Origin of the sequence: Shimia sp. (assembly GCF_022448905.1) — a bacterium.
Taxonomy (GTDB): Bacteria; Pseudomonadota; Alphaproteobacteria; order Rhodobacterales; family Rhodobacteraceae; genus Shimia.
This window is the reverse complement of record NZ_JAKVCW010000009.1, coordinates 1-56,329: the sequence shown is the minus strand read 5'-3', so window position 1 is coordinate 56,329 and position 56,329 is coordinate 1. Positions and strand designations below refer to the sequence as shown.

Genomic DNA, 56,329 nt, shown 5'->3' with positions numbered 1-56,329 from the left:
CTGTTGCCGATGCCCTCGGCTTGCGCGGCCTCAGACACAAAGACCACGGCGGCGTTTTCCACGGCGCGGCCATAGGCGCCAAACATGGGACGGGAATAGACCGGCTGAGGCGTTGGGATCGACGCATTGGGGTCGCCCATTTGCGCGCAGACGATGGAACCGCCGATCAGCACCATTTCCGGCTTCACGCCAAAGAAGGCCGGGGACCACAAAACGAGGTCGGCGCGTTTGCCTTCCTCAATCGAGCCGATTTGGTGGCTGATGCCATGGGCGATGGCCGGGTTGATGGTGTATTTGGCGATGTAGCGGCGGACGCGGAAGTTGTCGTTTTCGCCGGTTTCTTCGGGCAGGCGACCGCGTTGTTTCTTCATCTTGTCGGCCGTCTGCCAGGTACGGATCAGCACTTCGCCGACGCGTCCCATGGCTTGGCTGTCGGACGCGATGATCGAGAAGGCGCCCATGTCGTGCAGGATATCTTCGGCCGCAATCGTCTCGCGGCGGATGCGGCTTTCGGCAAAGGCGACGTCTTCGGGAATGGCTTTGTCGAGGTGGTGACAGACCATGAGCATGTCGAGGTGCTCATCCACCGTGTTCACAGTGAAAGGACGAGTCGGGTTGGTGGAGGAGGGCAGCACGTGCTCTTCGCCACAGATTTTGATGATGTCCGGCGCGTGACCGCCGCCTGCGCCTTCGGTGTGGAAGGCATGAATAGTCCGGCCTTTCATTGCGGCGACGGTGTTTTCCACGAAGCCCGACTCATTGAGGGTGTCGGTGTGGATCATCACTTGCACGTCCATATCGTCTGCCACCGACAGGCAACAATCGATAGCGGCAGGTGTGGTGCCCCAGTCTTCGTGTAGCTTGAGCGCGCAAGCGCCGCCTTTGATCTGCTCTTCAAGCGCAGCAGGCAGCGATGCGTTGCCCTTGCCCGCGAAGGCGAGGTTCATCGGGAAGGCGTCTGCAGATTGCAGCATGCGGCCAATGTGCCACGGGCCCGGGGTGCAGGTTGTGGCGAGCGTGCCATGGGCGGGGCCGGTGCCGCCGCCGAGCATCGTGGTCAGGCCGGAGTGCAGCGCGTCTTCGATCTGTTGCGGGCAGATGTAGTGGATGTGGCTGTCAAAGCCACCGGCAGTGAGGATTTTACCTTCGCCGGCAATGGCCTCGGTGCCGGGGCCGACGATGATGTCCACATTCGGCTGCGTGTCGGGGTTGCCTGCTTTGCCGATCTTGTGGATGCGCCCGTCTTTGAGGCCAACGTCGGCTTTGTAGATGCCGGTGTGATCGACGATCAGCGCGTTGGTGATAACCGTGTCGACCGCTCCTTCGGCGCGGGTGGTTTGCGCCTGTCCCATGCCGTCGCGGATCACCTTGCCACCGCCAAACTTGACCTCTTCGCCGTATGGCCCGGTCAGGTCGCGCTCAACCTCGATCACCAGATCGGTGTCCGCGAGGCGGAGTTTGTCCCCAACGGTGGGGCCAAACATGGCGGCGTAGTCAGAGCGGGAGATTTTGGCGGGCATCGAAGGTCTCTTTGATTGGATTGAGGCGGCGCGTGGCGCGTCAGGATTTTTGCTTGGGTTTTGGTGTTGCCGTCGGCATGGCTGGAGGCTTTGACGGCTGGCGTTTGGCTTTGGAAACCGTTGCAGGTGGCTGTGCGGTCGGCGCTTCAGCTTTGACTGATTTCACTGTCGGTGCTGTTGCTTTTGCCGCGGGTTTGGCTGGTGTGTCAGTTTTCACAACTGATTTTTGGGTTTTGGTGGCTTTGGACACTACGGCAGCTTTGGCCTTTGCTGTGGTTTTCTTTGGTGCCTTTGTTTTGACTTTTGTTGCTAACTTTGGGGCGGCTGGAGTCTTTGTTTTCGGAGTTGCGGATTTGAATTCCGGTTCGGAGGGCGCAGGTTTGGTGGCCGTGTTGGAGGCAGGTGCGGCGGCTTTGGTTTTAGTCGTCGCAATCGACTTGGCGCGAGGTTTGCGTTTTGGCGCGGCCTGTTTGACCGGCGCATTTGTGACCGCCGGCTTTGGGGCACTGCTGCCGAACGGTGCGAGCATGGAGCTGACCAATGCGCGGTTCATGGCATGGGTCATGCGCATCTGGCGCTCCACCATGCGGGACATAAAGAAATAACCACTCAGTGAAGTTGTGATGGAGTGAGTTGCAAACGTCGTCATCAAAGTCTCCTTGGGTTAGGTCATGAGAGCGGTCCCATGACTTTCTGGTTGAAGCCGTAAATTCGGCGGGCGCCGGAAATCGGGATCAGGTGCACTTCGCGCCGCTGCCCTGGCTCAAAGCGCACGGCGGTGCCGGCGGCGATGTCCAGACGCAACCCGTGGGCGGCGGTGCGGTCAAACTCCAGCGCCGGGTTGGTTTCGGCGAAGTGATAGTGGCTGCCGACTTGGATCGGGCGGTCGCCAGTGTTGGCCACCATCAGGGTGGTCACGTCGGCGCCTCCGTTGAGCGTCAGTTCGCCTTCGGCTGGGATCAGTTCACCTGGGATCATTTCAGGTTCCACGCCAAGAGTGCCAGAGCGCCAACAACGACGGTGCCAACAAAGATTGGCAACCATACCGGGTCGCCAGCATGTGGATGCAGGTGGGCGCCGGAGTGCGCCAGCGCGGGCGTCACGGCGGTTGTGGCCACGGCGGCAATTGCAAAACGTTGCATGTGACGGCTCCTTTAGCGGATGGGGTTGTGCACGGTGACAAGCTTGGTGCCATCCGGGAAGGTGGCCTCCACTTGTACTTCGTGGATCATGTCGGCGATGCCATCCATGCATTGGTCTCGCGTGATGACACGGGCGCCGGATTGCATGAGGTCGGCAACAGATTTGCCGTCGCGTGCGCCTTCAACCACGGCGTCGGTGATCAGGGCGATGGCTTCCGGGTGGTTGAGCTTTACGCCGCGGGCGAGGCGCTTGCGGGCCACTTCTGCAGCCATGGCGATCAGCAGTTTGTCTTTTTCACGGGGCGTGAGTTGCATCGGGTCAGAGCATCCATGTTCGAGGAAGATCAGCGCCGTTTAGGTAGGTCAGCGCGGGAATCAGGGATTGGCGCAGGGCATGGCCGTCACTTGCGAGAATGCGCGCAAATAGCACCCCCTCGCGGATCAAGCTGGCGCCAGCGGTGTGCGGCAGGTGGCTGCGCAGTGTGCCCAGATGGCGATCCGCATCCGGCGCGGCGAGCAGGAGAGTGGCCATGGCGCGCGCACCGCCAGCGATGGCGGTGCGGTTCAGGTGCTTTTGGACGTTGCCGGACAGTTTCACGCGGTCGGCAAAAAGCAGGTCGCCGTCTCGTTTCACGGTAATGCGATCAAACAAGTCTGCCGCCTGTACGGTCTCACCCATGGCGGTGCGGCCAAAGATCATGGGTTCCACCATTAGGAAGCGTGACGTGCTGTGCATGTCGACGGTGAGGCTGCGCGACAGAGCGGCACCGTCAAACAGGATGGTTTCTTGAGGCAGCCAATCCATGCGCGCGCCGGGCGCGAGGCTGAGTGTACTGTCGAGGCGGCCTGTGCGGACGTCGATGCTGCGATAGGCGCGCTCAGCGGCTTGGGTTGTGAGCGTCAGATGGCTGCCTTCGCCTGCATGCGCGCTGACATCAAACTGATCTCCGCCGGTGATGCCGCCTGCCGTGTTCAGCAGGACAGCTTGCAGAGCAGCGGTGCGCCCGTTTGGATAGTTGGCGTTTGGGAACAACACGCGGCTGGAGCCGGACAGGCGTAGGTCGTCCAAAACAGAGAGGCCATCGCGCAGTTTGCTGCGGATGTCAGCCGTGCCGATGGCGCGGGGCTGCTGGGCCTGAAGAGGCGGTGATATGGGCGCAAAGGCGGTGATGGCGTGTGTCCTGATCTGACCGGTTCCCTTATCGCTGGCATCACTCAGGAGAGGTCAAAAGATAGGGTGCTGCTGATTTGAGCCAGTGAAAAAGAGCATGATGAAAAATCAGTCGAAAACTTTGATAACGCCCAAAAACTGCGCAATATGAGAATGCGCGGCAGATTGTCCGTGCCCAATTGTGTTTTGACTCGTCAAAGGCCATTTTGCCGCCAGTTTCGAATCGCCTGAAATCAGGTGTTTGGTGGCCTCTCAAGGGTCACTTTCAAAGCCCGGCACAGGTCCGGAAAAGGAGCCCAACATGAGCTTTGATCGCAAAATCAAAATTGCCCCGTCCATTCTCTCAGCGGATTTTGCCAACTTTGGCCAGGAAATCCGTGCGATCGAGGATCAAGGCGCAGATTGGGTGCATGTGGATGTGATGGACGGGCATTTTGTGCCAAACCTGACCTTTGGCCCACCCGCCGTGAAAGCGTTCCGTCCACACGTCAAAACCTTCATGGATGTGCATCTGATGATCGCGCCGGTAGACCCGTATATTGAGGCCTATGCCGAAGCGGGTGCCGACATGATCACCGCGCATGTGGAGGCAGGTCCCCACATTCACCGCACCATTCAAGCGATCAAAGCGCAGGGCGTGAAAGCCGGTGTCAGCCTGAACCCGGGCACGCCGCTGGAGAGCATTGAGCATGTGCTGGATCTGGTGGACATGGTGCTGATCATGACCGTGAACCCTGGCTTTGGCGGTCAGAAGTTCATTCACTCCGGCGTCGAGAAAACCCGCCGCTTGCGTCAGATGATTGGTGACCGTGAGATCCACATTCAAATCGATGGCGGCGTGACCACCGAAACCGCGCCATTGGTGGCCGAAGCCGGTGCCGACGTTCTGGTGGCAGGCTCTGCTGTGTTCAAGGGCGGCTCTGTGGACAAGGCAGAGGTCTACGGCGAGAACATCCGCGCTATCCGCGCGGCCACTGAAGCAGCGCAGTAAAGCGCAGAGTTTGGGGCGGGATCACTCGCGGATTTCGTCCGCTTCCACGCCCCAAAGATCTTCTTTCAAAACCCAGCCTTTGTAGCCGCCCGCATTGAGGCGGCACCAGTCCGGGTTGCACTCTTCCAATTTGGCAATGACCCCGTGTTCCAGCTGCGCGGCGGCGGCGACCTTTTCGCCGGGGCGCACTGCCAGTGGCAGCATGTCTTTCTGCACGATTACGGTGCGCACACCTGAGAGCAAGGAGTAGTGCACCCAGCCGCCCGCGCCTTCGATGTCGCGCACACGGCGCCAGTGACCATATTCGGCAGTGATCTGCAGCGGCATGGATTTGCGGGTGAACACCCAATCAATACGGTGGGTGCGCGATGGGCCGCGGCGCACGTTGGCTTTTGTGGCTTTCAGCGACACGTAGCGCGGCATCGGCAGGTTGGTGACCGGCCCACGTTTTTTCTCTGCCGGGGCCTCAGCCGCAACAGATGTTGTGAGCGCCAATAGCAAAGCTGCGCCCAAGCTCACGAGAGATTTTGTACCCAAGGTGAACATATTGCCTGATTTTTCTGCTCTGGTGGCGCTCGCAGGTTCTTGTGCCTGACTGACCTGTGGGGCAGTGTGGCAGCAACGCGCCGAATTGGAAAGCATTGGGAGGCCCTGCATGCCAAAGCAACGTCTGAGTGTTGTCGTTACGCGACGCTTACCGGAAGCTGTTGAAACACGACTGTCAGAACTCTTTGACGTACGCCTGCGCGACGATGATACGCCGATGAGCCGCGAGCAGCTGGCCGAGGCGATGAAAGACGCGGACGTTTTGGTGCCCACCTTGAGCGACAAGATTGACGCCAATTTGATTGCCCAATCTGGCGAGCGGTTGAAGCTGATTGCCAATTACGGCGCGGGTGTGGATCACATCGATGTGGCTTCTGCCCGTCAACGTGGCGTGCTTGTGTCCAACACGCCGGGCGTGTCGGCCGATGATACGGCGGATATGGCGCTGGCGCTGATCCTGGGTGTAACCCGCCGGGTTGGCGAAGGGGTGCAGCGTATGCAGTCCGGCGAATGGGACGGCTGGGCGCCTACCGCGCTTTTGGGCGGTCGTGTGAGCGGCAAGCGGCTCGGCATTCTGGGCATGGGCCGCGTGGGCACGGCCGTGGCGCGGCGCGCGCAGGCCTGTGGCATGCAGATCCATTACCACAACCGTCGCCGCCTACGCCCAGAGATCGAACAGCAATATGAGGCGACCTATTGGGAGAGCCTCGATCAGATGCTGGCGCGCATGGATGTGGTGTCGGTGAACTGTCCGCACACGCCGTCGACGTTCCACCTGCTGAATGCGCGGCGTTTGAAGCTAATGAAGCCTTCTTCCGTGATCATTAATACTTCGCGTGGCGAGGTGATTGACGAGAACGCCATGGTGCGGATGCTCAAAGCTGGCGAAATCGCGGGGGCTGGCTTGGACGTGTATGAGCACGGGCATGAAATCCACCCGGATCTGCGAGGACATCCCAATGTGGTGCTGATGCCGCATATGGGGTCTGCCACGGTGGAAGGGCGGATCGAGATGGGGGAGAAAGTCCTCATCAACATCAAGACCTTCGATGATGGGCACCGGCCACCGGATCTGGTGGTTCCGGCGATGCTCTAAGGCATCATGCGCGCTTTCGTTGGCATTCCGTTGGACGGGCCAGAGGCGGAAGCGCTTCTGGATGTGCAGGGGCGGATTGCTGTGGGGCGCGAGGTGCCAGCGTCCAATTTGCATCTGACGTTGGCGTTTCTGAACGACCAGCCGGTAGAGATGCTGGAAGCGTTACACGAAGAGCTGGAGCTGATCCGGCATTCGCAGTTTGAGCTGCACCTTAAGGGCATGGATATTTTTGGCGCGCCGCGCAGCCGGTCCTTTGGGCTGTTGGCGGCGCCTGACCCGGTGTTGATGGCGTTGCAGGCGGATGTGGCTCAAGCCGCGCGGCGGCTTGGCATTGGCTTAGAAAAACGTCGGTTTCGTCCGCATGTGACGCTGAGCCGGTTTCGCGACGGGAAACAGCCGCCGGAGCGGGTGCAGGCGGCCCTGTCGCGCGGGGCCTCACTGGAAATTGATCCGATCCAGGTGAGCGAAATCGCCTTGTATCGTTCGGCTTTGACCTCGGAGGGCGCGGTCTATGAGATCCTGAGCAGCTATCCGTTGTTGGTGCAGGGGCTGTCCTGACCTAAGCTGATTTTCAAGCGGCGACCGTAACCTTGGGTTGCCGGATTGCATTTTGGTTTGGGAGTGGGTCATGAAGCGATTTTTATCAGCGGTTTCTGTTACTTGCTTGTTGGCGTCCGTGTCGGGTGCACAGGAGGCGGCGGATGGTGTGGCGCCGGAGGAAGGCTCCGCGTTGGGCATGAACGTGCCGCAAAGCCTGCAGGCAGCTCTCGCCGCGAAGACGCAAGGCGCGCCCACCGAGGCAAAGGATTGGATGGTGGCGGCGGCGCACCCCTTGGCGGTAGAGGCTGGCGCGGAAGTGTTGCGCGACGGAGGCACGGCGGCGGATGCCATGGTGGCGGTGCAGGCTGTTCTGGGGCTGGTCGAGCCGCAGAGTTCAGGTTTGGGCGGCGGTGCCTTCTTGGTTTGGTATGACGCCGAAAGCGGCGAGGTGACGACGCTGGATGGGCGCGAAACCGCGCCATTGGCGGCCACGCCACGCCTGTTTCAGGATGAAAACGGCGAGACATTGAAGTTTTTCGAGGCGGTTGTGGGCGGGCGGTCTGTGGGCGTGCCTGGGACACCGATGTTGATGGAGGTGGCGCACCGAAAATGGGGACGCAGCCAGTGGCCAAGTCTGTTTTTGCCCGCCATTCGCCATGCAGAAATCGGCTTCCCTGTGTCGCCGCGCATGGCGGCATCCGTGGCACGGGATGCGGAACGGCTTGCGTCTCATCCCGTTACCGCTGGCTACTTCCTACCCGGGGGCAAACCGCTGGCGGAAGGTGATATCCTGTTCAACATGGATTACGCCAAGAGCCTGCGCTTGATGGCAGCGCAGGGCGCGGCCCCGTTTTACACAGGTGAGATCGCGGCAGATATTGTGGGGGCGGGGCAAGACGCCAACAATCCAGGCGTGCTGAGCGCGGTGGATTTGGCGCTGTATCAGGTCAAGGAGCGACCTGCGGTCTGTGTGGCGTACCGCGCGCATGATGTCTGTGGCATGGGGCCGCCATCAACTGGCGGGCTGACCGTGGGGCAAATTCTTGGGTTGGTGCAGCCTTATGACATTGCAGGGCTTGGGCCTGACAGTGCGGATGCCTGGCGCTTGATTGGCGATGCCTCCCGCCTCGCCTTCGCGGATCGGGGTCGCTACATGGCCGACAGTGACTATGTGCCGGTGCCAAGCTCTGGGTTGCTTGCAGCCGACTACCTTGCTGAGCGGGCGAAGCTGTTGGAAGGCACTGCGGCTTTGGAAAGCGTGGAGCCGGGCGCGCCGGAGTTTGACCATGCATTGCACTATGCGGATGGCGAAAGCTTTGCGCAGCCCTCCACATCTCACATTTCTATTGTCGACAGCTACGGCAACGCTTTGTCCATGACGACGACGATTGAAAACGGCTTTGGCAGCCGGGTGATGACCAATGGGTTCTTGCTCAACAACGAGCTGACGGATTTCTCTTTCCGCTCCCATCGTGACGGCGTGCCGGTGGCCAATCGGGTGGAGCCGGGCAAACGGCCGCGCTCTTCCATGGCGCCAACCATTGTGCTGAAGGATGGTAAACCAACTCTGGTGGTGGGCAGCCCTGGCGGTAGCCGGATCATCGGGTATGTGGCCAAAACCATCATCGCGCATCTGGATTGGGGCATGGACGTGCAGCAGGCAATTGATCTGCCGCATCTGGTGAACCGCTTTGGCACCTATGACATTGAAGCGGAAAGCGCGGCGATGGAGATTGGCGAGCCGCTGACCGGCATGGGCTACAAAGTGAATGCACGGGACCTGAATTCCGGCCTGCACGCAATTGCCGTTGGGGACGGATTGCAGGGGGGCGCGGACAATCGCCGCGAGGGGCTGGCCTATGGCGAATAGCCGCGCTTGACCTTGAGGTAGGTGCCGCGTAGCCATGGCGCATACCGACATGGAGAAGGGGAGTGCCCATGGGATTGGCAGTGGATTTGCCGCGCAATGAAGAGGGAATTGCGGCGGCGTTGGGTGTGTTGAAACAGCAATTCGGCGAGGCGTTTCACACCGGCCAGTCGATGCGTGAGCAGCACGGGCACACCACCACTTGGATCAAGACACAGGCGCCGGATGCGGTAATCTTTGCCAAGTCCACCCAAGAGGTGAGCGATATCGTGAAGACCTGCGCCACGCATAAGGTGCCGGTGATTGCCTATGGCACAGGGACCTCGCTGGAGGGACACGTGAATGCACCGGCAGGTGGTGTGTGTATTGACCTGACCGAGATGAACAAAGTTGTGGCGGTGAACGCCGAGGACCTTGATTGTGTGGTGCAGCCGGGGGTGACGCGGGAACAGTTGAATCTGGAACTGCGTGACCAGGGCTTGTTTTTCCCAATTGATCCCGGGGCCAATGCGTCGCTGGGGGGCATGGCCTCCACCCGCGCCAGCGGCACCAATGCGGTGCGCTATGGCACGATGAAAGACAACATCCTGAGCCTTGAGGTGGTGCTGCCATCTGGTGAGGTGATCCGCACCGCAAGTCGCGCCAAAAAATCCAGTGCAGGCTATGATCTGACCCGTCTGATGGTTGGCTCGGAAGGCACCTTGGGCATCATCACCGAGATCACGCTGAAGCTGCAGGGTATTCCGGAGGCGATGTCCTCGGCGCGCTGTTCGTTTGAGACCATTGATGCGGCCTGTCAGGCGGTGATGATGACCATTCAGTATGGCATCCCGGTGGCGCGAATTGAGTTGCTGGATTCGCTCGCGGTGAAGGCGGCCAATGACTATTCGAAGTTGGATCTGCCGGAGCAGCATTTGTTGCTACTGGAGTTCCACGGCTCAGAAACAGGCGTGGCAGAGCAAGCCGAGATGTTTGGCCATATCGCCGAAGAGGTTGGCGGCACCGGGTTTGAGTGGACGCAGAAGGCCGAGGATCGCAGCAAACTGTGGCAGGCGCGGCATGACATGTATTGGGCGGCGCTGGCGTTGCGTCCCGGCGCCAAAGGCATTTCCACCGATGTCTGTGTGCCAATTTCGCGGCTGGCGGAATGTGTGACCGCGGCCAAGGAAAAGGCGGATGAGCTCGGGCTGATCTCCACCGTTGTGGGGCACGTCGGGGACGGCAATTTCCACATGCTGCCGCTTGTTGATATGGATAACCCCGATGAGGTGGCTGCGGCGCAGGGCTATGTCAGCTGGCTCAACGATGTGGCGATCGAGATGGGCGGGACCTGTACCGGTGAGCATGGCATTGGACAGGGCAAAAAGCCGTATCTGCGTAAAGAACTGGGCGGTGCGGTGGACGTCATGGCGGCGATCAAAGCGGCCATCGACCCGGATGGCATCATGAATCCGGGTAAGATTTTCTAATCTTATCAATTCAGTAGTGGTTCGCTCGGCCAAAAATGGCCGAGTGGTCACATTTTTGTGAGTGCCTTGCTTCTTTTGTCGGCAACCTTCCCTAAGTCTTCTTTGAGACCGAGATCATCGCACGTCATGGTGGTGAAGTTACCCTCGGTTTTGAACGATTACTTTTGGGAGTACCAAACCATGTTCAAGCATATGGCTCTGGTGGGCTGTGTTTCTTTTTCCTCAATGGCGATGGCTGCAGAGTTGCAGCCCGTGGATGAGGATTTCCTGGCGCAAGTTGAACATTTTGGCATTTCGCAAGCCAACTGGGACACCGGTGAACATGCGTCGGTGACCTTCCCCAACGCTTACAAATTCACGCGGCACTATGTTGTGGACCCCGGGAGCGCAGTGGCGCCGGAGGAGTGGAAAGATGAGACCGGATCGCTCGATTTCACCAAGCTGACCGGTCTGGATGCGGACGGCGAGCACACGCTGGATACACTGCTGAAGTACCGCCTGAAGAACCATTCGATGGTGGTGCTCAAAGGCGACCGGCTGTTGCACCAGCATTTCTGGAACGGGATGACGCCGGAGAGCACGCATCTGGACATGTCGGTGACTAAGTCCTTTACCGCGACGTTGGCCGGGATTGCGGCGGCTGAGGGTAAGTTGGATATGTCCAATCCAGTGGAGGCTTATCTGCCCGAGTTCAAAGGTACAGCGTTTGAGGGTGTCTCGGTTCAGGATGTGGCGGATATGAATTCCGGGTTGGACATCAAGACGCCGCCGTTTTTGTCCTGGGACCCGAAGTTCACGCAGTCGCAAGAATGGAATGGCCCCAATGACAGCGGGCTCAACGGCATTCAGGATTACCTGCTGACCATCGACAGCCAGAAATACGCACCGGGCACGCATTATCAGTATCAGGACCCAAACACCGAGATTTTGGGGCTGATTGTGGAGAAGGCCACCGGCGAGAGGTTGGCGGATTACCTTGAAGCAAAAATCTGGAGCAAATTGGGGGCCGAAGGGCCGGCCTATTTCCAGGCGGATGCCGCGGGCAATACGGTGGCTTCCGGCGGCTTGAACATGCGCACGCGGGATCTGGCTAAAATGGGGCGGGTGTTCCTCAACGAGGGGCAGAACTATTTGGGTGAGCAACTGGTGCCTCAGGCGTTCCTTGAGGCGCTGTGGCAAGGCAATGACCGCGTGCGGGCGGCCTGGTCTGTTGGCAAAGAGGCGGCGCTGGCACCGGACGGCTGGTACAAAGATCAGATCCGCGTGCTGAACATCAAAGGCCACAAGATTATCGTTTTTGTGGGCATTCACGGTCAGACGCTGGTGATGGAGCCAGCGACGGACACGGTGATTGCGATGAATGGTGGCTATCCGCAGACCGAGACCGAACGTATGAACACGCTTTTGTTTGTTGAGATTGTGCCTGCGATCCTGGAAGCGGTCGCGCCACTTTAAAAAGTCGCGACAGAGAAAAAGAAAAGCCCCGGCGGTTGCCCGGGGCTTTTTGCTGTTTGAGTGCGCCGAGAGAGCAGGTGCCTCCGGCGGGGATAATTGAGGCCAAAGGAAGCCTGAGGGCTTAGCGGTAGACCTCGTCCTCACTTGGGAAGCTGCGGGTTTTGACCTCGTGGGCGTATTGGCTGACGGCGCGCTCAATCGCGGGGCCGAGGTCGCCGTAGACTTTCACAAACTTGGGCGTCCATTCGTTCAGGCCGAGCATGTCTTCAAGCACGAGGATTTGGCCGTCACATTCCGCAGAGGCGCCGATGCCGATGGTTGGGATCGGGATTTGCTTGGTGATCTTGGCCGCGAGGGGTTCCACCATGCCTTCAAGCACGATGGCGAAGGCGCCAGCCTCAGCCACGGCTTGCGCGTCTTCTTCGTGCATCGCCCAGGTGTCTTCATCGCGGCCCTGAGTTTTGAAGCCGCCCATGACGTGGCTGGATTGCGGTGTGAGACCAATGTGGGCCATCACTGGGATGCCACGTTCGGTGAGGAATCGGATGGTTTCCGCCATACGCTTGCCGCCTTCGAGTTTGACTGCGCCGCAGCCGGTTTCTTTCATGATCTTGGCGGCGTTGCGGAAGGCCACGGCGGGGCTTTCCTCGTAAGTGCCAAAGGGCATGTCCACGACCACCAGCGCTTTTTGGGTGCCGCGCACAACGGCTTTGCCGTGCATGATCATCAGATCGAGCGGCACGCCCACGGTGCTTTCCATGCCGTGCATGACCATGCCGAGGCTGTCGCCAACCAGAATGAAGTCGGCGAATTTGTCGACGATGGCAGCGGTGTGGGCGTGGTAGCTGGTGAGGCTGACAATCGGCTCGCCACCCTTGCGGTTGGCGATCTGTGGCACCGTGGTGCGGCGGATGGGGGTCTGTGTGCTCATGGTGTGACAACCCTTTGGTCAATCAGGAGAATGTCGCCGAAGGCAACGGAGATCATGATGGCGGTGGGGCCTGTGAGCGGCCCGTCGATGGTATTGAGCGTTTCGGCGGCGACGATGTCCAGCCCTTTGAGGACAGCACGTGGCTCATCCTCGATGGTGTCTGCGATAGTTTTGCGCAGGTCGGCGACCGTGGCATCGGTTGCGGCGGCTTCGGCGGCGGCGAGGGATTTGGAGAGCACCAGCGCAGCTTGGCGATCCTCTGCCGACAGGCGCACGTTGCGCGAGGACATGGCGAGGCCGTCGGGCTCTCGCACCGTTGGCGCACCCACGATGGTGAGCGGCATGTGTAGGTCGGCTACCATGCGCTTGATGACCTGAAGCTGCTGGTAGTCCTTTTCGCCAAAGACAGCCACATCCGGCTGCACGATGTTGAACAGGCGCGCGACCACGGTGGTTACGCCGCGGAAGTGGCCGGGGCGGACTTCACCGTGCAGCATATTGGCCAAACGCGTGGTTTCCACGATGGTTTCATCACCGGCCGGATACATGGTGTCCACTTCTGGCAGGAAGACCAGAGCAACACCTGCGTCGCGCAGCATTGCAAGGTCGCGCTCTTCGTCGCGGGGGTAGGCGTCCAGATCGGCGCTTTCGCCAAATTGGGTGGGGTTCACAAAGATTGAGACAACCACATGGTTGGCCTCTGCCTTGGCGGTTTCTACAAGGGACATGTGACCCGCGTGCAGAAAGCCCATGGTGGGCACCATTGCCACAGTTTCACCGGTGGCGCGAAGCTCTTTGACTGCGGCGCGGCAGTCCGAAATCGAGCGGCAAATACGCATTCTTGCCTGTCTCCCTTCAAGGTGGTTGTGGGGTGTAATGCCCCCGCTGCGATGCAGCAAGGCTTTTTGCGGCAACGTGGCGTCGCAATTGTGCAATCAAGCGTCGGCTGGACCGTGCGCAATTTCGGCAATCCGGTACAGTTTGCGCAAAAGGATTATGCTCAGGGGAGTCGCCTGTCTCATGAAAACAAACGTAAAAGCCCTTGTTGTTGGCGGCGGTGCCGTTGGCACGTCGATTGCCTATCACCTTGCCAAAGCGGGCTGGGACGATGTGATGCTGATTGAGCGGGATGAGCTGACCTCCGGTTCGACCTGGCACGCGGCGGGCCTGCTGCCGCTGTTCAATATGTCTTATGCGACGACCCACATTCACCAGTATTCGGTGGATTTTTATAAGACGCTGGAAGAAGAGACCGGGCTGAACGCTGGGTTTGCTGTGGTGGGCAACTTGCGCATGGCGCAGACGCAGGACCGTATGGATGAGTTCATGCTCTATGCTTCTACGGCTGAGACCTGTGGTGTGAAGTATGAGTGGCTGTCTCCGGATCAGATCAGCGAGCGTTGGCCGCTGATCAAGACTGATGACCTCAAAGGCGCGCTGTTCCACACTGAGGACGGCTATATCAACCCGGCGGACGTGACCATGGCGATGGCCAAAGGCGCGCGTCAGCGTGGCGTTGAGATTGTCCGCAAAATCCAGGCGGATGCGTTTCACTGGAATGGCACCCACTGGGAAGTGACCTGCACCAAGATGGTGGAGAAGGGCGGCAACCTTGTGCCGAGCGATGAGACCTTTGTCATCACTGCCGAGCATGTGGTGACCGCGTCGGGTAACCACGCGCAGCGCACCGCGAAGATGCTGGGCATTAAGATGCCTGCGATCCCGGTGGAGCACACCTTCATCGTGATGGACCAAGACCCTGAGCTGGTGAAATGGCGTGAAGCGGGCAACCCGGAACACCCGGTCGTGCGGGATGCGGACAATGAGAGCTATGCGCGTGAGGAACGTGGTGGCTGGATTCTGGGCATCTATGAACATGGCGCACCGGCGCGGTTTGAGCACGGGGTGCCGGACAGCTTCCGCGCCGACTTGTTCCCGCTCGATCTGGACCGGATTGCGGATCAGTACATGGCGATGGCGGAGCGTGTGCCGTCCTGTGCGGAAAGCGGCCTGAAAGACGACTTCAACGGTCCAATTTGCTACACGCCGGACGGCAACCCTCTGGTGGGGGCAGCGCCGGGGCTGCGCAACATGTGGCTGGCGGAAGGGTTTTCTTTCGGCATCACCGCGGCGGGCGGCACGGGGTACTATCTTGCGCAGATGATGGTGGATGGCGAGGCCGAGATCGATATGGCGTCGCTCGACCCGAAACGCTATTCGCAGAACTGGATGACCACCGAATTTGCCGCGCGCAAAAACGAAGAGTGCTATGAGCACGTCTACATCCTGCACCACCCGGACGAAGAGCGCCCGGCGTGCCGTCCGCTGCGGACCTCGCCTGCGTTTGATCGTCAGAAAGCAAAAGGTGCGCAGTTTGGCTGGGTCAATGGTTGGGAGCGGCCAAACTACTATGGCCCGCTGGATGCGCCATCGAACTTTGATGAGCAGAGCCGCAGCTTCCGCCGGGGTGGCTGGTGGCAATATGCCATGGATGAAGCGAAAGCGATCCGTGAGGGCGTGGGCCTGATTGACGCGACGGCCTTTACCAAACATGTGGTCAAGGGGCCCGGTGCGACGCAGTTCCTCGACTGGTTCACCTGCAACAAACTGCCCAAAGTGGGGCGCATCAACCTGACCTATGCGCTAACGGCGGCGGGGACCACGCGCACCGAATACACCATCGTGCGCAATGGCGAGAACAACTATTATCTTGTCTCCGCAGGGGCTTGGACCGAATACGACGCGGACTTCCTGCGCAAGGCGGCCGAGGACAAGATGGAGGAGTTTGGCTACATCGAGATCCAGGATGTGACCACGCAGTGGGGGGTGTTTGCCATTGCTGGTCCAAAATCCCGCGATGTGCTGAAGAAGGTCATCAGCGATGCGGAACCGGATACAGCATTGTCCAACAAACGCTTCCCGTGGCTGTCGGCGCGGCAGATCGAGCTGGGCATGTGTCCGGTAAATGCGATCCGTGTGGCCTATACCGGTGAGTTGGGTTGGGAGCTGCACCACCCAATTGAGATGCAGAACTACCTCTGGGATTTGATCACCGAGGCTGGCGCGGAGTTCGACTTGAAGTTGGTCGGTGCGCGGGCGCAGAACTGGCTGCGTCAGGAGAAGTCTTATCGCGCGTTTGGCACTGAGTTGGGGCGGGATGCGACGCCAGCCGAGGCCGACCTGCCACGCTTCATCGACCTGTCCAAAGACTTCCACGGCAAGGCTGAAATGGAAGCGCTGGGCGTGCGGGTGAAGTGCTGTACCTTGCTGATCGACGGCCCAGAAGATGCGGACCCATGGGGCCGTGAGGTGCTTTACACGCCGGAAGGTGAGCGCGTTGGGCGTTTGACCTCTGGCGGCTACTCGGTGGCCTTTGAGAAGAGTATCGGCATGGGCTACGTGAAGCCGGAACTGGCGGTGGAAGGCACCAAGCTGAAGGTCAAAATGCTGGATCAGCTGTGGGATGCCACCGTGACCTGCGACAGCCCGTATGATCCAAAAAACGAGACCATCCGCAAAGATGGCTAAGTTGCCTGGAGGAATAGAAAACGCCCCGCAAATGTGCGGGGCGTTTTCTGTTTAGTATTCGCCTTTGTTGATTACGCCGTCGTTGTTGGCGTCCACCCGTTCAAACCAGCTGCGCAGAGCGGTTTCCAGTTCCGAGCGGGTGACCGAGCCGTCGAGATTCAGGTCTGTGTTTTCCCGGCCCAAACCAGACACCGCGCGCAAGAGCAGGGAGGAGGCGTCTTTGTCAGCGGCCTCCGCGCGAGCTTTGTCAAAGGCGGTGTATTCCTCGTTGCTGAGCGCACCATCTCCATCGGTGTCAAAGGTCTCAAAGATGGTTTTGCGCAGCTCTTCCACGTCGGCCCATGTGATGGTGCCGTCGCTGCCGAAGCTCCAGCTGGAGATGTCAGCGGCTTGTGCGGTGAAGGCGGTGGTGCAGGCCAGAAAGCCAGCCAAAACAAGAGAGCGTCGCATGGGGAGGTCCAATGTGTTGCGGAACAATTGGACCCAACCATAAGTGGCAATCGGGGCAGTGTCAGCCCGCAGTGAGCTCTTCAAAACACTCCTGTGCTTTTGCCGCATACATCATCGCTGGCCCACCGCCCATCTGGATCACCATGGCCAGTACATCGGCCACTTCTTCCTTGGTGGCGCCGGCCCGCACGAGGGCGTCACAGTGTAGGGAGATACAAGGTTCACAGCGGCTGACCACGGCCATGCCAAGCGCGACAAATTCCTTGGTCTTCACGTCAAGCACGCCGCCTTCTTTCACGGTTTTGCTCAATCCGCCAAAGGCGCGGGCGGTGTCGGGGATGACTTTGTTCAATCCGCGCAGTTGGGTGCGGGTTTCAGAAATCTTGTTGATCCAGCTCATGGGAATCTCCTTGGTTTGCGTGCATCATATTCCGCTTGGGGAATGTGAATTTGATCTCGATCAGGTGCGACGCAAAAAAGGGGAGCGTGACGTGGCGTCCTAAGCTGGTGCTTGCCAAGTTAGGAGTAGGTTGTTGGCAGGCATCTCAATGGCCTTATTGGGCATTAGGCCGCAGGAGGCGCCAAAAGCCTGGATGGCGACATCCGATTTGTACCCGATTTCAGGGTCTTGTGCGCGCAGGCTTTGATCGAATTGGACGTCCCCGTCGGAGACCAAAACTCCATCACGCGAGAACGGACCGTAGATGACAAGGCTCCCGCCTGGCGCTAGGGTTTTGGCCGATTCCGAGATGAGTACCTCAGCTTCAGCTTGACTGATCAAGTGCAGCAGATTGCTGAGCAGGATCAGGTCTACTGGGACGGATGTGCCGCCCCAGCCCGGCGCTGTGGCGTCGAGGAGGATCGGGGTTTCCACGTTGGTGAGTGCGGTTTCGGCCAGATAGGCTGCAATACTGGCGATCCGGTCTTCGGCAATTTCGGTGGGTTGCCACATGACCTGTGGGAACGCCTTGGCATAAGAGACGATGTGCTGGCCGGTGCCGCTGGCGATCTCCAAGGCGCGGCCTTGAGACGGCACGAAATCCGCCAGAGCCTTGGTCAACGGTTCTGTATTGCGGGCGGCGGACGGGGCAAAGAGCTTGCCGCCGCTGTCTGGCGTGGCAACCGAGGCGCTGTCTGGCAGGTTGAGGCGGCGGGGCATCAGGCAAACCTCCGGGGATCAAGGGCGGCAATGACCTCGCGATCGATTGTGGGCGTCTGTCCGGAAATCAGGTCCGCGACCAGTTGCGCCACAGCGGGGCAGGATTGGAAGCCATAGCCGCCCTGACAGGCCACCCAGAAGAAACTGGGCTCGTCAGCGTCGGGGCCGATCACCAGATTGCGGTCGGGTGAAAAGCTGCGCAGGCCCGCCCATGTGGCTTCGACGCGGGTGACTTCTTCGGTGACAAATTCCTGGTAGCGGGCAAGGCCTTCGGCGATGACCATGTCATCCGGCCAGGCATCAAACGGTGGCATCGGATCTTCCTCTGCGGGAGACACGATCAGGCTGCCCGCGTCGGGTTTGGAATACCAGTTTTCGTGAATGTCGAGCAGCATGGGCCAACGGCTCACGTCATGCCCGCCCGGCGCTGGAATGCGCGCCATGGAGCGGCGCAGGGGCGTGGCGTTGAGAGGCGTGATGCCCGCGAGTTTGGCGACCTCGTCCACCCAAGCCCCGGCAGCGTTCAGCAACAATTTGGCGGTATAGGTTTCGCCGTTTGCCATAACCTCCCAACCGTCGGAAAGCTTTGTGATTTTGGTCACTTCTTGGCTTGTATGGACCTCCCCACCCTGGGCGCGGCAGGTCTTGGCAAACCACTGGATCAGCCGGTCGGTGTCGATGTCTTCGCCGGAGTGATGGTGCGCGACATTGCCGATGGCCTCTGTATTGAGGATCGGCACCATGTCGACGGCCTGTTCCAAGTACATCGGGGCGGCGTCAAAGCTCTCGCAGCAGCGTTTGAAGGCGTCGTCTTCGCCTTTGGCGGCGAGGAACATCACGCCGCGTGGTGAGAGGAAGCCGCCATCCTCGGATTGGAAGAAGTCGCCGCTCGCGTGGCTGAGTTCCACGGTGCTGGGGGAGCCGTAGTTGGGTTCAAACATTGCGGCGGACCGGCCGGAGGCGTGGTAGCCGAGGGCAGATTCTCGTTCCAGAACAACGGTTTTTCCCAAAGGGGCAAGACGGGCAGCGGCGGAGATGCCGCCGATGCCACCGCCGATGATGAGGAAATCAATCATGCTTCGTCCAATCTGTCTGTGGCGGGGGCGGGTGTTTGGCTGAGCGCGGTGATCTCGGCGTAGAGCGCATCGTCCATGTCAAAGCGTGTCGCGGCCAGCGAGGGCTCGAGCTGTGCGAGGTTGCGTGCGGAGAGGATCGGGCTGGGCGCGGCGCTGTGTTTGGTAACCCAAGCGGCGGCCAATGTCGCGGGGTGTACGTCCCGCGCAGCGGCCAGTTCGGAAAGATCGGCAGCGGTTTTGCGCATCCAATCAACGTCATAGCGGGCGGCATAGCGCTCATCTGTGGCAAGGCGCCCATCTGCATCTTTGGCACTGTATTTGCCGGTGAGCAGACCGCCGCCAAGCGGGGAATAGGTGGCTGGCAAGATGCCAAGATCAGCGCACATGGGCAGAATCTCGACTTCAGCCTGACGTTTCACAAGGCTGTACATTGGCTGCAGCAGGTCGATTGTCAGGTCCAGTTTTGAGGCCGCCCAGGCGGCTTTCACAACTTGCCAGGCGGCGAAATTGGAGAGGCCTATGTGAGTGACCTGTCCGTCGGCCTTGAATTGCGCAAAGGTTTCAAGAGTTTCCTCAATTGGCGTGTTCGCATCAAAGCGGTGCAAATAGAGAATATCGACGTGGTCCATGTTGAGCCGCTTACGCGATACATCAAATTGCGACCGCAGATTTTCTGCACCCGCACCGCCGCGGTAGCCAACCTTTGTCGCGATCACCAAGCGCTCGCGATGCGGCGCGGCCAGTTTGCCGAGGATCGTCTCGCTGGCGCCATCTGTGTACAGATATGCGGTGTCAAAATGGGTGATGTCCGCGTCAAGGCAGGCCTCAAACATCTCGGCGCTGTCGCGCTCCGAGGCGGTGCCGCCAAACTGCATGGTGCCAAAAGCGAAGCGGCTGATCAGGGTGCCGTTGGGGCTGGAAATTGTCTGCGTCATGGCAGGACGTTGCCATGTGAACCATTTCGGGGAAAGTGGTTTTTGCGCCCTTACGCAAGAGGCGTGGTATTGGGCCCAGCTACGACCTCTTGTTTGAGCCACGACACAACAGCCTTCCTGTGTCTACGGCGAGATGTGGGATGTAGTAGGTGGTAAGCCTCTGGGGTTTCGGCAGGGTGCCAAAGGACGGTCAGGTGGCCTTGGTTTAGCGCGTCCTGAACAAGCAGGCGCGGGGCCAAGGTCACGCCTTGACCTGTGATCGCCGCGTCAATGGCCAAGGCGGTTTGATTAAAGGAGAGCACAGTGTCTGGATAGGGTAGCCCTCTGTCTTCGCAGAGAGTTTTCCAGCGGTTGTGCCCGTCCTCGATCAAAGGAAGCGTCACCGTGTCCGCCAGTGAGAGCGAAGTGGGGTTGGTCGAAGGGCGCGCCACGGCAACCAGATCCAATGGGGCCAGTGGCTCGCAATGAGTGTTGGGCACCAAAGGCACCTGCCCTTGACGAATGGCGATGTCGACCGGATCCTTGGCGAAATCCGTGCGGGTTTCCGAAGCGTGGATATGCAGGGAGATGTCCGGGTGCTGCGCCGCGAAGTTTGCCAATCGAGGCACCAGCCATTTTGAAGCGAGCGAGGGCGGCACTGACAGGGTGATTGATTGTGTCGCGGGCTTCAGGGCGCGGGTGGCGGTTTCGATCTGTTGCAACGCGGCCGAGACAGTCTCGTGATAAGCGCGGCCTTCTTCCGTAAGCGAGAGACCTTGTGGCAGCCGGTGAAACAGCTGGGTCTGGGTCTGTTTCTCGAGGTTGCGTACCTGCTGCGCCACGGCGCCTTGCGTCAGGTGAAGCGCCTCAGCCGCACGGCGAAAACTGCCGTGTTGGGCGGCAGCGTCAAACATGGATAGGCTGTTGAGGTTGATGCGAGTCATTGGTCTCGGATGTAGATTTTCTACACTCTAAGCAATGAAGCATGATTGGTCAAAAGCCGCCAAATTGGGCAGGGTTGGGCCTCAAAAGGAGCTTGATATGACCAAGGTGGCACTGATCACCGCTGGTGGCAGCGGTATGGGCGCGGATGCGGCTAAGAGATTGAAATCAGACGGGTTTGAGGTAGGCATTCTGTCTTCTTCCGGCAAAGGGGAAGCTTTGGCGGATGCGTTGGGCGGGGTTGGCGTGACCGGGTCCAATCTTGTGCCGGAAGACCTGCAAGTGTTTGTAGATAAGGCGCTTTCCAAGTGGGCGCGGGTAGATGTTCTGGTGAATTCTGCGGGACATGGGCCCAAAGGGGACATTCTGGAGATCAGTGACGACGACTGGCACCTCGGGATGGAGTACTACCTGATGAATGTGATCCGGCCTGCACGGATTGTGGCGCCGATTATGGCCAAGCAGGGGGGCGGATCGATCATCAATATCTCGACCTTTGCTGCGTTTGAACCGGACCCGTTGTTTCCGACGTCTGGTGTATTTCGGGCGGGTTTGGCGAGTTTCACCAAGTTGTTTGCCGACAAGTTCGCCGCCGAAAATGTGCGTATGAACAATATCTTGCCGGGGTTCATCGACAGCCTGCCAGAAACCGAAGATCGCAAAGCCCGTATTCCGATGGGGCGCTATGGGCGCAGTGAGGAGGTGTCTTCTCTGGTGAGTTATCTGGCTGGTGAAGGCAGTTATGTGACTGGCCAGAATTGGCGTGTGGACGGCGGGTTGACCAGCCACGTGTGATGGTGGGTTAACCTTTGTCTCAGCTATCTGTGCAGCCTCAAAACCACGTCGGTATTGCGTCGGTATCACGACTGTTTTGCGGAGGTGGGGGGTGTGGGTCTGACAAGAGGTGGGGTGGCGTTAATAAATGTCAGAAAAAGGACGCTCTCTCACCAAAGGGAAAGGGCCTGTGGCTCTCCCTTGGCCCCTGTCGCTGACAAGATCCCCGATCCATCGCCTCGCCTGCGTCAAGCCACCACTCGGCAGGCCTCGCTGGGCCGCTGGACCCAGACGCTGCGCCAGATCTTTTCGGGATCAGCGACCAGGCTCTGAAGGGAAAGGCACAGGTCGTCCGCCGTGGTGTGGCGGTGTGCAAAACGAAGGGCAGGCAGAGCCGCCAAACTCTGCCCGCGAGATGTGTCCCGGGTTACAGTTGAGGGGTTACAGGCTGCCGGCGGCGGCGTGTTTGATGGTCAGCCACATCTCTGCGGCTTTGGCCAGGGTGTTGTCCGTGTTGTCCACCTTGCTGGCGATCATGCTGAAATAGGTCAGCGAGGCGGCGTAACCGTCATAGAACTCGGTGATGGCCCCGGCTGTGGCGTCGGTCACCACCATGACCTCAAAGCCGACCTCGATCAGGGAGCGCATGTGGCTTTCGGTGCAGAGGTTACGACATGCCGCCGAGGATGACCTTGTTGATGCCTTTCTTGCGCAGTTGCAGCGCGACGTCGTTGCTGCCCGGGCCGTAGACCTTGTGCGGACTGGTCACCAGCACGTGGTTATGCTCAAAATAGTGTTTGTAGCTTTCCAGCCAATCAGCGCCGGAGCTTTCAAAGCCGGTCATATCCGGCGCGCTGGTCCGGGCAATCGCCGCGCGCCTTCCGAAAGGCAGCGAAGGGCGATGTGTCCGGTTTGCTGCAGACCTGTGTTAGGCCCCTACGGGTGGCGGCAAGGTGACGCCACTGTCATAGCTTTGTTGGAGCAGCGCCTTGCGGCGCGGCTCTGAGCCGGTGGACCCATAGAGCAATTCCATGCGGCGGGGAGAGAAGCCAAAGAAGCCAAAAGTGCCGTCTGTCCAACAAGTGTCGAGAGCGGCGCGGTAGCCTTTGCTTTCGATTTCGTCAGAGCGGGCGCCTGCCGGGACCAGCAGAAGTCCGCTGCGATTGCGTTGTAGGGATTTTTCGGTGTTGTCGAGTTGGTCATAGGCCCAGCCCCAGCTCCAGACCCGATCGACCCAGCCTTTGGTCATGGAGGGCATGCCCCACCAGAACAGCGGGAAGATCAGACAGATTGCGTCGGCGCGCGCGATGCGGTCTTGTTCTCGCGTAACATCGGCGGGAACGTTGGTTTTTCCATCGCTTTCGATATCCGCCATGGTCCACAGCGGGTTGAAACCTTCAGCGTGCAAGTCCGCCAATTCGGTGCTGTGTCCTGCGGCTTCTGCTCCGGCCATGAAGTGTTGCGCAGTGGCATGGCTGAAGGAGTTGGGGTTGGGGTGATCGAGAACGGTGAGAACGTGCATGGGGGCCTCTGGAAATGTGTTTGAGGCAATGTAGGACTCCAAGACGGCTTTAGGTCAAATGTAAATACAGTATTTAAAACAATATAATATCCGAATTTACTGGGGTCGTAGGGAGGTTTTTTGTCCTGATCTCGAGTTGTGGCACTTACATGGAGTGTATTGGATGATTCGGCCGATAGTCGGGCCAAAAGGCAGGCAATCATACGCGCACGGCCAGTTTCAGGAATGTGTCGATGCTGTCAAAAATAACAGGTTTAGGGGTGCTTTTGCATCGCATGGTGAGCAGTTTAAAATGCCGCAAAAAAGCACCAACGCGCTGATTTTTTCTTTCAAACTTAGTTAGGGATTTCGATCCTAGCCTCCTTCTCGATTTTTGGAGAAGGAGAAAAATCATGAAAAAAATGGCAGCTACTTTGAGCATGATGTGCCTCATGACACCCCTATATGCAGCTGAATTGTCAGTCAGTTTGGCGGAGATTCCCGGCCTTGCGGCGCCAGATGGAAATGGGGGCGCGGAAGGCACGCTTCCACATCTGTTGCGCATTGTCGACGAGCATTATGACGGCGGTGATTTTAGCTATCAGGTCTTCCCGTTTGGCCGCTCCATTCAGAATGTGGCCACGCGTAAATCGGATGTACATGCGCCGTTGATCGATACGGGCGCCGGCAGTCCGCCGGAATTCCAGTATATTGACGAACCGCTTTTGGATGTCACCTTTGTGGTCTATTCGCGCAAAGATTCACCTCTGAATGCGGACTCAGATTTCACCGCTTTGCGGGTTGAGACCATGATCGGACATGCGCATTTCTTTGACTTTGCCGTGGACGAGGTCGCTTCAATCGAAATTGGTCTTAAGAAACTGGCCAAAGGGCGCACCGATGCGTTCATCATGGAGCAGGATGCGGTGGATGGAGTGATCAAGGCCGAGGGCATGATCGATTTGCATCGCGCCAAGTATGCTGTTTGGGATTCTACTTTGATCGTGCCGACTGGAGCGGAAGGAGACGCGCTGAATGCGGCTTTGTCTGCGGCGGTGGTCGCCGCGAAATCCGACGCCCGCTATGCGGCGGCAGCAGAGCAAGTGCACGCGCCGTTTCAGGACTGGCAGCCGTAAAACTCAGGTAAGAAGGATAACGCCTCGCAGCGATGTGAGGCGTTCCCATAACGATGAGATGGGGTTTACGCGTCGCGGCTGAGACGTTCTTCGAGCACTTCAAAGGGCACGCCGGGCGTGTCCTTGGCGCCGCGGATCACCAGCGAGGTTTTCACGCTGGCCACATTGGGCGCGGAGGTCAGGTCTTCGGTCAGGAAGGTCTGGAACGTGCTGAGGTCGGGGGCGACGCATTTCAGGATGAAATCCACCTCGCCATTGAGCATGTGACATTCGCGCACCAGCGGCCAGTCGCGGCAGCGGTCTTCAAAGGCGGAGAGGTCTGCTTCGGCCTGGCTGACGAGGCCGACCATGGCAAAGACCTGTACCTCAAAGCCCAATTCGCGGCTGTCGACGTCGGCGTGGTAGCCGCGGATGTAGCCTGCGTCTTCCAGCGTGCGCACGCGGCGCAGACAGGGCGGGGCGGAGATGCCGACTCGCTTGGCGAGCTCAACATTGGTCATGCGGCCGTCGGCCTGTAACTCTGCGAGGATTTTGCGATCGATAGGATCTAGCCGGTGTCCGGGCATGTATCTCGTCTCGTTGGTTAATTTTGCGGTTGTTATAGCATCAAAGGGCAAGTGCGCAATTATATTTCGTGTTAGCGCAATATCCTTTTACGGTTTTCTGCCGACTGCTGATTTTTTGGACCACACGTTTTGGTTTTTGGTCTTGGGCTTTTCCTGACGTGTGCGGAGGGCTATATCGGCTACCGACTTAGACTTTGCAACGCGGAAAGGTGCCTTTCATGGGCGAGACAAAACACACCAAGGTTCTGATCATTGGGTCCGGGCCTGCGGGCTATACGGCGGGCGTTTATGCGAGCCGCGCGATGCTGGAGCCGGTGCTGGTGCAGGGCATCGAGCCGGGTGGGCAGCTGACCACCACAACCGAGGTGGAGAACTACCCGTCGTTTGTGGAAGTGCAGGGCCCGGAGCTTATGCAGAAGATGGAAGCGCACGCCCGCGCGATGGGCTGTGAGATCATCGGCGACATGATTGTGGACCTCGACCTGAGCGAGCGTCCGTTCAAGGCGAAAGGTGACAGCGGCACGCTTTACACTGCGGATGCGGTTATTTTGGCAACTGGTGCACGCGCCAAGTGGCTGGGGCTGGAGAGCGAAGAGGCGTTTAAGGGCTTTGGTGTTTCGGCCTGTGCGACCTGTGACGGGTTCTTCTATCGCGGTCAGGAGATTGTGGTTGTCGGTGGCGGCAACACTGCCGTTGAGGAAGCGCTGTTTTTGACCAACTTCGCCTCCAAAGTGACCTTGATCCACCGTCGGGATGAGCTGCGAGCGGAGAAAATCCTGCAGGACCGTCTGTTGAAGCATGAGAAGATCGAGACGCTGTGGTTCCACACGCTGGAAGAAGTTGTTGGCGACGACAATCCAAAAGGTGTGACCGGCGTGAAGGTGAAGCACGTAGACACTGGCGAGATCAAAGAGATCCCGGCGGCGGGTGTGTTCATCGCGATTGGCCACGCGCCTGCGAGCGAGTTGGTGAAAGATCAGCTGGAGCTGCACAACGGTGGGTACGTGAAGGTTGAGGCAGGTACCTCCAAGACCTCTATCCCCGGCGTGTTTGCGGCGGGTGATTTAACCGACCATGTCTACCGTCAGGCGGTGACCTCGGCGGGCATGGGCTGTATGGCGGCGCTGGATGCTGAGAAGTTTATCGCCGAAAACGAGTGAGTTTTTTACGAAAGTGAGATTGAAGCGGGGTCGTGTTTGCGGCCCCGTTTTTCTTTGCGGTTGTGCGCAGATGCGCAGGGGGCTGCGCCTTGACCCATCGGGCGCGGTTGGTCAGTCTCTCATGAAGGGACCCCAGATAAAGGACGGCACCGGTGAACAGATTGTGGCAGGGCAATTGGCGCACAAAGGCGCGCATCGTGTCGGGGTTGATCCTTTTTTGTTATGTGCTGTTTCACTTCTTCAATATTGGCATGGGGCTGTTTTCTCTTGAGGCGATGGAGTGGGCACAGGATGGGTTGGAAGCTGTGACCAGCAATCCGTTGGGGCAGCTCGCGCTCTATGGGGCGTTGTTGACCCATATGGGGTTGGCTTTGTACCGCTTGGCGCGGAAACGCACGCTGCGCATGCCCGCGTCGGAGGCGGGGCAGGTGCTGTTGGGGTTGCTGATCCCGCTGTTGTTGATGACCCATATTGTACACACGCGGGTGGCCGAGAACCGGTTTGAGGTGGAGCCAGAGATGGGCTTCATTGCCGGTCTGATCTGGAATTCGCCCAGCGGCTGGCAGCAGGCGGCTCTGCTGCTGGTGGTGTGGATTCACGCCTGTATTGGTCTGCATATGTGGCTGCGGGTGCTGCCCAGTTGGCGGCGGGTGTTGCCGGTGATGTTGTCGCTCGCGACCTTGGTACCAGCCTTTGCGCTGGCCGGGTTTCTGGTGCAGGGGCGGTTGCAGAATATGCGGCTGTTTGATCCGGAAGGCGGTGCGGCCTTGCGGGAGAGTTACGGCTTTCCGACGGTGGAGACCTTTGCGCGACTGGCCGAGATCAACCGCAGCTTGCTGGGTGTTTTTGTCGGGCTCTTGGTGCTGACCATGGCGGTGCATTTTGGGCGGCGCTTTATCGGGGCGCGCCGTGCGGTGCGTATTCGCTATGTTGATGGGCCGGAGATTTCCGGGCAGCCGGGTATGACTTTGCTGGAGATGTCGCGCGTGGCCGGGGTGCCGCATATGGCGCTGTGTGGTGGTCGTGGGCGTTGCACCACCTGTCGGGTGATTGTCGAGGAAGGCGCAGAGTTGTTGCACCCGCCGGAGAAGGCGGAGGCGGACAGTTTGGCGGCGGTGAATGCACCGCCTAATGCGCGGTTGGCCTGTCAGTTACGGCCCAAGGAGCCGGCAACCGTGCTGCGGGTGTTTCGCAGTGATGGGCAGCAGGCGCGGGCACATCAGAGCCTCGGGCAAGAGCGGCGGTTGGCGATCCTGTTTCTGGATATGCGGAGTTTTACGGCGCGCACCACGGGACAGTTGCCTTACGATGTCGTGTTTCTGTTGAACCGTTTCTTTGATGCGATTGTGCCGTCGATCACTGGTGTCGGGGGTACGGTGGATAAGTATCTGGGTGATGGGCTGCTGGCGGTGTTTGAGCTCGACAGTGAAGAGGCTTCGGCAAAGGCGGCAATTGAGGCGGCGGCGGGGATCAGTTCGGCCTTGCAGGTGTTTAATCAGACCCTGAAAGCGGAAAATGCGACGCCAGTTGCGATCGGTATGGGGGTGCATTTGGGGGAGTTGGTGCTTGGCGAAATTGGCGCGGTGAATCTCGCGCCGCGCACTATCATTGGCGACACCGTGAATGCTGCCAGCCGCTTGGAGGGGCAAACCAAGGCGCTGGGCGTGGAGGTGCTGGTGTCCGAAGCTGTGTTGGCCGCGGCGGGGCATGATCCGGAGGTACATACACTTGAGGTGTTGGAGTTGCGCGGCGTGGCGCAGCCAGTCCGGGCTTTGGCGCTGAAGCGGGCGGCGGCCTTGCCTGCGGTGCTGTCCAAGCAGGCCGAAACGGTGTGAGGTCGCGCTGCGTTGCAGCATTGCAACGGTAGCATATTTGCTATGCAAAAGCCAAATAAGGCTTTGAGATTTTGCCAAACCGCCCTATGTGTTCACGCGTGAACACACTTTGAGTCGTTTGTTAATGTCATTTCAGACCGCCAAACCCACATCAGATGAGGAAGACGTGCTCTTCCGCCTTCTGCGCCAGCTTGATCAGGCGCCAGAAGCATCACAGCGCGCCACTGCGGCGGCGGTGGGGATTTCTTTGGGGCGTCTGAATGCACAACTGCGCGCTGCGGCAGAAGCCGGGCTGATTACCATTAGTGATCGCGCGGGCCCGGACAAACGACAGAGGTTTGCCTATTCGCTCACCGCGCGTGGTGCGGCGGAGAAAGTGCGGCTCACAGATCAATTCCTCGCCCGCAAGCTCTCTGAATATGAGGCGCTCCATGCGGAACTGACAGGCTCGGCAAGCGGCCTGGTTCCTATCAAACACAGGACACATCCAATGCAAAACAATCTGGCTCCTATTCCTGAGCTCTATGTTTCTTATGAGAGTGCTCAGAAGCTGAAAGTGGAAGCGGCCGATCTGGTCAGCTGGGATCTGACACCGCGTCAGATCTGTGACTTGGAACTGCTGATGAACGGTGGCTTCAACCCGCTCAAAGGCTTCCTGAGCGAAGAAGACTACAACGGTGTTGTTGAGAACATGCGCCTGGCGGATGGCTCCCTGTGGCCAATGCCGATCAACCTGGATGTGTCCGAGGAATTTGCCGCGGGTCTGGAAGAAGGCCAGGACATTGCGCTGCGCGATCAGGAAGGCGTGATCCTCGCCACCATGACCGTGACCGACAATTTTGTGCCCAACAAAGCGTTGGAAGCGGAAAAAGTGTTTGGGGCGGATGATGACGCGCACCCAGCGGTGAACTACCTGCACAACCACGCGGGTAAAGTGTACCTCGGTGGTCCGGTGACCGGCATTCAACAGCCTGTGCACTATGACTTCCGCGCCCGTCGCGACACGCCAAACGAGCTGCGCGCCTACTTCCGCAAAATGGGCTGGCGCAAAGTGGTTGCGTTCCAAACCCGCAACCCGCTGCACCGTGCGCACCAGGAACTGACTTTCCGTGCCGCCAAAGAAGCGCAGGCCAACCTGTTGATCCACCCTGTTGTGGGCATGACCAAGCCGGGCGATGTGGATCACTTCACCCGCGTGCGCTGCTATGAGGCGGTTCTGGACAAGTATCCTGCCTCCACCACCTCCATGTCCCTGCTGAACCTGGCGATGCGTATGGCTGGCCCACGTGAGGCGGTTTGGCACGGTCTGATCCGCGCCAACCACGGCTGCACCCACTTCATCGTTGGCCGCGATCACGCTGGCCCCGGTAAGAACTCCGCAGGCGAAGACTTCTACGGGCCCTATGACGCGCAGGAACTGTTCCGTGCACATGAAGAAGAAATCGGCATCACTATGGTCGACTTCAAACACATGGTGTGGGTGCAGGAGCGTGCGCAGTACGAGCCAATGGACGAAATTCAGGACAAAGACGATGTCACCATCCTGAACATCTCCGGCACCGAGCTGCGTCGTCGCCTGGCCGAAGGTCTGGAAATCCCTGAGTGGTTCTCCTTCCCGGAAGTTGTGAAAGAGCTACGCAAGACCAAGCCACCACGTGCGAAACAGGGCTTCACCGTGTTCTTCACCGGCTTCTCCGGCTCCGGCAAATCCACCATTGCAAACGCTCTGATGGTCAAGCTGATGGAAATGGGTGGTCGTCCGGTGACGCTGCTGGATGGCGACATTGTGCGGAAAAACCTCAGCTCCGAGCTGGGCTTCTCCAAAGAGCACCGTGACCTGAACATCCGTCGGATCGGCTATGTGGCGTCTGAGATCACCAAAAACGGTGGTATCGCGATCTGTGCGCCAATCGCGCCATATGCCACCACACGTCGTGCCGTACGTGAAGACATCGAAGGCTTTGGTGCCTTTGTAGAAGTGCACGTGGCGACCTCGATTGAGGAATGTGAACGCCGTGACCGCAAAGGCCTCTATAAGCTGGCGCGCGAAGGTAAGATCAAAGAGTTCACCGGTATTTCTGACCCATATGACGTGCCAGAGAACCCAGAGCTGCGTGTGGAGACCGAAGGTGCCGATGTGGACAACTGTGCCCATCAGGTGATCCTGAAGCTGGAAAGCCTCGGCCTGATCTCCGGCTAAGCCGTCTGGCATTTGAAATTGGAAAAGGCGCGGGATGTCCCGCGCCTTTTTTTGTGAGTGGTGGTTGGTCTTAGCCTTCCGGGATCAGCACTTTGTCGATCACGTGGATCACACCGTTGGAGGCGCCAATGTCTGCGGACACCACTTTGGCGCCGTTGACCTTGACGCCGTTGCGGGCGTTCACGTTGAGTTTCTCGCCCTCAACCGTCGCCACGGTGGCTTTCTTGCCCGCGATGTCGCCGGACATCACCTTGGCGGGCACCACGTGGTAGGTCAGAATAGACACCAGTTTGTCTTTGTTTTCCGGCTTCAGCAGGTCCTCAACGGTGCCAGCAGGCAGCGCGGCAAACGCTTCGTCGGTTGGGGCAAATACGGTGAAGGGGCCATCACCTTTCAGAGTGTCCACGAGGCCCGCGGCCTGAACGGCGGCAACCAGGGTGGTGAAGCTGCCAGCACCAACGGCGGTGTCGACGATGTCTTTTTTGCCGTGGCCATCCGCCATGGCGAAGGTGGCGGTTGTTACGGCCATAGCTGCGCCCATAACGGATGCGATGAAGGTGCGTCTGAACATGTGATTTCCTCTCCAATGTTGATGCAAAAGCTACGCAGAGGAGGGATCAAATGGATCAGAGGATTTGTGCAAAAGAATAGGTCGGTGCTTTTAAATTGTTGAAATAAAATGACAAACGTTTTTGTGAGAAGGGCGTGATCGACGTGGGGTAAGCCCTTGGCACGCACTCTGCGGCGAACCAAGAGCGATTTTTTTGCTCAGTTGCTGCGGGTGGCGGCATGGGCGACGTCCAAAATGTGGTGGCCCATCGGCGCGATCAAATCGGCTTTTTGAGGCCCGCCCGGGGCACGGTAGATTTCTTTGTCGCGTTTGATGGTGACCTGCACTTTGATCTCGGCGAGGGTTTCCGGATCCACCGCTGTGGGGTCGTCGGACAGGATCACAAAATCCGCCACTTTGCCCACCTCGATGCTGCCTTTCATGTCTTCTTCAAAGTGCTGATAAGCAGGCCAGAGCGTCATCGCCTTGAGGGCGGTTATCACATCGACGCGGTGGTGGGGACCTAGAATGTCCCCCGAGCGGGTGCGGCGCGTCACTGTGGCCGAGAGCACCCGCATGCTGTCGGGGAAGGCGACAGGGGCGTCGTGATGGGTGCCAAACATCATGCCGCGTTCGCGGACCCAGCCGGTGGGGGAGATGTTGTCTGCGTTGATTGGGCCAACCGTGTGGTCGCGGTGCCAGTCGCCCCAGTAAAACGTGTGCATCGGGAAGAGTGACGGAAAGACGTTGAGGTCGCGCATCTCCGCCACCTGATCCTCGCGCAGGAATTGACCGTGGATCAGCACTGGGCGGCGGTCCGCCAGTCCGTGTTTGGCCTCGGCGGCTTTAATGGCGGCGAGCAGCATGTCGGAGGCGCCTTCGCCATTGGAATGCGTCAGGATCTGGATGTTGTTTTCAAACGCCCACGCGATGGCGTCATTGATCTGATCTTCGCTGGCGGCAGCATAGCCCTTGTAGCCAGGCGGATAGGTGCCAACCGGATCATAGTAAGGCCGGTCACGCAGGGCAGTGAAACCTTGCGGGGAGCCGTCGATGGTGAGTTTCGCCCCGGCGATGCGCACGCCGTTTTCATAGGTGTCGGATTGGTTGGCGAGGATGTAATCGCGGTCCACCAACACATCGGGATAGATGGCGAGGTCGACGGGGAGCTCTCCTGCAGCGGCCACCGCTCTTGCAATTTCGGCCACTTGCGGTGTGGCGCGGCCTTCTTGTGCGGTGGTGTAGCCGAAGCTGGCCCAAAGTTGCGTTCCGGCGCGGGCGAAGGCCTTGAAGCCGTCCTCACCAATGCCACCCATGAGCTTGCCCAATACAAGGAAGAAGGCGTTTTCTTCTAACACGCCGTTGGGTGCACCGTCCTCGGCATAGCGGATCACGCCACCGGGTGGGATTGGGGTCTCGCGGGTGATGTCGGCTGCGGCCAGCGCGGCGGAATTGGCGGCGCCGAAGTGGCCGGACTGATGCACGATGATGATCGGCACGTCTTTGGACACAGCGTCGAGGTCGTCTTTGGTCGGGTGGCGTAGCTCGGCCAGTTGCGATTGGTCATAGCCAAAGCCAACAATCAGGTTGGAGGCCTCGATGGCGGCTTGGTTGTCTGCAATCCAGGCGCGTAGGGTGTCTTGCAGGGAGGCGATGTCCTGCACCTCGCCATCCGGCGGGGCAAGCAGGTTGGCAGAGAGCGCTTGCAGGCCGCCCATAACTGCGTGGCCATGGCTGTCGACAAAGCCGGGCAACATGGCGCGGCCGTCCAGATCAAATACCTCGGTGGTATCGCCTTGATGGGCGAGCATGTCCGCCTGTGTCCCCACGGCGATAATGCGGCCGTCCTTGACGGCGACGGCCTCAGCACGGGGGGCGGCGTCGTTGACGGTGAGGATCGGGCCGCCGGAGTAGATGGTGTCGGCGATCTCCTGTGCCAGAAGGGGCGCGGAGAGGACGGTGGTCAGGGCAAGTCCGCCAAGGGTGGCTGTCAAACGAGTCATCACAAAATCCTTTTGGGGTATGGGATAACTTTGGGTGCAAGCGGTGGTTGCTGTCAAATGGCGGTGTTTTGATTGCCGACCATAAGAAAAGGCCCGCCGAATTGGCGGGCCTTCGTAGATGATCTTTGAGGGATCAGCTTAGTTTGGGATCTCGGCGGTGATGCCTTCGAGGTAGAAGTTCATGCCGGCCAGACCGTCGTCACCGTAGTCCTGCGCGGTTTCACCTTCTGCCAGCCATGGGGTGCCGTCCTGCTTGTTCAGCGGGCCGGTGAAGGCGTGGTAGGAGCCGTCTGCCAGGCTCTCAACCAGAGCCAGCGCTTCGGCTTTTACGTCTGCTGGAACCGCGTCGGAGATTTCACCGATGCCAACCATGCCAGCGCCGATGCCGTCCCAAGTGGATACGGACTCCCAGGAACCGTCCATCACAGCCTGAGTACGTGCGATGTAGTAAGGCGCCCAGTCATCGATGATGGAGGACACGCGTGGAAACGGGGCGTACTCGCCCATGTCAGACGCCTGACCAAAGGTCACTACGTTGCCAGCAGCCTGCGCGGCTGCCTGTGGCGCGGTGGAGTCGGTGTGCTGCAGGATCACATCGGCGCCTTGCTCGATCAGAGCTTTGGCAGCGTCGGCTTCTTTGGCAGGATCAAACCAGGTGTAGGCCCAGATGATGGAGAACTCGACGTCCGGGTTCACTTTCTTGGCGTGGATGTAGGCGGAGTTGATGCCGCGGATCACTTCTGGGATCGGGAAGGAGGCGATGTAACCAATTTTGTTGGTTTTGGTCATCTTGCCCGCGATGTGGCCCTGAACCGCGCGGCCTTCGTAGAAGCGCGCGGAGTAAACGGACACGTTGTCGGCCTGTTTGTAGCCGGTGGCGTGCTCAAACTTCACTTTTGGGAATTTCTTGGCAACGTTGATGGTTGGGTCCATGTAGCCAAAAGAGGTGGTGAAGATCAGGTCCGCGCCCTGAAGCGCCATCTGGGTGATCACACGCTCGGCGTCGGCACCTTCTGGTACGCTTTCAACAAAGGTGGTTTCGACCTTGTCGCCAAAGTGCTCTTCTACGGCCAGACGGCCCTTGTTGTGCTCATAAGTCCAGCCGCCGTCGCCCACTGGGCCAACATAGACGAAGCCTACTTTGGTTTTGTCGTCGGCCATGGCGGAGGTCGCCAGACCCAGCGCGACAGCTGCGCTTGTCAAAAGTTTGGTCAATTTCATTTCGGGTAGTCCCCCTGTTGGTGGCAGTTTTTTGTTTAGGTGCCTCATTGCGAGGCGTGGAATGTGCGGCCAAGAGATGCGGGTGCGCCGCTTTTGTCAGCCGACATGATGACCAGAACGAGGATGGTTATCAGATACGGTGACATTGCCAAGTATTCCACCGGAATGGCAATACCCGCTGCCTGCAGATTGAGCTGCAAAACGTTAATCCCGCCAAAAAGATAGGCACCCAGCAAGACGCGCCACGGCTTCCAGGAGGCGAAGACCACAAGGGCCAAAGCGATCCAGCCGACACCGGCGGTCATGCCTTCGGTCCACTGTGGCACGCGGATGAGTGAAATATAGGCACCGCCCAGACCGGCACAGGCGCCGCCAAACATGATGGCGAGGATGCGCACGCGGATGACGTTGTAGCCAAGCGCATGGGCGGCGTCGTGGCTTTCCCCAACCGCGCGCAGGATCAGACCGCCGCGGGATTTCTTGAGGAACCAGTAGACCGCCGCAGTGAGCGCGAGGCCGATGTAGAGCACGGGGTCGTGGCTGAACAGGATCGGGCCAAGCACCGGAATATCGGAGAGCACCGGTATGTCGAGCTTTGCCATGGCCGGGGGTTTGATGCCCACATATGACTGCCCCATGAGCGCCGACAGGCCGAGGCCAAAGAGCGTGAGTGCCAGACCGGAGGCCACCTGATTGGCCAGCGCAAACTGGGTCAGGAAGGCAAACAGCAGCGAGAGCACCGCGCCGGCGATCATGGCCGCGACCAGGCCAACCATTGGGGAGGTGGTTTCCACTGCGATGGCAAAGCCGGAGATGGCGCCAATGATCATCATGCCCTCTACACCGAGGTTCAGAACGCCCGCGCGTTCGACAACCAGCTCACCGATGGCGGCGAGAAGGAGCGGGGTGGCTGCGACCATCAAAGAAGCGATCAGCAGGACGGGATTGATTGCGGAAAGGTCCATTATGCGGCTCCCTTTTTCTTTAGCACCACGCGGTAGTTGGTCAGCAGGTCCAGAGCCAGCAGGAAGAACAGGAGCATGCCCTGAAAGACCTGAATAGCTGCTGACGGCAGGCCAAGGTTGCCCTGGGCCAGATCGCCGCCCACGTAGGTCAGCGCCATCAGCAGGGCTGCGAGCAGGATGCCAACTGGGTGCAGGCGGCCGAGGAAGGCGACGATGATGGCGGTGAAGCCATAGCCTGATGCGAAGTCGATGTTGATTTGACCAGAGGGGCCGGTGACTTCAAACAGGCCTGCCAGACCTGCCAATGCGCCAGAGGTGCCGAGGCAGAACAGGATCAGGCGGGTGGGGTTCACCCCTGCGAACCGCGCCGCGCGCGGGGCTTCGCCGGTGAGGCGGATGTTGAAGCCCAGAATGTGGCGGTTGAGTAGGATGTAAGAGAAGATCACTGCGATGAAGGCAAAAGCCATGCCCCAGTGCAGGCCAGCGGCTTCGTTGATCCAGCTGTTGGCCGCCGGGTAGTCGGAGAAGTTGCGCGAGCCGGGGAAGCCCATGCCTTCGGGGTTGCGCAACAGGCCCAGCGACATGGATGCCAGCAGTTGGTCGGCCACGTAGACCAGCATCAACGACACAAGGATTTCATTGGTGCCAAAGCGGACTTTGAGAAGGGCGGGGATCATGCCCCAGGCCCAGCCGCCAAGTGCGCCGGCGACAATCATCAGCGGGAAGATCAGGCGGGTTTCGGTGGGGTAGAAGGCAAGGCCCACTGCGGCACCACAGATCGCTCCCATGATGTATTGGCCTTCGGCGCCGATGTTCCAGATACCGGCTTTAAAGCCCAGTGAAAGGCCAATGGCGATCAGCACCAGCGGCGCGGCTTTCACCAACAATTGCGGGCGGTAGTAGAAGGCAAACTCGCCCAGCACCGGATCCCAGAAGATGGTGCGGATGGCCTCAAACGGGTTTTTGCCCAGCACAGAAAACAGCAGGCCGCCCATAAACATGGTGATGGCGACCGCGATCAGCGGTGTGGCGAGCGACAGCGCGCGCGACGGGGTGGGGCGTTTTTCCAGCGCGATCATGCGCTTGCTCCTTCTTGTTCTTCATCGCCCACATGGGCAACTTCCATGCCATGGGCACCGCCCATCATCAGGCCAATTTCATCAATCGAGAGACCGGCGGCAGGGCGGATGTCAGACATGCGGCCTTCGTTCAGCGCGCCAAAGCGGTCGGAGATTTCCATAAGTTCATCAAGGTCTTGGGAGATCACCACAATTGCGGCGCCGCCTGCGGCCAAGTCCAGCAGGGCCTGCCGGATCGAGGCTGCTGCGGCGGCATCTACGCCCCATGTTGGTTGGTTCACCACCAACACTTCCGGGCGTTGCAGCACTTCGCGGCCGATCACAAATTTCTGCAGGTTGCCCCCAGAAAGCGCACGAGCCGCCACGTGGTTGCCCGGCGTGCGCACGTCAAACTCTTTGATGATGGTGTCGGCAAAGTCCGTGGTCTTGGACCAGTTCACAAAGCCGTTGCTGGTCAGGCCTTCGCGGATGGCACCAGTGAGCAGGGCGTTTTCGGTCAGGCTCAGGTCGGGTGCAGCGGCATGGCCGAGGCGCTCTTCTGGTGCGGCCAGAATGCCCAAATCGCGGCGCGCGTTGGGGCCGAGGTTGGCCACGTCTTTGCCTTTGACTTTGATCGAGTCCGGCCAGGTGAGCGACTCGCCGGAGAGCGCGGCCAAAAGCTCGTCCTGACCGTTGCCCGCCACGCCGCCGATGCCGAGGATCTCGCCTGCGCGCACGGTGAAGTGTATGTTCTTGAGCGTGGTGCCAAACGGGTTGGTTGGCTCCAATGTCAGGCCGGAGACATCCAGCACAACTTCGCCCGCTTTCTCGGTGGTGCGGGTGGGGGTTTGCAGCGTGTCGCCCACCATCATTTCCGCCATGTCGCGGGCAGAGGTCTCGGCGGGGACACATTCGCCGACGTTTTTGCCAAGGCGCAGAATGGTGGCGTGGTCACAAAGCGCGCGGATTTCTTCGAGCTTGTGGGAAATATAGAGGATCGAGGTGCCCTCGGCCTTCAGCTTGTTCAGGGTCTGGAACAGGATCTCGACTTCCTGCGGGGTCAGCACCGAGGTCGGCTCGTCCATGATCAGCAGTTTCGGGTCTTGCAGCAGGCAGCGGATGATTTCCACGCGCTGGCGTTCCCCAGCAGAGAGGTCGCCTACGGTGCGGTTGGGGTCCAGTGGCAGGCCGTAGGTTTCGGACACGCGGCGGATGCGGCGGGCGAGGTCGCGCATGGCCGGCGGGTTCTCCATGCCAAGCGCCACGTTCTCTGCCACCGAGAGTGCATCAAACAGCGAGAAGTGTTGAAACACCATTGCCACGCCAGAGGCGCGGGCGGCCTTGGGTTCGGCGGGCGCAAAGGGCTGGCCGTTCCAGGTCATGGTGCCGCTGTCGGGCTTCACCAGACCGTAGATCATTTTCACCAGCGTGGATTTTCCGGCGCCGTTTTCGCCAAGCAGGGCGTGCACCTCGTTGGTACCGATGTCAAACGAGACATCATCGTTGGCCACCACGCCGGGGTAGGTCTTGGTCAACCCCTTGATGGAGAGTAGTGGTGTGCTCATATCTGTCCCTCTGGCTGGGCGAGTTGCGTTCCGACAGGAGGCAAAACCGCTGAATTTCTAGCGCATTCACCCTAGAAACTGGCCTGCCGTGTCTGCAAGATAAACTTCAGCGGCGGCTTTGCCTCAGAGGTGCAACGGCCTGCGCAGCGTCCGTTCACTGCCTTCCATATCCTTGGTTTTTAAGGGTTAGGCCAGAGCATTTTCAAAGATTTGTAGAAAGAGTTGCAGGGCTGAGCGCCAAGCCTTTGCCTAAGATTTGCGCAAAAACTTGGGTGTTTTGAAGTGTGGCAGTGCAAGCAAAAGGGGATTCTCAGAGTCGATTTTCCTTGGTTTTGCGCAGATTTTCGGTAGCGTTGGACGCATAGGACCTCAACTTGAATATTTGATCTGCGGTGCCTGGCTATTTGGGCGTGCATTAATTCCCACTAGGAGGTGTCACATGGTTTCAACGGTTACTTCGATCAATCAGACAACGTCGAGGCGTGCGTTGGTTTGTGCGGCGGCATTGGGTGCGGCGACGCTCCTGCTCGCGACACAGGGTAAGGCGCAGGTTGTGCCCTCTGAAGAGGCGGCGGAGAGCGGCTTTGCCGATGCGCCGTTTTCGCCTTATGCCAACCGGTCGTTCCCAACCTTCCCGCTATGGGGCGAGACCCATTTGCACACCGGGCTGTCGCTCGATGCGGGGGCGTTTGGCAATATTTTGGGGCCGGATGACGCCTGGCGATTTGCCAAAGGCGAGCAGGTGGTGTCCTCCACCGGACAACCGGTGAAGCTGAGCCGACCGCTGGATTGGATGGTGCTGACAGATCACACCGACCTGATGGGCTTTGCGCCAGATTTGCAGGCGGGCAAGCCGGGGATTTTGGCCGACCCAAAAGGGCGCGAATGGTATGAGGGCTATAAAAAAGGTGGGGCAGAGGCCGGGAAAACGGCGTTTGATCTGATCACCAACTTCTCACAGATGACGCTGCCGGAGTTGATTGTGGAGAGTTACAGCCCAGGCGCGGATCCCTTTGCCTTTACCTGGGAAAAGATTGTGAATGCGGCGGAGGAACACAATGATCCGGGGCGGTTCACCGCCTTTATCGGCTTTGAATGGACCTCTGTGCCCAAGGGCTTCAACCTGCACCGCAATGTGATGCTGCGTGATGGTCCGATGCGGGCGCTACAAGTCGTGCCGCCGGTGACGCAGCCGCCCTATGGCGACACCGATCCCTATCACCTGTGGAATTGGCTGGAAGAGTATCAGGAGAAAACTGGCGGGCGGGCCGTGGCCTTTGCCCACAACGGCAACCTGTCCAATGGCTGGATGTTCCCCACAGAAGACACCTACCATGGGGGCAAGGTGGATGAGGAATATGTGCAGTTGCGCGCCAAGTGGGAGCCGCATTACGAGATCACCCAGATCAAGGGCGACGGCGAGGCACACCCGTTCTTGAGCCCGGATGACGAGTTTGCCGATTATGAGAACTGGGATACGGGCAACCTCGACCTCACGGAGTTAAAAACGGAAGAGATGCTGGCCGGGGAATATGCCCGGGAGGCGTTGAAACTGGGCTTGGCGCTGGAGAAGAAATTCGGCGTGAACCCGTATAAGTTTGGCATAGGTGGTGCCACGGACAGCCACACGGGTTTAACAACGGCAGAGGAGGAGAACTTCTTCTCCAAGTCGGTAAGCGTGGAGCCTTCGCCCACACGGATTGAACATCCGTTTATCGCCAGCGATCTGGGTCGCATTGAGGGGCATCAGATGGTCGCGTCGGGCTACACCGCGGTTTGGGCGACGGAGAACACCCGCTCTGCGATCTTTGATGCCTTCAAGCGTAAAGAGACCTACGCGACCACCGGGCCACGGATTGGCTTGCGGTTCTTTGGTGGCTGGGACTTTGGCGAGGCTGACGGTCGTTCGCGCAACCCGGCGGTGTTGGGTTATGCCAAAGGTGTGCCGATGGGAGCCGATTTGCCGCAGCAAGAGGGCGACGGCGCGCCGAGCTTCCTGCTCGCGGCACTGCGCGATCCGATTGGCGCCAATCTTGACCGGATGCAGGTGATCAAAGGCTGGATGGATGCCGAAGGGAAACTGCACGAAAAGGTCTATGACGTGGCCTGGTCGGACGGGCGCGAGATGGATGCCAATGGCAAAGTGCCTGCGGTGGGCAACACCGTGGATATCGAGACCGCAAGTTGGTCCAACACCATTGGCGCGTCTGAGCTGACCTCGGTGTGGACCGATCCGGATTTTGATGCCACGGAGCCTGCGTTCTATTAAGTCCGGGTGTTGGAAATCCCGACCCCGCGTTGGGTGGTTTATGACAAGCTGCGCTATGACATTGAACTGCCAGCGGAGGCGCAGCTGATCCATCAGGAACGGGCCTATTCCTCACCGATCTGGTACACACCGCCGAAGGGGTGATTGGCACGCATCTACAACACTAGGGGCGCCCTAAGCGGGCGCCTTTTTTATTTTTGCGCATCTGAAATTTTAAGGCATTGAAAAATTTTACTTAAAAGATCTTTACCTGAAGTGAGCTTGAGGCCTTAGGCTGCCAGTGTTCAAACGATTGGAGAGCGCGACATGGACCTGAATCAAGTCTTGGTGGAGGTAAGCAACTTTGACGACAGCGTTGAGTTTTATCAAACGCTTGGGTTACGGCTCATTGTCTCGGCTCGGGGAGAATACGCGCGTTTTGAGATGCCATCTGGCTCAACGACTTTTTCCCTGTACCTGAAAGATGCGCCGATTTTGGGAAACACAGTGCTGTACTTCGAGGTGGATGACGTTGATCGCAGCTACGCTGAGTTGCTGGAGAAAGGCGTGAAATTTGACTGTCCGCCGACGGATCAGATCTATCGTTGGCGCACGGCGCGGTTCCGCGATCCAAGTGGCAATCAGCTGTGTTTGTTTCACGCTGGACTGGATCGCCGGTTTCCGCCGTGGCGGCTGGAGCAGGACCCAGCTGCCTGAGTTAGGGGATCAGCGCTTTGGCGTCTTCGCTGAGCGCGCGGGCGGCTTGGGCCAGCACCACTGTGTCAATGCCGACCGCCACAAAGGTCGCGCCGAGGTCGAGGTAGGTTTTTGCGGCCTCCATTGAAAAGGTCAGGATTCCGGGGGCTTTACCTGCTGCGGCGATGCGGGTGATGGCGTCTTTGATGACGGCCTGCACTTCGGTCGCTTCGGGTTGGCCCGGGAAGCCCATGTCGGCGGAGAGGTCGGCGGGGCCAATGAACACGCCTTCCACGCCGTCTACCGCGAGAATGTCGTCGAGGTTTGCAATGGCCGCACGGGTTTCTGCCTGCACCAGCACGCAGATTTCCGCGTTGGCGGTGGTACCGTAGTCTTGAATGTTGCCAAATTGGGTGACGCGCGCACCGTAGCCGCCCATGCCGCGTACGCCGTCAGGCGCATAGCGGCAAGCGCGTACAATCGCCTCGGCGTGCGCACCCGTGTCGACCATCGGTACCAGAACGGTTTGCGCGCCGGCATCCAGCACTTGTTTGAGCACCCAGTCTTCGCCAATAGGCACGCGCACCACTGCGTGGCTGCTGGTTGGCTCCAGTGCGCGCAGTTGATCGGTGATGGAGCGCAGATCATTGGGGCCGTGTTCGCCATCCACCACAAGCCAGTCAAATCCCGTGGTGCTCATCAGCTCGGCCGCGACGGTCTCGCCAAAACACATCCAACAACCGATCTGCGGCTGTTTGTTGGCAAGGGCGGCTTTGAAAGGGTTGTGTGGCGCTGGCATGGTGGGCTCCGGTCAGAACTTTGCGTGTTAAGCAAATTGACGGCATTCCGGCGCAACTGTCCAGCGCTAGGTTACTGCCCCAAAAACGAGAAAGGCCGACCCGAAGGTCGACCTCTCCGATAGCGAACTTGTGACTGTGGGGCTCAGCCCAGCAGCTTTGCCTCGTGGCGCTTCAGCGACAGGCGGGCGGCGGTGTAACCGGCCAGACCTTCACGTTGCTGCAGCTCCGGGAACAGGGCGTAGATTTCGTCGCGCTGCTCTTTGCCGATGCCGTTCATGGAGTATTCACCCGGCTGGAAGCTTTCGCTCCATGCGCCGTCTGCGAGGACCACTTCATGGTTGTCACAGAGGAAGTGGATGTAGTCTACGCCAACCACGTCGATCTGCTCCACGCCATCAAGGTGGGTCAGGTGCTTGGCTGCGACCAGAACTTCGCGCTCTTCAAAGAGCAGCTCGGCTTGCTCAGACACCAGCAGCATGCGGTGGGATGGTGAGACCATCATATCGCGCTCTGGCTGGTTTGGCCCCAATGCACCCTGTTTGATCAGGATCGGACGCAGTTCAGGACGCACCATCAGGTCACGGCCAGACACATGCTTGCGGCCTGCCCAACGGATGGTCTGCAAACCATTGTCGCGTGTCACAACTTGATCGCCTTCCCGCAGATTCTCTACCGCCACTTCGCCCATTGGGGTTAGGATCCGGGTGTTCGGTGTAAAGCAGGGAATGATTTCAATATTCTCGAAACTCATCCGACCTATAACTACAGCTTCATCACCTGAGCTATCCAAAAACTCGACAGTGCCATCCCTGCCATTTCCATCGCTGTCGGCCACTAAGTCTGTTAGGCGCCAGTCTACCCCTTGTTCCCCGAATAGCGAAAGTTCATCCTGATCGACGCCACCGTCTCCGCCGAAGATTTCGTCTCCGATGCCCTCCGATGCCCGATCTACGAAGAACTCGTCCTCATCATCGCCGCCAAACAACACATCTGTACCCAGGCCACCAGTGATTTCGTCAGCACCTTCGCCACCGATGATAGTGTCGTTTCCTTCCTCACCGTAGATAGTGTCGCTTCCAGCGCCGCCATCGATTGAGTCGTCTCCGGGTTCTAATGCAAGAGCATCATCAAAATCATCTGGTCGCTCTGCCAAATCTCCCGTGATGAGATCAATTGTTTCCTCACCGAAGATTTCGTCATTTCCGGCTCCGCCAATGATTGTATCGCCGCCTATACCGCCGCCAATCAGGTCGTCGTCGTCACCGCCGTCGATTAGATCGTCGCCTGAATCACCGTTAAGCGTATCATTGCCACCTCCACCAATAATCGTATCAGGTGTTTGCCCAACCGATGCCAGTCCTACAATGCCGGGCGTACCACCGGTAATTGCATCATTCCCCTCACCGCCATCTAGAGTGTCCTCGCCCGCACCCCCGATAATGAGATCGTCTCCAGCTTCGCCAAGAACGTTGTCATTGCCAGCACCCGAGTCAACGGTATCGTCGCCTGCGCCTGCTTCAAAAGCGTCATCCCCCGCATCACCAATTAAGCTATCGTTGCCCTCTTCGGCAATGACGAGGTTGTCGCCAAGGCCTGCATCCACATAGTTGTTACCTGCGCCCGTGGTGATTTCGTCATCACCCAGGCCGCCAATGATGCTGTCGTTTCCGTCTCCACCGCTGATGGTGTCGCCACCCAAGCCGCCATCAATTGTGTCGTCACCCTCGCCTCCTGCGATGATGTCGTTACCGAGGTTGCCGCTGAAGGAGTCGTTACCGACTCCGCCGTACATGAGATCGGACTGGATTCCCCCTACAAAAGTGTCGTCGCCTTCCCCGCCGAACATGCGCGAAACACCGGCAGTGTTGGTCATGAGGTCGTTGCCAGCGCCCCCGATGAGGTCATCGCGGCCAAAACCACCCTCAAGGACATCATCACCTTCGCCACCAAAGATAACATCGTCGCCAACCCCACCAATAACGGTGTCGTCGCCACCGCCGGCAAGAATGGCGTCATCTTGGCTGTTGGTGAAGGGGCCACCGGGCGACTCTACGAAGCTGTTAGGTGTTTCGGAGAACAGGTCTGTTCTCGTGATGTTGTCAAACCCATCGAAGTTGTCGACCAAGTCACCTTCGGGGTCACCGATGTAGGAACCGTCGATCAATTCGCCGGAGGCAGTGCCTTCAACGACGCCGTCGCCTGACAGTTCGCGAATGACAACGGTTTCAATTTCCGAGAATACCAGAGTTTCGCCAGTCCGGTTGCCTCCACCGTCGAGATAGAAGATCGTGCCAGCTTCGGACGCAGGATCCCCGCCGACGTACTCGATTTCAGCAGGGCCGTTGATGATTAACGTATCTTCGTCAACGCCGCCTTCACCCCCGATGATTTCGTCCCCGGCCGCACCGTAGAAGGTGTCACGGTCATCACCACCCAGCATTGTATCGCCGCCAGCAGAAACCAAACGGTCGTCACCGGCGCCGCCTTCGGCGTAGTCACTGCCGCCGCCTGCGAAGATGGTGTCATCCCCGTTGCCTGCAAATAGGCGGTCATCGCCCGCACCGCCGACCAGAATGTCATTGCCTTCACCACCAGATACAGTGTCATCGCCGTCATTGCCGAGCAGTGTGTCGTTGCCAGCGTCACCGGACACTTCGTCGTTTCCGGTAAAGGCGTCGATGTAGTCGTCACCTTCATTGCCAGAAGCGGTATCGTCGCCGCTGCCTGTTGCAATGAAGTCGTCACCATCGTCGCCACCAGCGAGGTCATTTCCATCGCCACCGAAAATGGTGTCGTTGCCGTCGCCGCCACGCAGGTAGTCGTCATCTTCCCGACCGTCGAGGTAGTCGTCACCATCTTGGCCAAAAAGGGTGTCTGAGCCAAAGCTACTGTCGACAATGTCGTCGCCGTCACCGGCAAAAACGAGGTCGTCATCCAGGGCGGCAATGACTGTATCGTCGCCTTCGCCAGCGATAATAATGTCGTCGTTACCTTCTTGGCCTGGCAGGATGGCGTCGTCGTTGTCGACAAAATCGCCATTCGGGTCGCCGTCGTAGTTGATGTCGATCACATCGCCGTCCGAGGTGCCCTGTACGATGCCGTCTGGCGCAACTTGTTCATCAAATAGGATGTTTTCGATCTCGGTGAAGGCAATTGCTTCGCCGGTTTCCCGAATAACGACAACACCTTCTTCGCTTTCGGGATCGGTGTAGACGATTGAAACTGGACCCATACCCCGAAGATCGAGCGTGTCATCATCATTGCCGCCTTCGCCACCATAAACGAAATCAAGGTGGGTCGCTCCTTGGATGGTGTCGGCATCGTCGCCACTCATCAGAGTATCCATGCCTTCTCCGCCGGTAAGGAGATCGTCGCCCTCCTGTCCATAGATTAGGTCGTCACCCTCTCCACCGGTGAGCACGTCATCACCGTCCTCTTCGATGACGCTCGGGCCACCTTCAAAGAAGATGTCGGACACTGTCACGTCCGCAGGCTCTTCGCCGAGGTTGACCAAACGAATTTCCATTTCGGCAACTGGTCCGGGAACTGTAACCAAAACCGAGTTCGCGGCGGTGGTGGAATCACCCGGAGTGCTGCCGTCGGAGATGGCCGCTTCGTTGCCCGGAACACCGTCAATATCCACCAAGTGCAGGTTTGTCAGGTCTTCTGCTGTGAAGGTGACTTCGACAGGATTGCCTTGGGCGTCCCAAGCCAGCACCTTAACCACAGAGTTTTCATCGATGTCGTTGATGCGGAACTGAACGTTTTCAACCGCTTCGGAGAACGCGAGCGTTTGAGAGGTTGCCGCATTCTGTCCTGTGCCAGTGGCGATACGCGCGGCGCTGTTGGCATCGCCGGTTTCGTCGCCGGTGTTGATGCCGTCCAGAACCTGCGTCTCGTCTTCAAAGGTGTTGGACCCACCCGAGCCGGCAGAAGAGGTAAGGGTTACGGAAACGGAACCGGTGTTCTGCACGAAGGACGATGCTAGGTCATCACCGTCTGCCGGGCTGCCAACTCCGCTCCAATTGAAGCTTTGGATACCACCAGGTGTCGGAGTCGGTGTGGAGCCTGGCTCGTAGCCACCATAGATGGTGTCATTGCCGTCCATCCCATCGATGGTATCGCTTCCGCCTTCTCCGGCAAGAACGTCATCACCTGGTTCATCGGTGCCGTCTTGCGTGCCAACTTCGTCACCGTAGACTTCATCATTGCCTGCACCCGCGTGGACCGTGTCGTCGCCGTTGCCCGCAAAAATGGTGTCGTCTCCGGCACCAGCGACGATTGCATCGTCGCCGTCTTGGGCACTGATGACGTTGCCGTTATTGTCGATTGTATCGCCTTCTGTGTCGACGAATCCTACGGACATATCGTCGTCAGTTTGTGTGCCGTCTACAATTCCCGGACCGTTTGGATCAGCCATGGTACCCTCTTTTCCACCGCGTAAGCCGCGCGGATCGCCAGAGGGCAGTCCACACCTAACAGAAAAGGTGCCTCTGCGCCATTTGGCGTGAGTTGCGCGGCATCGCTAGATGCCCTCTACGTATCGTTTGGCTGCCCCAAGCCAGAACTCGTCCCCCAGTTGGACTTACTCCAAATATGATGCAATCGAGGCAAGGAAGAAACAAAAACCTGCACAATTTGACGAAAAGCGGTGCGATTGCGGCAGGATTAAGCGTTAAGTTTTGGTTAATGTTTGTAGGGGTATTATTTGGATTGTTTCCTGTTTGAGGCCTAAATTGGGCGGGTAGTACGGCAAAGCAGTGCCGGGCGACGCCATACTTGCGCCCTTATTGCCTAGGGTTTCCCTTGCGTCATGGTTTTGAGGTTCTGTCGTTTCCAGATGTGAACCAATTGATCGGGTTCGGGAGGCCCATGTGCTGTGATCTGCGCGACACAGATCGAAGGCGCTGATTGTTTTCGTTTCATGGACAAGTTTCGAATTTTTTCGGGATTGATCCCGACTCTAGAACGACGCCTGTCGAATCGCCATCTGCCTCAGGGGCAAATTGTCGCTTTCGGAAGGTGGGGAGCGTGACTTTGATAAGGCGATTCCTTGCCTTATGAATGCGCGGGGCAAATCAGAGAGCAGGGAGGTGTCAATGCGCGAGCGGTTAGAGTGCGCAATTGTTTGCTCTAGTCAGACAAAATCGGAGCAGCCACCGTCTGTGAAAGCGTATACCAAATTTAGCGGGAGATCCGGTGGTGCTGCTGGGGAGGATTGAACTCCCGACCTCACCCTTACCAAGGGTGCGCTCTACCACTGAGCTACAGCAGCGTTACCGTGGCGCGGTGTTTAGGACCAAACTTCAACATGTGCAAGCGCAATCTGGACCCTTTTTTGCACCTCATGTAAAGAAACTGCATGGAACACAAATCGACCCCTGTAAATAAAGCCAAAAAAACTGCCAGCAGCCGTGAAGATCGGCTCAAGGCGGCGTTAAAAGCCAATATGGGGCGCCGGAAAGCGCAGGCCAAAGCGCGTGCGCAGAGTGAGACAACCGACTCAACTGAGGCAGTGAAGAGTAAAGGGCAGGATTAAATGGATTCGATTATTGTACGCGGCAACGGGTCGCTTAAGGGTCAGATCCCGATTGCGGGTGCCAAAAACGCCTGTCTGACGCTGATGCCGGCCACGCTGTTGAGCGAAGAGCCGCTGACGCTGACCAATGCACCACGGCTGAGCGATATCAAAACCATGAGCCAGTTGCTGGGCTCGCTGGGGGCTGAAGTGACCAGCCTGCAGGACGGCAAGGTGCTTGCGATGTCGAGCCATGACATCAACAACCACATTGCCGACTATGACATTGTGCGGAAGATGCGCGCCTCCAATCTGGTGCTGGGGCCGATGCTGGCGCGGTTGGGCCATGCGGTTGTGTCGCTGCCGGGCGGCTGCGCGATTGGCGCGCGTCCTATGGATTTGCACATCTTTGGTCTGGAGAAGCTGGGCGCAGAGATTGAGCTGAAAGACGGCTATCTACACGCCAAGGCGCCTAACGGTCTGAAGGGAGCCGTGATCGAACTGGCCTTTGCCTCTGTGGGCGCCACCGAGAACATCCTGATGGCGGCGACGCTGGCCAAAGGCACCACAGTGATCAAGAACGCCGCGCGGGAGCCGGAGATTGTGGACCTGGCCACCTGCCTGCGCTCGATGGGCGCGCAGATTGATGGGCACGGCACCTCAGAAATCACAGTACAGGGCGTGGACCGTTTGCATGGTGCGACCCACCCTGTTGTCACCGACCGGATTGAGCTGGGCACCTTTATGCTGGCGCCGGCGTTCTGTGGTGGGGAAGTCGAACTGCTCGGCGGGCGGCTGGATTTGGTTGAGAGCTTTGTGGCCAAGCTTCACGAGGCGGGCATTGATGTGGAAGAGACCGAAAAGGGTCTGAAAGTGGCTCGTAAGAATGGCCGGGTGAAAGCGGTGGATGTGACCACCGAGCCGTTCCCGGGCTTCCCAACCGATCTGCAAGCGCAGTTCATGGCGATGATGTGCACCGCCGAAGGTACATCGGTGCTGGAAGAGAAGATTTTTGAGAACCGCTTTATGCACGCGCCGGAACTTATTCGTATGGGCGCGAATATCGAGGTGCACGGCGGTACCGCAACGGTGCATGGTGTGGAGAAGCTCAAAGGCGCGCGTGTGATGGCGACCGATTTACGGGCCTCTGTGTCGTTGATTTTGGCTGGATTGGCGGCGGAAGGCGAGACTATTGTGAGCCGCGTCTATCACCTGGATCGCGGCTATGAGCGGATTGAAGAGAAGCTGGGCGGTGTGGGGGCCCATATTGAAAGGGTACAGGAGCAGTGACGCAGCAGGATGCACGGTTTGAAGATGGCGGTGATCACCCGCTAAATCTCGGCGCGTTGGATGCGGAGGATTTGCAGGTGGTGTCGACGCTAGCGCAGGATGCGATTTTTCCGGCGTCCGAGATGCAGTGGTTACCCAAAGAACGCCGTTTTGCCGTACTGCTGAATCGCTTCCGCTGGGAAGACAAAACCGCTGCGGAGCGCCGCAAGCGCTCGGTGGAACGGGTGCAAAGCCTTCTGGTGGTCGATAATGTGGTGTCGGTGGCCTCCCAAGGCGTGGAGCGCGGCGACGCGGACACCATTCTGTCGGTGTTGTCCGTGTCCTTTGAAGCGGGCGAAGATGCCGACGGCGCGGTGATCCTGACCTTGGCAGGCGATGGCGCGATCCGCTTGACGGTGGAAGCGCTGGAAGTGACGTTGAAAGACGTGACTCGGCCTTACAAAGCGCCCTCCAGAACGGCTCCAAGCCATCCGGAATGATCAGAGTTTTGACCGCTGATGATTTACAAGCCTACCGCGGCTTATGGTTGCACGGCTTAAGCGCGGATCCGTCGGCGTTTTTGCTGACCGCTGCGGAAGCCGTGGCCATACCGGACAGCGCCTTGGTGGCAAAGCTGTCGGCAGGTGAGGTGATTGGCGCCTTTGAGGGCGAAACGCTTGTGGGCCTTGTCGCGCTTCGGCGGGGTGGCCCAGAGCGTCTACGCCACATGGCGGATCTTGGTCCGTTGTATGTGCATCCCTCTGCGCGGCGGCGTGGATTGGCGCGGGCTTTGCTGGACGCGGCCGTGGAGGCGGCGCTGCAAATGGGTGTGTTGCAGTTGGAGCTTTGCGTGGACAACCAGAATTTGGGCGCGCAGGCGCTGTATCAGGCTTGTGGCTTTCAGCAAATCGGCCTGCGTCCGCGCTCTGTGATTGTTGACGGGCAGCCGCGCGACGATGTTCTGATGCTGAGACAGCTTGACGCTTGAGCCTCCTAGGGGCGCGGTCTAAGAAGGCGTGACCTTTACGGAGAGACCAAATGCCCGTTTTTCTTGATGCGCAAGCTGCTGATTTTGAAGCCGCCTTCACCGCCCTCCTGGGGGCGAAGCGTGAAGACAGCCCGGATGTGGACGCCGTTGTGGCCGACATCATTGCAGACGTGCGCCATCGCGGGGACGCGGCGGTTATTGAGCTGACGGCAAAGTTTGACCGTCTGGAACTGACGCCGGAGACGCTGCGGTTCTCGGAAGAAGAGATCGACAGCTATTGTGCGCAGGTGACGGACGCAGACCGCGCGGCGCTGGAATTGGCGGCGGAGCGGGTGAAGGCCTATCACGCGCGGCAGATGCCAAAGGATGAAAGCTGGACCGATGAGAGTGGGGCCACGCTGGGCTGGCGCTGGACGCCGGTGTCGGCGGCGGGGCTCTATGTGCCCGGTGGATTGGCGAGCTACCCGTCGTCGGTGTTGATGAACGCGATCCCGGCCAAAGTGGCGGGCGTGGGGCGTTTGGCGATTGTGGTGCCGACGCCGAATGGGGTGGCGAACCCGCTGGTGCTGTTGGCTGCACGGCTGTCGGGGGTGGACGAGGTCTATCGCATTGGCGGGGCGCAGGCGGTGGCGGCGCTGGCCTATGGCACTGACACAATTGCGCCGGTGGATAAGATCACCGGTCCGGGCAACGCTTTTGTGGCGGCGGCCAAACGCCGGGTGTTTGGCAAAGTGGGCATCGACATGATTGCCGGGCCAAGCGAGATTTTGGTGATTGCAGACAAAGACAACAATCCGGATTGGATTGCGCTCGACCTGCTGAGTCAGGCGGAGCATGACGAAAGCGCGCAATCGATTTTGATCACGGATGATGCAGCCTTCGGGCAAGCAGTTGCAGATGCGGTCGACAAACGTCTGGAAACGCTGGATCGGCGCGAGATTGCTGGCGCCAGCTGGCGGGACTTTGGCGCGGTGATCACTGTGGCAGATCTGGATCAGGCGGCGGAACTGTCCAACCGGATAGCGCCGGAGCACCTGGAGCTGTGTGTGGCGGACCCGGACGCGCTGTCTGAAAAGATCACCCATGCGGGTGCAATTTTCCTTGGTCAATATACGCCGGAAGCCATTGGTGACTATGTGGGTGGGCCGAACCACGTTCTGCCGACCGCCCGCTCGGCACGGTTCAGCTCTGGCCTGTCGGTGATGGATTTCATCAAGCGCACTACCCTGTCGAAGATGACGCCGGAAGCCTTGAAAGCAATTGGCCCGGCAGCGGAGACTTTGGCGATTTCCGAAAGCCTAGAAGCGCACGGTTTGAGCGTGCGCGCGCGTCTGGATGCGTTGAACAAGTAAGGGGCTTAGCCCCGTCACAGCAGGCTGTGACTCCCCAGGATATTTGGGGAATGAGAATGTGCCACAGGCTCTAGTAGTGGCTGGTGTAGCCGCCATCTACGGCCCAGATCTGTCCGGTCACATAGCTTGCGGCGGGGCTGGCGAGGAAGAGGATGGCGGGGGCGAGCTCTTCGGGGTTGCCCCAGCGTTTTAGTGCGGTGGCGTTTTGCAGTTTCTCGGCAAGTTGGGGATCTTGTGCTGCGGCGGCATTGGGCGCGGTTTTGAAAAAACCCGGCGCCACAGCGTTCACGTTGATGCCATCGGTGCCAAGTTCGGCCGCCAAAGCTTTGGTCATGCCGTTGATACCGGCCTTGGCCGAGGTGTAGGCCGCGTCACCCGATTGCGCGATCAGACCGGCGATGGAGGAGACGTTCACAATCCGCCCGTAGCCCTTTTGGCGCATCTGCTCGGATGCGCGTTGGGAGAGGCGAAAGGGCGAGATCAGGTCGACGTTCAGTAAGGATTGCAGGTCGTCCCGTGTAAATTCCGGTAGCGTGCGGCGGTCTCGTTGGCCGACGTTGTTGACCAGAATAGAGAGCCCGCCAGCCTCGGCGAGCGTTTCAAAGGCCTGTTGGGCGGCGGTGTCATCGGCAACATCAAACGGCAGGGCGGTGGCTTTGTTGCCTGTTGCGCGTAGGCCATCCGCCACGGCTTCGCAGCGATCTGCTTTGCGCCCGTTGATCCAGACATGGGCGCCGGCCTGCGCAAACAGTTCCGCCGCGGCTTTGCCCAGCCCGTCGGTGCTGCCGGTGATCAAGGCGTTCTGGCCGGTGAGGTCAAAGGCGGGCAGGGGCTGTGACATCGCAAGTCCTTTCAAGTGGGCTCAAGTTGGATTGCGCAGCAGCGACGCGCTGTCAATGGCTGCGACAGAGGCAACCAATGGACAAAGCGGGGGGCGGTGCGCTACTCATGCTGCATCGCAAAAACGCACGAGCCTACCATGTCCCGGATCAGCCACATCCAAATCGATGACCGCAATCTGCCACCTCCCACGCCGGAGATTGATCAGGAGCGCAAGGTGGCGATTTTTGATCTGTTGGAAGAGAACAGTTTTTCTCTGCCCAAACGCGATGACCGCATGGTGCCGGACGGGCCGTTCTCTGTGGATCTGTCGATCCGTGAAAAGCGTCTGGTGTTTGATGTGACCACCGAAGGTGGGGAAAAGGCGGCCGAGTTCCATCTCAGCCTGTCGCCGTTCCGTCAGGTGGTGAAAGACTATTGGGCGATTTGTGAAAGCTATTTTGATGCGGTGAAGAACCTGCCGCCCAGCCAGATCGAGACCATCGATATGGCGCGCCGTGGGATTCACAACGAAGGGGCGCGTGTGTTGCAGGAACGTCTGGAAGGCAAGGCGGAGATCGACACCGATACAGCCCGCCGCCTGTTCACTTTGATCTGCGTTCTGCATTTCGGGGGCTGACGCGGGTGTCGGACGCGGATCAGAAGCAACCTTTGCCGCAATCGGTGTTGTTCTGTTGTGACCAGAACGCGGTGCGTTCGCCGATGGCGGAAGGCATCATGAAGAAGTTCTATGGTCAGGACGTCTATGTGCAATCCGCGGGCATCCGAAGTGATCTGGAGATTGATGGATTTGCCATTGCGGTCTGTTCCGAGATTGGCGTGGAGCTGAACCGGCACCGCACCCGCAGTTTTGAAGAGATGGAAAAGCGTGGCGAGGAGTTGTCGAGCTTTGACATGGTGGTGGCGCTGACCCCGGCGAGCCGCAGCAAAGCTGAAGACCTCACCCGGTTTGACCATCTTGAGCTGGAGTTCTGGCCGGTCTCGGACCCCAGCGGGGCGCAGGCCGGGGACGGGCGCGAGGCCAAGCTGGCGGCCTATCGCACTGCGCGTGACGAGATTGTGGCCTTTCTGCGAGAGCGGTGGGGCTAGTCCGTTTTCTGCGCAATTTTTCAGGCTGATAACCTTTTGTTTGCCATGTTTTGAGAGTCTTGCGTGGATTTCAGCAAGGGACTCACTATGCGGCAGAAGCTGTCAGGCGTTTCAACAAACAAAGCCTCCGATCTTGGGGTGATTCAATCGCTTTATGACAAAGGCGAATTTCGCAAGGTGATGTTCCGTGCGCAAAAGGCGCTCAAGGTGCAGCCAGATCATGTTGGATTGCATGCACTGGCTGGTTTTTCGGCGCAGCAGTTGGGGGATGCCCTCGCCGCAGAGAGCTTCCTTACAAAAGCTGCGCAATTGGCGCAGCATGAAGAGGCTGCCATTGAGTTGCCGTTGGGACTCACAAAGGTGGGACGTCCCGCATTGGCGGTTCCGCTGTTTGTTGCCTTTCTCAAAAAGGCGCCGACACATGCGGCTGCGCTGAACGGATTGGGGCGCGCATTGTTGGCTATGGGCGAGGTCGAGAATGCGATCGCGCTCTTGGGGGATGCGCTCAAACATGGTGCGGATCAGCCGGCCTATGCCATGGATCTCGGGGAGGCCTTTGAGGAGTCGGGGCAGCAGATTCTGGCGTTAGAATGTTACTCGATTGCTTGTAAGTTGGCGCCTGACGACGTCGGCCCGGTGTTGCAGGCAGCCAGACTTATGTACGCCTTGGGGCAGCTTGAGACCGGTTTGGAACTATTGGAACACGGTCTGTCGCTTTGGCCTGAAAATGCGGCCCTGTTGAGCAACCATGCATCGGTGCTGAATGCGCTTGGTCGCAAAGCGGACGCGTTGGCGCAATGGCGGCAAGTGATGGATATCGCACCCGGCTACAGCATTGCCTACTGTAACTTTGCCAACAGCCAGAAACCCTCACAAATCACTGATTTTGAAGACCGTATTGCGGCGCAGTTGAAGCGCAATCCTGCGCCGACGGATGCGCTCAAGTTTGGCTTTGCCAAAGTCGCCGTTCACGAAGAACGCAAGGAGTATGCCGAGGCCTATCGCAATCTGCTGGCGGCCAACGCGCTTCGGTTTAAAGAATCCCGTTTCAACATCGACACCGAAGCCCGGTTGATTGAGGGGCTGAAGCAGCAATTTGCCAACCAACCGGTTCTTGATGTGGATGAGCCAGAGGGCGATCCAACACCAGTATTTATCGTGGGTATGCCGCGGGCGGGGTCCTCCCTGACCGAGACTATTATTGGCCGTCATTCTCAGGTCGTTCAAAAGGGCGAGCTGGATTATCTGGCGCAGGTGGTGAAGCAGATGAATCTGCTGGGTTCTCCGCTTGAGGCCGCACAGGCGACTCAGTTGCGACAGGCCTATTTGGCGCGTTTGACGCAAACCGGCAGCGGGGCGTTCATCACCGATAAGATGCCGCAGAATTTCCGTCTGATTGGGCATATCGCGACAGCAATGCCCAAGGCGCGAATCGTGCATGTGCATCGCAATCCAAAGGCCTGTTGTTGGTCTAACTTCCGACATTTCTATGCCAGCGATAGTCTGGGCTTCACCAATGATGTCGAAAGCCTGATCCGGTATTTTGAACTCTATCAGGACCTGATGGCGTTCTGGCATGAGCGGTTTCCCAACCGTATCATTGATGTCGACTACGAGGCGCTCGTTGGGGACCCGGACACGCAAATTCTCAACCTGATCCAGGCGCTTGGTCTGGAGTGGCAAGAGGCCTGTCTGGCGCCGCAGGACAGCGCAAATGTGGTGCGCACCGCGTCGCAGGAACAAGTGCGCAAGAAGATTTACAAGGGCAGTGCCGATGGTTGGCGCAAGTATGAAGCCCAGGCAGGGGGCTGGCTCAGCCGCCTGCCGGATCACCAGTGAACTGGTGGCTAATGGGAGGAAATGTCGAGGTATCTTCGGATAAATCGGCTTCTTTTGGTTTTGACCCTTGAAAAAAAGGGAAAAAGCCCTCATTTAGGCGCACGTCTGCAAAATGCTGCAGGTGCTAATCAAAGGAGAGACCATGGCGAAGGAAGAACTGCTCGAATTTCCCGGTGTCGTGAAGGAACTCCTGCCGAATGCGACGTTTCGGGTCGAGCTGGAAAACGGCCATGAGATCATCGCACATACGGCAGGCAAGATGCGCAAAAACCGCATCCGTGTTCTGGCTGGCGACAAGGTTCAAGTCGAGATGACCCCTTACGATCTGACCAAAGGTCGGATCAACTACCGCTTCAAGTAAGCGTTTGACACTAAGCCAATGTGCGGCCCCGAAACGGGCCGCCTTTTCGCATTTAAGAGGTCCGGGATGCGGTTGATACTTGGCTCGGGCAGTCCGCGCCGCAAAGAATTGTTGGCTCAGATCGGGGTGGTTGCAGATGCCATTTGTCCCCCTGATATCAATGAAGACCCCAATAATAACGAACTGCCGCGCCCCTATTGTGTGCGGATTGCGCGTGAGAAAGCGTTGGCAGTTGAGGCGACCTCTGAAGATGTCGTGCTCTGCGCCGATACCACTGTGGCGCTGGGCCGTCGCATCATGGGCAAGCCGCAGGACGCAGCCGAGGCGGCGGAGTTTCTGATGGCGCTGTCTGGCCGACGTCACCGGGTGATCACCGCCGTGGCGGTGCGCAAAGGTGACCAGCTGTTTGAGCGCGACGTGGTCAGCGCGGTGAAAATGAAGCGGCTGTCCAATGAAGAGCTCAACGCCTATCTCGCCACCATGGATTGGCAGGGCAAGGCGGGCGGTTATGCGATTCAGGGCCCCGCCGGGGCCTTCATCCCGTGGATTTCCGGCTCATTTACCGGCATTGTTGGCCTGCCCGTGGCCGAAACCGCTGGCCTGCTGCAAGCGGCCGGCTACCCGCTTTATAAGGAGCGCACATGAAGGGACGTCAGATCATTTTGGACCGCATCGAGGGACGCGAAGCTGCGGCCTTGATGGTGGATGGTCAGCTCGATGACCTTTTGATTGACAGCCAAGACGCTCCGCGCCCGGGCACGATCTATCGCGCGGTGGCGGACCGGCCTGTGAAAGGGCAGGGCGGCATGTTCTTGAAAACCCCGGACGGCATGGCATTTTTGCGTCAGGTCAAAGGCATGGCGCCAGGCGATGTTCTTTTGGTGCAGGTGACTGGGCTGGCGGAGCCGGGAAAGGCGATTCCGGTGACCCATAAGGTCTTGTTCAAAAGCCGCTATGCGATTGTCACGCCCGGCGCCCCTGGTGTGAATGTCAGCCGCTCAATCCGCGATGATGATCGGCGCGATGCTTTGTTGGGCGTCGCGCACGAAGTGGCCGAAGCGCCGGAGGCGGGTATTATTCTCCGTTCCGCTTGTGCCGAGGCCGAGGATGCCGACGTGGCCGAAGACATCGCCGCGATGCTCGATCTAGCAGAACAGGTGATGGCGGACGTCGACGGCCCAGCCGAGAAGCTGATAGATGGGGATGGTCCGCATGTGGCGGCGTGGCGCGACTGGTCCGAGCCTGCCGAAGTGGTGACCGAAGCCGGCAGCTTTGACACCCACGGCGTGCTCGACGCGCTGGAAGAGGCGCAGGGTGCGCGCGTGCCTTTGGGCGGCGGTGCTGACATGTATGTCGAACCGACCCGCGCGCTGGTGGCGGTGGATGTGAACACCGGCAAAGACACTTCACCGGCAGCCGGCACCAAAGCCAATTTTGCGGTGGCCAAAGCGCTGCCACGAGCGCTGCGCGTGCGCGGGCTTGGCGGGCAGATTGTGCTCGACCTGGCGCCGATGCCCAAGAAGGACCGCCGCGGCTTTGAGAGCGCGCTGCGCGCAGCGTTTAAGCGCGACACCATTGACACCACATTGGTGGGCTGGACCCCGCTGGGGCACTATGAATTGCAGCGCAAAAACGCCCGCGCGGCCCTGTCAGAGGTGCTAAAATGAGTTGTCCGATCTGTAAAAAAGACACGGTGCAAAGCTATCGCCCGTTCTGCTCCAAACGCTGCGCCGACATCGATCTGGGCAAGTGGTTTGGCGGCGATTATGCGGTGCCTTCGCAGGATCCTGAGGAGGCGATTGAGGCGCTGGAAGAGATGGAAAAACAAACTTCGCGTTTGCACTGACTTTTTGTCTTTTTCCTCTGGACAGCCCCGATTGGCTGACATAGAAGGCCTGCACCCAAGGCGAGACGCCTTCCCGTGCCCGGGTAGCTCAGGGGTAGAGCAGTGGATTGAAAATCCTCGTGTCGGTGGTTCGATTCCGCCCCCGGGCACCA

General features: G+C 59.0%; 53 protein-coding genes, 2 tRNA genes and 1 pseudogene (1 of these 56 cut by a window edge). 28 read left to right on the top strand and 28 right to left on the bottom strand.

Annotated features, from left to right (window positions below; translation table 11 throughout):
- Positions 1-1,520 carry the 5' portion of an urease subunit alpha gene (gene ureC, locus MK208_RS12220; RefSeq protein ID WP_294116881.1) on the bottom strand. 193 nt of this gene lie to the left of the window's left edge, so 1,520 of the gene's 1,713 nt are visible here — the first part of the coding sequence; its start codon is at positions 1,518-1,520; its stop codon lies beyond the left edge, outside the window.
- Between the two features lie 53 nt (positions 1,521-1,573).
- Between ureC and MK208_RS12215 the strand changes: the two genes are divergently transcribed.
- Entirely contained in the window at positions 1,574-2,125 is a 552-nt protein-coding gene (locus tag MK208_RS12215; protein ID WP_294116878.1) for a hypothetical protein, read from the top strand.
- 64 nt (positions 2,126-2,189) lie between these two features.
- On the opposite strand, the gene MK208_RS12210 is transcribed toward MK208_RS12215, so the two are convergent.
- The 4 genes from MK208_RS12210 to MK208_RS12195 are packed head-to-tail and all read right to left on the bottom strand — an operon-like array spanning position 2,190 to position 3,731.
- Complete coding sequence (locus tag MK208_RS12210) at positions 2,190-2,498, bottom strand: urease subunit beta (RefSeq protein ID WP_294116876.1); 309 nt, start codon at positions 2,496-2,498, stop codon at positions 2,190-2,192.
- The gene (locus tag MK208_RS12205) at positions 2,495-2,662 is read right to left on the bottom strand and encodes a hypothetical protein (RefSeq protein WP_294116873.1); all 168 of its coding nucleotides are present in this window, start codon (positions 2,660-2,662) and stop codon (positions 2,495-2,497) included. Before MK208_RS12205 ends, MK208_RS12210 begins: the two co-directional genes overlap by 4 nt.
- A 12-nt stretch (positions 2,663-2,674) precedes the next feature.
- A complete protein-coding gene (locus MK208_RS12200) occupies positions 2,675-2,977 on the bottom strand; it encodes an urease subunit gamma (RefSeq protein ID WP_168590929.1) in 303 nt (100 codons plus the stop codon).
- Positions 2,978-2,981: 4 nt separating this feature from the next.
- Positions 2,982-3,731 (bottom strand): urease accessory protein UreD, encoded by a 750-nt coding sequence (locus MK208_RS12195; RefSeq protein WP_294116869.1) that lies wholly within the window; start codon positions 3,729-3,731, stop codon positions 2,982-2,984.
- A gap of 403 nt (positions 3,732-4,134) precedes the next feature.
- Here MK208_RS12195 and rpe point away from each other — a divergent pair, with 403 nt between their 5' ends.
- Entirely contained in the window at positions 4,135-4,824 is a 690-nt protein-coding gene (rpe, locus tag MK208_RS12190; RefSeq protein WP_294116867.1) for a ribulose-phosphate 3-epimerase, read from the top strand.
- Between the two features lie 21 nt (positions 4,825-4,845).
- Here rpe and MK208_RS12185 read toward each other — a convergent pair whose 3' ends face one another.
- Positions 4,846-5,370, bottom strand: coding sequence for an SH3 domain-containing protein (locus tag MK208_RS12185; RefSeq protein WP_294116866.1), 525 nt, complete (start codon positions 5,368-5,370; stop codon positions 4,846-4,848).
- 109 nt (positions 5,371-5,479) lie between these two features.
- On the opposite strand from MK208_RS12185, the gene MK208_RS12180 reads away from it, so the two are divergent.
- The 5 genes from MK208_RS12180 to MK208_RS12160 all read left to right on the top strand — a co-directional run bounded on the left by MK208_RS12180 (position 5,480) and on the right by MK208_RS12160 (position 11,797).
- Positions 5,480-6,466 carry a D-glycerate dehydrogenase gene (locus MK208_RS12180; RefSeq protein ID WP_294116864.1) on the top strand — a complete coding sequence of 329 codons (987 nt, stop codon included), beginning with the start codon at positions 5,480-5,482 and terminating at the stop codon, positions 6,464-6,466.
- Positions 6,467-6,472: 6 nt separating this feature from the next.
- A complete protein-coding gene (thpR, locus tag MK208_RS12175; protein ID WP_294116862.1) occupies positions 6,473-7,024 on the top strand; it encodes an RNA 2',3'-cyclic phosphodiesterase in 552 nt (183 codons plus the stop codon).
- Between the two features lie 70 nt (positions 7,025-7,094).
- Positions 7,095-8,876: a gamma-glutamyltransferase gene (gene ggt / locus MK208_RS12170; protein ID WP_294116859.1), complete on the top strand. Its 1,782-nt coding sequence runs from the start codon at positions 7,095-7,097 to the stop codon at positions 8,874-8,876.
- A 68-nt stretch (positions 8,877-8,944) separates the two neighbouring features.
- Positions 8,945-10,342, top strand: a complete 1,398-nt coding sequence (locus MK208_RS12165; RefSeq protein WP_294116857.1) for an FAD-linked oxidase C-terminal domain-containing protein — start codon at positions 8,945-8,947, stop codon at positions 10,340-10,342.
- 180 nt (positions 10,343-10,522) lie between these two features.
- Positions 10,523-11,797: a serine hydrolase gene (locus tag MK208_RS12160; RefSeq protein WP_294116855.1), complete on the top strand. Its 1,275-nt coding sequence runs from the start codon at positions 10,523-10,525 to the stop codon at positions 11,795-11,797.
- A gap of 121 nt (positions 11,798-11,918) precedes the next feature.
- On the opposite strand, the gene panB is transcribed toward MK208_RS12160, so the two are convergent.
- Together panB and panC are read right to left on the bottom strand one after the other, a co-directional pair.
- Positions 11,919-12,728, bottom strand: a complete 810-nt coding sequence (gene panB / locus MK208_RS12155; protein ID WP_294116853.1) for a 3-methyl-2-oxobutanoate hydroxymethyltransferase — start codon at positions 12,726-12,728, stop codon at positions 11,919-11,921.
- On the bottom strand, positions 12,725-13,567 hold the full coding sequence (panC, locus tag MK208_RS12150; RefSeq protein WP_294116850.1) for a pantoate--beta-alanine ligase: 843 nt from the start codon (positions 13,565-13,567) through the stop codon (positions 12,725-12,727). The genes panB and panC overlap by 4 nt, the downstream gene beginning before the upstream one ends.
- A 181-nt stretch (positions 13,568-13,748) precedes the next feature.
- On the opposite strand from panC, the gene MK208_RS12145 reads away from it, so the two are divergent.
- Entirely contained in the window at positions 13,749-16,256 is a 2,508-nt protein-coding gene (locus MK208_RS12145; protein WP_294116847.1) for an FAD-dependent oxidoreductase, read from the top strand.
- A 51-nt stretch (positions 16,257-16,307) separates the two neighbouring features.
- Here MK208_RS12145 and MK208_RS12140 read toward each other — a convergent pair whose 3' ends face one another.
- From MK208_RS12140 to MK208_RS12115, 6 genes are all read right to left on the bottom strand, one after another.
- Positions 16,308-16,706, bottom strand: coding sequence for an EF-hand domain-containing protein (locus MK208_RS12140; RefSeq protein ID WP_294116845.1), 399 nt, complete (start codon positions 16,704-16,706; stop codon positions 16,308-16,310).
- Between the two features lie 61 nt (positions 16,707-16,767).
- Entirely contained in the window at positions 16,768-17,106 is a 339-nt protein-coding gene (locus MK208_RS12135; protein WP_294116843.1) for a carboxymuconolactone decarboxylase family protein, read from the bottom strand.
- A 99-nt stretch (positions 17,107-17,205) separates the two neighbouring features.
- Complete coding sequence (locus MK208_RS12130) at positions 17,206-17,865, bottom strand: DUF938 domain-containing protein (protein ID WP_294116839.1); 660 nt, start codon at positions 17,863-17,865, stop codon at positions 17,206-17,208.
- Positions 17,865-18,941 carry an FAD-binding oxidoreductase gene (locus MK208_RS12125; RefSeq protein ID WP_294116838.1) on the bottom strand — a complete coding sequence of 359 codons (1,077 nt, stop codon included), beginning with the start codon at positions 18,939-18,941 and terminating at the stop codon, positions 17,865-17,867. Before MK208_RS12125 ends, MK208_RS12130 begins: the two co-directional genes overlap by 1 nt.
- On the bottom strand, positions 18,938-19,876 hold the full coding sequence (locus MK208_RS12120; protein WP_294116837.1) for an aldo/keto reductase: 939 nt from the start codon (positions 19,874-19,876) through the stop codon (positions 18,938-18,940). Before MK208_RS12120 ends, MK208_RS12125 begins: the two co-directional genes overlap by 4 nt.
- A gap of 50 nt (positions 19,877-19,926) precedes the next feature.
- Positions 19,927-20,799, bottom strand: coding sequence for a LysR substrate-binding domain-containing protein (locus MK208_RS12115; RefSeq protein ID WP_294116836.1), 873 nt, complete (start codon positions 20,797-20,799; stop codon positions 19,927-19,929).
- Positions 20,800-20,896: 97 nt separating this feature from the next.
- Here MK208_RS12115 and MK208_RS12110 point away from each other — a divergent pair, with 97 nt between their 5' ends.
- Complete coding sequence (locus tag MK208_RS12110; protein WP_294116835.1) at positions 20,897-21,592, top strand: SDR family oxidoreductase; 696 nt, start codon at positions 20,897-20,899, stop codon at positions 21,590-21,592.
- A gap of 420 nt (positions 21,593-22,012) precedes the next feature.
- Here the strand turns inward: MK208_RS12110 and MK208_RS12105 are convergent, their stop codons facing one another.
- The 3 genes from MK208_RS12105 to MK208_RS12095 all read right to left on the bottom strand — a co-directional run bounded on the left by MK208_RS12105 (position 22,013) and on the right by MK208_RS12095 (position 23,093).
- Positions 22,013-22,219, bottom strand: coding sequence for a hypothetical protein (locus MK208_RS12105; protein ID WP_294116834.1), 207 nt, complete (start codon positions 22,217-22,219; stop codon positions 22,013-22,015).
- Between the two features lie 19 nt (positions 22,220-22,238).
- Entirely contained in the window at positions 22,239-22,415 is a 177-nt protein-coding gene (locus tag MK208_RS12100) for a hypothetical protein (RefSeq protein WP_294116833.1), read from the bottom strand.
- Positions 22,416-22,499: 84 nt separating this feature from the next.
- Entirely contained in the window at positions 22,500-23,093 is a 594-nt protein-coding gene (locus tag MK208_RS12095) for an NAD(P)H-dependent oxidoreductase (RefSeq protein WP_294116831.1), read from the bottom strand.
- Positions 23,094-23,485: 392 nt separating this feature from the next.
- Here MK208_RS12095 and MK208_RS12090 point away from each other — a divergent pair, with 392 nt between their 5' ends.
- Entirely contained in the window at positions 23,486-24,208 is a 723-nt protein-coding gene (locus MK208_RS12090) for a hypothetical protein (protein ID WP_294116829.1), read from the top strand.
- A gap of 65 nt (positions 24,209-24,273) precedes the next feature.
- Here the strand turns inward: MK208_RS12090 and MK208_RS12085 are convergent, their stop codons facing one another.
- Entirely contained in the window at positions 24,274-24,774 is a 501-nt protein-coding gene (locus tag MK208_RS12085) for an Lrp/AsnC family transcriptional regulator (RefSeq protein WP_294116827.1), read from the bottom strand.
- A gap of 218 nt (positions 24,775-24,992) precedes the next feature.
- On the opposite strand from MK208_RS12085, the gene trxB reads away from it, so the two are divergent.
- From trxB to MK208_RS12070, 3 genes are all read left to right on the top strand, one after another.
- The gene (trxB, locus tag MK208_RS12080; RefSeq protein ID WP_294116823.1) at positions 24,993-25,934 is read left to right on the top strand and encodes a thioredoxin-disulfide reductase; all 942 of its coding nucleotides are present in this window, start codon (positions 24,993-24,995) and stop codon (positions 25,932-25,934) included.
- Between the two features lie 152 nt (positions 25,935-26,086).
- Positions 26,087-27,769 carry an adenylate/guanylate cyclase domain-containing protein gene (locus MK208_RS12075; protein ID WP_366010941.1) on the top strand — a complete coding sequence of 561 codons (1,683 nt, stop codon included), beginning with the start codon at positions 26,087-26,089 and terminating at the stop codon, positions 27,767-27,769.
- Positions 27,770-27,893: 124 nt separating this feature from the next.
- Entirely contained in the window at positions 27,894-29,969 is a 2,076-nt protein-coding gene (locus MK208_RS12070; RefSeq protein ID WP_294116821.1) for a bifunctional sulfate adenylyltransferase/adenylylsulfate kinase, read from the top strand.
- A 70-nt stretch (positions 29,970-30,039) separates the two neighbouring features.
- Here MK208_RS12070 and MK208_RS12065 read toward each other — a convergent pair whose 3' ends face one another.
- The 6 genes from MK208_RS12065 to MK208_RS12040 form a co-directional block, all read right to left on the bottom strand.
- On the bottom strand, positions 30,040-30,540 hold the full coding sequence (locus tag MK208_RS12065; RefSeq protein ID WP_294116819.1) for a fasciclin domain-containing protein: 501 nt from the start codon (positions 30,538-30,540) through the stop codon (positions 30,040-30,042).
- Between the two features lie 197 nt (positions 30,541-30,737).
- Positions 30,738-32,522, bottom strand: a complete 1,785-nt coding sequence (locus MK208_RS12060; protein ID WP_294116817.1) for an amidohydrolase — start codon at positions 32,520-32,522, stop codon at positions 30,738-30,740.
- A 138-nt stretch (positions 32,523-32,660) separates the two neighbouring features.
- On the bottom strand, positions 32,661-33,743 hold the full coding sequence (locus tag MK208_RS12055) for a BMP family ABC transporter substrate-binding protein (RefSeq protein WP_294116815.1): 1,083 nt from the start codon (positions 33,741-33,743) through the stop codon (positions 32,661-32,663).
- A gap of 44 nt (positions 33,744-33,787) precedes the next feature.
- A complete protein-coding gene (locus tag MK208_RS12050) occupies positions 33,788-34,708 on the bottom strand; it encodes an ABC transporter permease (RefSeq protein WP_294116813.1) in 921 nt (306 codons plus the stop codon).
- Positions 34,708-35,787 (bottom strand): ABC transporter permease, encoded by a 1,080-nt coding sequence (locus MK208_RS12045; RefSeq protein WP_294116811.1) that lies wholly within the window; start codon positions 35,785-35,787, stop codon positions 34,708-34,710. The genes MK208_RS12050 and MK208_RS12045 overlap by 1 nt, the downstream gene beginning before the upstream one ends.
- A complete protein-coding gene (locus MK208_RS12040) occupies positions 35,784-37,331 on the bottom strand; it encodes an ABC transporter ATP-binding protein (RefSeq protein ID WP_294116809.1) in 1,548 nt (515 codons plus the stop codon). The genes MK208_RS12045 and MK208_RS12040 overlap by 4 nt, the downstream gene beginning before the upstream one ends.
- Before the next feature lie 439 nt (positions 37,332-37,770).
- On the opposite strand from MK208_RS12040, the pseudogene MK208_RS12035 reads away from it, so the two are divergent.
- Both MK208_RS12035 and MK208_RS12030 read left to right on the top strand, forming a co-directional pair.
- Positions 37,771-39,744 (top strand): annotated as a pseudogene (locus tag MK208_RS12035) (DUF3604 domain-containing protein).
- Positions 39,745-39,906: 162 nt separating this feature from the next.
- Positions 39,907-40,296 carry a VOC family protein gene (locus MK208_RS12030; RefSeq protein WP_294116807.1) on the top strand — a complete coding sequence of 130 codons (390 nt, stop codon included), beginning with the start codon at positions 39,907-39,909 and terminating at the stop codon, positions 40,294-40,296.
- A 1-nt stretch (position 40,297) separates the two neighbouring features.
- On the opposite strand, the gene MK208_RS12025 is transcribed toward MK208_RS12030, so the two are convergent.
- The 3 genes from MK208_RS12025 to MK208_RS12015 form a co-directional block, all read right to left on the bottom strand.
- Entirely contained in the window at positions 40,298-41,074 is a 777-nt protein-coding gene (locus MK208_RS12025) for an HpcH/HpaI aldolase/citrate lyase family protein (RefSeq protein WP_294116806.1), read from the bottom strand.
- Positions 41,075-41,217: 143 nt separating this feature from the next.
- Positions 41,218-45,495 carry a Hint domain-containing protein gene (locus MK208_RS12020; protein ID WP_294116804.1) on the bottom strand — a complete coding sequence of 1,426 codons (4,278 nt, stop codon included), beginning with the start codon at positions 45,493-45,495 and terminating at the stop codon, positions 41,218-41,220.
- Between the two features lie 780 nt (positions 45,496-46,275).
- A tRNA-Thr gene (locus tag MK208_RS12015) sits at positions 46,276-46,350 on the bottom strand.
- An 87-nt stretch (positions 46,351-46,437) separates the two neighbouring features.
- On the opposite strand from MK208_RS12015, the gene MK208_RS12010 reads away from it, so the two are divergent.
- From MK208_RS12010 to hisD, 5 genes are read left to right on the top strand one after another with little or no spacing between them, the layout of a single operon-like run.
- Positions 46,438-46,614, top strand: a complete 177-nt coding sequence (locus MK208_RS12010) for a hypothetical protein (protein WP_294116803.1) — start codon at positions 46,438-46,440, stop codon at positions 46,612-46,614.
- A complete protein-coding gene (gene murA, locus MK208_RS12005; RefSeq protein ID WP_294116802.1) occupies positions 46,615-47,883 on the top strand; it encodes a UDP-N-acetylglucosamine 1-carboxyvinyltransferase in 1,269 nt (422 codons plus the stop codon).
- Complete coding sequence (locus MK208_RS12000; protein ID WP_294116801.1) at positions 47,880-48,362, top strand: DUF2948 family protein; 483 nt, start codon at positions 47,880-47,882, stop codon at positions 48,360-48,362. Before murA ends, MK208_RS12000 begins: the two co-directional genes overlap by 4 nt.
- Positions 48,359-48,850, top strand: coding sequence for a GNAT family N-acetyltransferase (locus tag MK208_RS11995; protein ID WP_294116799.1), 492 nt, complete (start codon positions 48,359-48,361; stop codon positions 48,848-48,850). Before MK208_RS12000 ends, MK208_RS11995 begins: the two co-directional genes overlap by 4 nt.
- 50 nt (positions 48,851-48,900) lie before the next feature.
- A complete protein-coding gene (gene hisD / locus MK208_RS11990) occupies positions 48,901-50,202 on the top strand; it encodes a histidinol dehydrogenase (RefSeq protein ID WP_294116798.1) in 1,302 nt (433 codons plus the stop codon).
- A 70-nt stretch (positions 50,203-50,272) separates the two neighbouring features.
- On the opposite strand, the gene MK208_RS11985 is transcribed toward hisD, so the two are convergent.
- A complete protein-coding gene (locus MK208_RS11985) occupies positions 50,273-51,043 on the bottom strand; it encodes an SDR family oxidoreductase (RefSeq protein WP_294116797.1) in 771 nt (256 codons plus the stop codon).
- A 138-nt stretch (positions 51,044-51,181) separates the two neighbouring features.
- Here MK208_RS11985 and MK208_RS11980 point away from each other — a divergent pair, with 138 nt between their 5' ends.
- The 8 genes from MK208_RS11980 (at position 51,182) to MK208_RS11945 (ending at position 56,329) form a co-directional block, all read left to right on the top strand.
- On the top strand, positions 51,182-51,661 hold the full coding sequence (locus MK208_RS11980; RefSeq protein ID WP_294116795.1) for a UPF0262 family protein: 480 nt from the start codon (positions 51,182-51,184) through the stop codon (positions 51,659-51,661).
- 5 nt (positions 51,662-51,666) lie between these two features.
- Positions 51,667-52,131, top strand: coding sequence for a low molecular weight phosphatase family protein (locus MK208_RS11975; protein ID WP_294116794.1), 465 nt, complete (start codon positions 51,667-51,669; stop codon positions 52,129-52,131).
- A gap of 87 nt (positions 52,132-52,218) precedes the next feature.
- The gene (locus tag MK208_RS11970; protein WP_294116788.1) at positions 52,219-53,970 is read left to right on the top strand and encodes a tetratricopeptide repeat-containing sulfotransferase family protein; all 1,752 of its coding nucleotides are present in this window, start codon (positions 52,219-52,221) and stop codon (positions 53,968-53,970) included.
- 142 nt (positions 53,971-54,112) lie between these two features.
- Positions 54,113-54,331: a translation initiation factor IF-1 gene (infA, locus tag MK208_RS11965; RefSeq protein WP_007205486.1), complete on the top strand. Its 219-nt coding sequence runs from the start codon at positions 54,113-54,115 to the stop codon at positions 54,329-54,331.
- 66 nt (positions 54,332-54,397) lie between these two features.
- The gene (locus tag MK208_RS11960; RefSeq protein ID WP_294116760.1) at positions 54,398-54,976 is read left to right on the top strand and encodes a Maf family protein; all 579 of its coding nucleotides are present in this window, start codon (positions 54,398-54,400) and stop codon (positions 54,974-54,976) included.
- Entirely contained in the window at positions 54,973-55,998 is a 1,026-nt protein-coding gene (locus tag MK208_RS11955) for a ribonuclease E/G (protein ID WP_294116759.1), read from the top strand. Before MK208_RS11960 ends, MK208_RS11955 begins: the two co-directional genes overlap by 4 nt.
- Entirely contained in the window at positions 55,995-56,177 is a 183-nt protein-coding gene (gene yacG, locus MK208_RS11950; protein ID WP_294116758.1) for a DNA gyrase inhibitor YacG, read from the top strand. The genes MK208_RS11955 and yacG overlap by 4 nt, the downstream gene beginning before the upstream one ends.
- Before the next feature lie 77 nt (positions 56,178-56,254).
- Positions 56,255-56,329 (top strand) — tRNA-Phe (locus tag MK208_RS11945).

Coding starts and splice junctions, on each gene's coding strand:
- MK208_RS12210 (WP_294116876.1), bottom strand. CDS start 2,498: ATGATCCCAGGTGAACTGATCCCAGCCGAAGGCGAACTGACGCTCAAC.
- MK208_RS12205 (WP_294116873.1), bottom strand. CDS start 2,662: ATGCAACGTTTTGCAATTGCCGCCGTGGCCACAACCGCCGTGACGCCC.
- MK208_RS12200 (WP_168590929.1), bottom strand. CDS start 2,977: ATGCAACTCACGCCCCGTGAAAAAGACAAACTGCTGATCGCCATGGCT.
- rpe (WP_294116867.1), top strand. CDS start 4,135: ATGAGCTTTGATCGCAAAATCAAAATTGCCCCGTCCATTCTCTCAGCG.
- MK208_RS12185 (WP_294116866.1), bottom strand. CDS start 5,370: ATGTTCACCTTGGGTACAAAATCTCTCGTGAGCTTGGGCGCAGCTTTG.
- MK208_RS12180 (WP_294116864.1), top strand. CDS start 5,480: ATGCCAAAGCAACGTCTGAGTGTTGTCGTTACGCGACGCTTACCGGAA.
- thpR (WP_294116862.1), top strand. CDS start 6,473: ATGCGCGCTTTCGTTGGCATTCCGTTGGACGGGCCAGAGGCGGAAGCG.
- ggt (WP_294116859.1), top strand. CDS start 7,095: ATGAAGCGATTTTTATCAGCGGTTTCTGTTACTTGCTTGTTGGCGTCC.
- MK208_RS12165 (WP_294116857.1), top strand. CDS start 8,945: ATGGGATTGGCAGTGGATTTGCCGCGCAATGAAGAGGGAATTGCGGCG.
- MK208_RS12160 (WP_294116855.1), top strand. CDS start 10,523: ATGTTCAAGCATATGGCTCTGGTGGGCTGTGTTTCTTTTTCCTCAATG.
- panB (WP_294116853.1), bottom strand. CDS start 12,728: ATGAGCACACAGACCCCCATCCGCCGCACCACGGTGCCACAGATCGCC.
- panC (WP_294116850.1), bottom strand. CDS start 13,567: ATGCGTATTTGCCGCTCGATTTCGGACTGCCGCGCCGCAGTCAAAGAG.
- MK208_RS12145 (WP_294116847.1), top strand. CDS start 13,749: ATGAAAACAAACGTAAAAGCCCTTGTTGTTGGCGGCGGTGCCGTTGGC.
- MK208_RS12140 (WP_294116845.1), bottom strand. CDS start 16,706: ATGCGACGCTCTCTTGTTTTGGCTGGCTTTCTGGCCTGCACCACCGCC.
- MK208_RS12135 (WP_294116843.1), bottom strand. CDS start 17,106: ATGAGCTGGATCAACAAGATTTCTGAAACCCGCACCCAACTGCGCGGA.
- MK208_RS12130 (WP_294116839.1), bottom strand. CDS start 17,865: ATGCCCCGCCGCCTCAACCTGCCAGACAGCGCCTCGGTTGCCACGCCA.
- MK208_RS12125 (WP_294116838.1), bottom strand. CDS start 18,941: ATGATTGATTTCCTCATCATCGGCGGTGGCATCGGCGGCATCTCCGCC.
- MK208_RS12120 (WP_294116837.1), bottom strand. CDS start 19,876: ATGACGCAGACAATTTCCAGCCCCAACGGCACCCTGATCAGCCGCTTC.
- MK208_RS12115 (WP_294116836.1), bottom strand. CDS start 20,799: ATGACTCGCATCAACCTCAACAGCCTATCCATGTTTGACGCTGCCGCC.
- MK208_RS12110 (WP_294116835.1), top strand. CDS start 20,897: ATGACCAAGGTGGCACTGATCACCGCTGGTGGCAGCGGTATGGGCGCG.
- MK208_RS12105 (WP_294116834.1), bottom strand. CDS start 22,219: ATGCGCTCCCTGATCGAGGTCGGCTTTGAGGTCATGGTGGTGACCGAC.
- MK208_RS12100 (WP_294116833.1), bottom strand. CDS start 22,415: ATGACCGGCTTTGAAAGCTCCGGCGCTGATTGGCTGGAAAGCTACAAA.
- MK208_RS12095 (WP_294116831.1), bottom strand. CDS start 23,093: ATGCACGTTCTCACCGTTCTCGATCACCCCAACCCCAACTCCTTCAGC.
- MK208_RS12090 (WP_294116829.1), top strand. CDS start 23,486: ATGAAAAAAATGGCAGCTACTTTGAGCATGATGTGCCTCATGACACCC.
- MK208_RS12085 (WP_294116827.1), bottom strand. CDS start 24,774: ATGCCCGGACACCGGCTAGATCCTATCGATCGCAAAATCCTCGCAGAG.
- trxB (WP_294116823.1), top strand. CDS start 24,993: ATGGGCGAGACAAAACACACCAAGGTTCTGATCATTGGGTCCGGGCCT.
- MK208_RS12070 (WP_294116821.1), top strand. CDS start 27,894: ATGTCATTTCAGACCGCCAAACCCACATCAGATGAGGAAGACGTGCTC.
- MK208_RS12065 (WP_294116819.1), bottom strand. CDS start 30,540: ATGTTCAGACGCACCTTCATCGCATCCGTTATGGGCGCAGCTATGGCC.
- MK208_RS12060 (WP_294116817.1), bottom strand. CDS start 32,522: ATGACTCGTTTGACAGCCACCCTTGGCGGACTTGCCCTGACCACCGTC.
- MK208_RS12055 (WP_294116815.1), bottom strand. CDS start 33,743: ATGAAATTGACCAAACTTTTGACAAGCGCAGCTGTCGCGCTGGGTCTG.
- MK208_RS12050 (WP_294116813.1), bottom strand. CDS start 34,708: ATGGACCTTTCCGCAATCAATCCCGTCCTGCTGATCGCTTCTTTGATG.
- MK208_RS12045 (WP_294116811.1), bottom strand. CDS start 35,787: ATGATCGCGCTGGAAAAACGCCCCACCCCGTCGCGCGCGCTGTCGCTC.
- MK208_RS12040 (WP_294116809.1), bottom strand. CDS start 37,331: ATGAGCACACCACTACTCTCCATCAAGGGGTTGACCAAGACCTACCCC.
- MK208_RS12030 (WP_294116807.1), top strand. CDS start 39,907: ATGGACCTGAATCAAGTCTTGGTGGAGGTAAGCAACTTTGACGACAGC.
- MK208_RS12025 (WP_294116806.1), bottom strand. CDS start 41,074: ATGCCAGCGCCACACAACCCTTTCAAAGCCGCCCTTGCCAACAAACAG.
- MK208_RS12020 (WP_294116804.1), bottom strand. CDS start 45,495: ATGGCTGATCCAAACGGTCCGGGAATTGTAGACGGCACACAAACTGAC.
- MK208_RS12010 (WP_294116803.1), top strand. CDS start 46,438: ATGGAACACAAATCGACCCCTGTAAATAAAGCCAAAAAAACTGCCAGC.
- murA (WP_294116802.1), top strand. CDS start 46,615: ATGGATTCGATTATTGTACGCGGCAACGGGTCGCTTAAGGGTCAGATC.
- MK208_RS11995 (WP_294116799.1), top strand. CDS start 48,359: ATGATCAGAGTTTTGACCGCTGATGATTTACAAGCCTACCGCGGCTTA.
- hisD (WP_294116798.1), top strand. CDS start 48,901: ATGCCCGTTTTTCTTGATGCGCAAGCTGCTGATTTTGAAGCCGCCTTC.
- MK208_RS11985 (WP_294116797.1), bottom strand. CDS start 51,043: ATGTCACAGCCCCTGCCCGCCTTTGACCTCACCGGCCAGAACGCCTTG.
- MK208_RS11980 (WP_294116795.1), top strand. CDS start 51,182: ATGTCCCGGATCAGCCACATCCAAATCGATGACCGCAATCTGCCACCT.
- MK208_RS11970 (WP_294116788.1), top strand. CDS start 52,219: ATGCGGCAGAAGCTGTCAGGCGTTTCAACAAACAAAGCCTCCGATCTT.
- infA (WP_007205486.1), top strand. CDS start 54,113: ATGGCGAAGGAAGAACTGCTCGAATTTCCCGGTGTCGTGAAGGAACTC.
- MK208_RS11960 (WP_294116760.1), top strand. CDS start 54,398: ATGCGGTTGATACTTGGCTCGGGCAGTCCGCGCCGCAAAGAATTGTTG.
- MK208_RS11955 (WP_294116759.1), top strand. CDS start 54,973: ATGAAGGGACGTCAGATCATTTTGGACCGCATCGAGGGACGCGAAGCT.
- yacG (WP_294116758.1), top strand. CDS start 55,995: ATGAGTTGTCCGATCTGTAAAAAAGACACGGTGCAAAGCTATCGCCCG.